Source organism: Pseudomonas sp. NPDC088890, assembly GCF_044900155.1.
In the GTDB taxonomy this organism is placed as follows: Bacteria; Pseudomonadota; Gammaproteobacteria; order Pseudomonadales; family Pseudomonadaceae; genus Aquipseudomonas; species Aquipseudomonas urmiensis.
In genome coordinates, this window is the sequence record NZ_JBJDNG010000002.1 from 318510 (window position 1) to 372302 (window position 53793).

Here is a 53793-nt window from a genome sequence, read left to right on the forward strand (position 1 = left end):
AGAAGGGACATGCTTGATAGCGCATTTGCTCACTGGCTGGAGACCAATGCCGAGGGCATCGATCAGGGCCACAGCGACCCGCAACAGGTGCTGGCGCAGATCGCCCAGGCACAGGTGTTGCGAATTGGTGTCAGCCAGGCGGCCGGTGGCCTGGGCGGGCAGGTCAGTGATGCGGTCGAGGCCATTGCCGCGATCGCCAGCCATTCGCTGGCAGCAGCGTTCGTCTGCTGGGGGCAACGAGCATTCATTGAGTACTTGTTGCAAAGCCCTAACCAGGCATTGCGTGAGCGGCTGCTGGCGCAGTTGTTGAGTGGCGAGCTGGCCGGTGCCACAGGCCTTTCCAATGCCATGAAGTACCTGTCCGGTATTGAAGCGCTGCAAGTGCGGGCTCAGCCTGAAGGCGAGGGCTGGGCCTTGAATGGGCGCCTGCATTGGGTGACCAACTTGCGCAAGAGCGGTTTTGTGGTGGCTGCTGCAATCGAGGACGATGCCGGTGGTCCACCGTTGGTCCTGGCCATTCCCTCGAGCCAAGCCGGCCTTGAACGTTCCGATGATCTCCAGCTGATGGGTTTGCAGTCGAGCAACACTGCCGCGCTGACATTCCGGCAGGTCCAATTGAGTCGCGACTGGCTGCTGCACGACAACGCCTGCGAGTTTCTGCCCAAGGTGCGTCCGGCCTTTCTGGCTTTGCAGTGCGGTATGTCGATTGGCCTGGCGCGGCGTGCCCTGGATGAGGTGGCGACGCACCTGCAAGGGCGCGGCGCGTTCCTCGAAGAGGCACGCCAGGTGCTCAAGCAACGCCTGGAAAACACCGTCGGTCAATTGCACCAAGGCCTGCTCGATGGGCGCTTTGTGAGCCAACCAGCGGCACTGTTCAAGTTGCGCATCATCCTTGCTGAAAGTGCTGCCGATGCGCTGCAATTGGAGCTGCAAGCCAGCGGTGGCAAGGCCTATCTGACCGCCTACGGGCAAGGCTTCGCCCGCCGCTGGCGTGAGTCGGCGTTCGTCCCGATCGTCACTCCAAGCCTGGTGCAGTTGCGCGCCGAACTTCAGCGCCAGGCGGCTGCGGCATGAGCCAGGCATTGCTCGAAGCACGCGACATCTGCCTGGGCTATCCGCGAGACGGCGGCTGGCAGGCAGTGCTGGAGCAGTTTGACTTGCAACTGGCAGCGGGCGAGGTGGTCAGCATTCTCGGCCCCAGCGGGGTTGGTAAGTCGAGCCTGTTGCGGGTATTGGCCGGGCTGCAGCAGGCCCAGGGCGGTAGCGTCAGCTTGCGTGGCGAACCCTTGCAAGGCCCGCATCCGCGCCTGGCGGTGGCCTTTCAAGACCCAAGCCTGTTGCCTTGGCTGAGCTTGGAAAGCAACGTTGCCTTCGGCCTGGACTTCGCTCGCCAGCCGAAACTCACCGCTGCCGAGCGCCGCTCACGCATCGAGCACGCCATCGCCGCAGTGGGCTTGAGCCATGCGCGCAACCAGCATCCGGCGCAGTTATCCGGCGGCATGGCCCAGCGCACTGCACTGGCCCGCTGCCTGGCCCGTCAGCCCGAAGTGCTGCTGCTGGACGAGCCGTTCGGCGCGTTGGATGAGGTAACCCGCGCCGACATGCAGCACCTGCTGCTGCAACTGATCGCCACCCACAACACGGCGGCCGTGCTGATCACCCATGACATCGACGAAGCGCTGCTGCTGTCCGACCGGGTCCTGCTACTGGGCAACCACCCAGCGCATATCCTCGGCCAGTGGCACATCGACCTGGCACAACCGCGCGGGCAGCGGGTCGAGGAGCTGGGCGCACTGCGTATCGAAATTCTGAAAACCCTACGGCGGGCAAGCCGCACAGTCGAACCCTCTTCTTCCCCCTTGCCCTCGGAGGCTGTCCATGTGCATGGATGACTGCTGTTCTGCCACTTCCCGTCGCGACTTCATCAAGCTCAGCGCCATGCTCAGCGCCGCTGGCGCGCTACCGCTGCTGGCCAGCTTGCAGGCGCGGGCGGCTGCTGAGCCAGACGCGCCGGTGCGTATCGGCTACTTGCCCATTACCGACGCCACGCCGCTGCTGGTGGCGCACAACAATGGCCTGTTCGAGGCCGAAGGTATCAAGGCTGAGCGACCGGTGTTGCTGCGCAGTTGGGCGCAGGTGATCGAGGCGTTCATTTCCGGCCAGGTCAACGTTATTCACCTGCTCTCGCCGATGACTGTGTGGGCACGCTACGCCAGCAAGGTGCCGGCCAAGGTGGTGGCCTGGAACCATGTCGGTGGTTCGGGCCTGACTGTGGCGCCGGAGATTACCCAGATCCAGCAACTGGCCGGCACGACCGTGGCCATTCCATTCTGGTATTCGATCCACAACGTAGTGGTGCAGCAGCTGTTGCGCAATAACGGCCTGAGCCCGGTTTCCAAACCCGCCAATGCCACGCTGGCGGCCAACGAAGTCAACCTGTTGGTGCTGCCACCCTCGGACATGCCGCCAGCGCTGGCCAGCAAGCGTATCGCCGGCTATATCGTGGCCGAGCCGTTCAACGCCCTGGCCGAAAACCTCAAGGTCGGCCGCGTGCAACGGTTTACTGGCGATATCTGGCGCAATCACGCCTGCTGCGTGGTGTTCATGCACGAGCACGACCTGAACAATCGCCCAGCATGGTCGCAGAAGGTGGTCAACGCCATCGTCAAGGCGCAGCTGTGGACCCGCGAACACCGCGCCGAAGCCGCCGCGCTGTTGTCCAAGGCGGGTCCGAACAAGTACACCCCGCATGAGCCGGCGGTGCTGAGCAAAGTCCTGGCGCCGTCTGCGGACGAACGTGCCGGCTACATCACCAGTGGCGCCATCCAGCACCAGCAGTGGGATGAGCGGCGGATCGACTTCCAGCCCTATCCGTTCCCTAGTTACACCGAGGAGCTGGTCAAGCGCCTGCAGAACACCTTGATCGAAGGCGACCACGCTTTCCTTGCAGGCTTGGACCCTGCGCACACCGCCCGCGACCTGGTCGATGATCGTTTCGTGCGCAACGCCATCGCTGCGGTGGGCGGCCCCTCGGTGTTCGGCATCGCCGACAGCTTCGAGCGTAGCGAGGAGTTCGTGGTCTGATGCGCAAACACGTCACACATGGCGCTTTGGGATTGGCTGGGTTACTGGGCTTGTTGCTGCTGTGGTGGGCGGGGGTGCGCCTGTTCGGCGCGGCCGATGGCCTGTCGGCACGCTTCTCGCCCGAGGCGACCTTAGCCAGCCTGGTGGAGCTACTGGGGCAGGGCGAGGTTTATGGGCATATCTGGGTCAGCCTCAAGCGCATAGTGATCGGCCTGCTGCTGGCGCTGTCGATCGGGGTGCCGCTGGGCTTGCTGGTGGGCAGTTACCGACAGCTGGAGGCGGCGACTACCCCGGCGTTTCAGTTCTTGCGGATGATCTCGCCGCTGTCGTGGATGCCGGTGGTGGTGATGCTGATGGGCGTGGGCGACCAGCCGATCTACTTCCTGCTGGCGTTTGCCGCGCTGTGGCCAATTCTGCTCAACACTGCAGCTGGGGTGCGCCAGCTGGATCCGCGCTGGTTGCAGCTGTCGCGCAGTTTGAGTGCCACCCGCTGGGAGACCTTGTGCAAGGTGATCCTGCCCGGGGTGATCGGCCATGTGCTGACCGGGGTGCGGTTGGCCATCGGCATCCTGTGGATCGTGCTGGTGCCGTGCGAAATGCTGGGAGTCAGTGCGGGGCTGGGCTATTTCATCCTCGATACCCGCGATCGGCTGGCCTATTCGGAGCTGATGGCCATGGTGCTGTTGATCGGGGTCTTGGGATTCTTGCTCGATGCCTTGGCGCGTGGCCTGCATCGGCGCTGGGTGCACGGTTGAGGGTTGATATCGTTTTCGCTGGTCTCTTCGCGGGCAAGCCCGCGAAGAGGGCACATCAATGCACGGTCTTGCGCTGCCTGACACACGCTTGCGCCTGCTCTGCCAACTGATCCAGCCGCTCATCGCGCGACTGCTCGGCCTCGATCATCGCGTCTTCGCCTTGCTGCTTGAGCAAGTACGCATGAATCTGGCGCACCTCCAGTGTCTGGTAGATCGGCGCAATATCCAGCCTGCCGACCAACGCTCCACTGGCCTGGCCAGTACTGCTCATCAATACCTGCGGTCCGCTGGCCGCCACTACCTGCATGCCCATCTGCTCGAACCACGGCACACAGCCTGCGAACGCATTGAGCTCGACGCACGTGTAACGTGATTGCAGGTCAGCCAGCAAACCGCGGGCAATTCCCTGGCGGCGATGGCTGGGCAGTACCGCCAGAAACGCCAGCACGCAGGCTTGCGGGTTGTCCTGGGCGGGCAGGGCGAGGGCGAAGCCGAGCAGTTGGTCTGGCGCCTCGGCATCCAGGGCGAGCAGTAGCTGCACCGCCAGGCCGCGGGTGCCGTCCATCGCTTGCAGGTACTGGTGCACTTCCAGGCCGACGCCGTATTGATACAGCGGGTACAGCGGATTGTCCTTGCTGATGGCGACACTGCTCAGCTCACCGACGTGATCGATCACCAGTTGGCGGATCTGATTCTGGAAGGATTCGGGCGGCACGCTGTCGAGGCGGCGGAGGATGAACATCGCGGGTAAGGCTCCGGCTGGCAGAAACACCCCGTGCCAGGTGTGGCACGGGGTGAACATTCTACCCGGTTTTACCGAAACGGCCTCGTTCCTCGAGCGCGGCGAGCATCAGGTCAAGGTTCTGCACCGCAGCGCCCGAGGCGCCCTTGCCGAGGTTGTCGAACACCGCAGTGAGCACGACCTGACCGTGTTCAGGGTTGGCGAACAAGGCCAGGCGCAGATCGTTGGTATCGTTCAGCGCTTCGGGGTCGAGCGCAGCGGCAGGGCCGTGTTGGTGCAGGGGCATCACCTGCACGTGACGGGCGCCCTGGTAGTGCTGCTCCAGGCAGGCTTGCAGGTGCTCGGCGCTGACCTTGCCGGGAAGCAGGCGCAGCTGCACGGCAATGCTCAGCACGATGCCCTGGCGATAGTCGCCATAACCCGGCAGGAATACCGGGCGCGCGCTGAGCCCTGCGTGCTGCTCGATCTCCGGGACGTGCTTGTGGGCCAGCTCCAGGCCGTACAGCTGCAGGGTCGGCAGCTTGCCCTCGCGGTGCTGCTCGTGACGCTCTACTGCCGCACGACCACCGCCTGAATAGCCCGAGATGGCCTGGACCGTGAACGGATAGTCGGCAGGCAGCAGCCCGGCCTGGATCAACGGCCGCAGCAGGGCGATCGCGCCGGTTGGGTAGCAACCGGGGTTGCTTACGCGCTTGGACTTGGCGATGCGTTCAGGTTGTTGCGCATCCAGTTCGGGCAGGCCGTAGACCCAGCCTGGCGTGGTGCGGTGCGCGGAGCTTGCATCGATAACCCGCACCTGCGGATTTTCTATTGCGCCAACCGCTTCGATGGCGGCGGCGTCGGGCAGGCACAGCAGGGCAATGTCGGCGCTGTTGATCGCTTGGCTGCGCCGTTGCCGGTCTTTGCGCTCGGCCTCGGGCAAGGTCAGCAGGCGCAGGTCGTTGCGCCCTTGCAGGCGGGCATGGATTTGCAGGCCGGTGGTGCCTTGGTCACCGTCGATGAAAACCAGAGGTTGGGTCATGTTCAGAATCCGTGGGAAAGGGCGATGGGCGTATCCTCGCTTGTGGCTGGACGAAAGAAAATTTGAATATCATGATGCTGATATTCATTAATCCTGAACGACAACCATGCGTGAAATCAGCCTCGACCGTCTACGCACCCTGGTGGTAATTGCCGACCTCGGCTCATTTGCCGAAGCCGCCCGCCAGCTCAACCTGGCGCCGCCGACCATCAGCCTGCATGTCGCCGAACTGGAGACGCGCGTCGGTGCGCCGTTGCTCACGCGCACCCGTGGTCAGGTGCGGCCGACGGCAGTCGGTGAGACCTTGCTGCAGCGCGCCCGGCGCCTGCTGGCCGATGCCGACCTGGCGCTGGATGAGGTACGTCGACAGGTCGAAGGCCTGACCGGGCGGGTGCGCCTGGGCGCTTCGACCGGGGCCATCGCCCATTTGCTGCCGCAGGCACTGCAGGTGTTGCGGGTCGAGCATCCTGGAATCGATGTGCAGGTACAGGTGCTGACCTCTGGGGCGTCCTTGGCGCGATTGCGCGAGGGCAGCCTGGATATCGGTCTAGTGGCCTTGCCCCAGCTCGCCGGCCGTGGCGTGCGGATCACACCCTGGCGACGCGACCCGATCATGGCCTACGTACCCAGCGACTGGCACCCGCCTGCACGGGTTACACCGGCGTGGCTGGCGCAGCGGGCGTTGATTCTCAATGACAGCGGTACCCAGCTGTCGCGGGTTACATTGGAGTGGTTTGCCGCGGCCGGCTTGTACCCAGAGGCGCGGATCGAGCTGAATTTCAACGATGCGATCAAGAGCCTGGTGGCGGCGGGGTATGGGGCGACCCTGTTGCCGCAGGAAGGGGAGGCCGCCGAGTTGGATCGGCGGGTAACGCGCAGGCCTGTGCGGCCGGGGTTGTGGCGCCAGCTTGGGATAGCCTGCCGCGAGGGTGAGGTGGAGCGCGCCACGGGGTATGTGTTGCAGGCTTTGCAGCGGCTGCGCCAGTAAGATTGTGGCGCAGCCGCGCGGCGCCAAACTCAACCTCGCTCGCGCTGGCGCAGCGCCGTTACCGTCTCCCCGGCAACCCCCCAATTATCGGTAGGTACCTCCTCAATAACCACAAAAGTGCTCGCAGGCGGCTTGTTCAAAACCTGTTGCAACAGCCGGGTCGTACCTTCGATCAGCTGGCGCTTGTGTTCGGCGGTCACGCCTTCATCGGTGACGCGGATATGCACATAAGGCATGGTGATTCTCCTCAACCTTGTGTTCAGTGCCAGGTGCCGGCAGTACTGCCGCCATCGACCGGCAGAATGACGCCGCTGACAAAGCGCGCATCGCTCAGGTACAGAACTGCATCGACCACATCCTGCGCGGTACCGGTCCGGCCGCTGGGCGACAGGCGGCCCAGCTCCTCGATAGTGTCGCCATGCATCGGCGTGGCGATGATCCCCGGTGCGACCGCATTGACCTGCACGCCGCTGCCCGCCAACTCCAGGGCCAGGCCTTTGACCGCCTGGTTCAGGCCGCCTTTGACCAACACCGGCAGCAGGGCCGCAACCCGGGTGTCGGGCTGTAGGGCAATCGAGGCGGTGATGGCGATGATCTGCCCGTGGCCTTGCTCGGCCATGACCCGGGCTGCTGCCTGCGCTGGGTAGAAGAAGCCCTTGAGGTTGGTGCCGATCAGCGCGTCGAGGTCGCTCTCGGTGTACTCGGCAACTGGCTTGGCAATGAAGATCCCGGCGTTGTTGATCAGGAGGTCGATCTGGCCGAAGGCTTGCCGTGCGCTGTCGAACAGGCGCTGGGCGGTGGCCGGCAGGGCGATGTCACCGGCGACCGTGACAAAGCGCGCTGGATGGCCAAGGCGCGCGGCGGCCTCGTCCAGTCGCGCTTGGGTGCGGGCATTGCCGACCACGTTATCGCCGCGTTCGAGGAAGGCCTGGGCGAGGGCGAAGCCCAGGCCGCTGGATGCGCCGGTGATGATGACGGTGGCTGGGGTGTTCATGTGGGCAATCTCCAAGTCAATGAGCCGGGGCTCGGTGTGGAGATGACTTTAAGCAGTCATGCCGGCTTGAAAAATGAGCCGTATGGCATTTCAATCTATACATCATGTAATTAATTGCGCCGTCATGACCCGTCATTTCGATGATTTGCAACTGGGTAGCCTGGAGTTGTTCTGTCTTGCCGCCGACAGCGGTAGCTTCACGGCCGCCGCCACTGAAGCGGGGGTGACGCCGGCAGCGGTGAGCCGCAGTGTGGCCCGCTTGGAGGAACGACTGGGCGTGCGCCTGTTCGTGCGTACCACTCGCCAGATGCGTTTGTCCGAGGCCGGGCAGGCCTATTACCTGCAGTGTCGTCAAGCGCTTGGGCAACTGCTGGAGGCCGAGCGCCAGGTGGCGGGCGGTCAACTTGAGCCCAGTGGCCGCCTGCGCGTCAGTGCGCCGACGCCTTACGCCCATCACCGCCTGCTGCCGCTGCTGCCGGGGTTTGCTCAGCGCTACCCCCAGGTGCAGGTGGACATTCACGTCAGCAACCGTAACGTCGACTTGGTCGAAGAGGGCTTTGACCTGGCCATACGCGGGCGCGAGCCTGCCGATTCCAGGCTGGTCGCGCGGCGCCTTGAGCAGGCCGAGTTGGTGGTGGTCGGCACGCCAGGCTATCTGGCCAGGGCAGGCGTGCCGCAAGTGCCGGAAGATCTGCGCGAGCACGACTGCATTCAGTTCGAGATCCCTAGCTCCGGTCGCCGGGCGAGCTGGAGCTTTCGCCGCGATGGGCAGGCGTTCGAACTGGAAACCTCTGGCCAGTGCACCTGCCTGGGGGATTTTCTCGCCACCACCACCCTGGTGCGCCACGGTGCCGGGCTGATGCAGGCGTATCGCTTCACCGTGCAGGCGGCGCTCGACAGCGGCGAGTTGCAGGAGGTGCTAGCTGAGTTCGGCGGCACCTGGCGACCGTTCATGCTGATCTACCCGCATTCCCGCCATATGCCTTCGCGGCTGCGCGTGTTCATCGATTATCTGCTTGCCCAGGACCACGGCTAGTCTTTCTTGCACAGCTGATAGCCCAGGCCATGCACGGTATGCAACAGCGGGCTGTCGAAGCCCTTGTCGATCACCCCCCTGAGAATGTGGATATTGCTGCGCAGATTCTCACGCTGGGCAGCCTCGCGTCCCCAGATGCGTGCTTCCAGTTCGGTGCGTTTCACCACCCCCGGGCTTTTCTGCATCAGCAGTTCCAGCAGCTTGCGGCTGGTCGGCTTGAGCTTCAAGACGCTGTCGCCACGGGTCACTTCCAGGGTATCGAGGTCAAAGCGCAAATCGGCCACCACCAGTACGCGGCTGTTGCGGCTCTGGCGCCGGGCCACCACCGCTTGAATGCGCGCCAGCACCTCAGACATGGCGAAGGGCTTGACGATGTAATCGTCGGCACCGACTTTGAATCCGGTGAGGCGGTCGTCCAATTCGTCGCGGGCACTGAGCATGACGATCGCCACGTCCGACCTTGAATGCTCGCGCAGGCTCTGGCAGATCTGGTTGCCGTCGATGCCAGGCAGCATGATGTCCAACAAGATGGCGTCATAGCGCCTGGAAGCGGCCAGGTGCAGCCCGGTCAGACCATCCAGTGCGCCCTCGACGCTGTGGCCCCTGAGTTGGAGAAACTCGACCAGGTTGTCATGAATGTCGCGGTGGTCCTCGATAACCAGAATTCTCATAGCGTTTTTTCTTCTTTTATCCGGGCACGCCGCTGATCGATGTACTGGGGCATCGGCTAGATATAGGCCTTGGCAAAACAATGGCGGCACTCTAGGCAGCGGCGTGTTGGAGGACGGTGAAGCAAATGTGAAAAAAGTGCTGGCAGCGGCACTGCCGTCTGGCCGAAGGCCATTGCTGGCAAGCGCTGCACGACTATGCTTTTCGCTGTGCCTGAGGGGCGCAGCGCGCCCCAGGTCGTCAGCAGTACGCCAGTAGTCCCGGTTTTTCCCCAGGAGACCTCTCCATGAAATCCATGACACTGTTTGTGATTGCATCTGTTCTGAGTGTTGCCGCGGTTGCCCAGGATGGCCCAGCGGAGAACTGCGACGCCAAGATCAAGGACCTTGAATCCATCCACTCCGCCGACGGCGCGGCGCTGCATGGCGGCAAGGTCGATGAGTTTCGCGCCCTGCTCAAACAGGCCAAGGAAGCCCAGATGGCTGGCGACATGCAGAAGTGCCAGGCCTCGGCCGACCGCGCCAAGACCATCTACAACACCGCGCGCGGCAAGTAGCGCTAATGCCGCTGCAGCGTCGCTTGCATTTCGGCGGCGCTGCAGTCTCCTGTAAGCTGGCCGTTTGCCGACTTCCACGAGACTGCGCATGATCCTGGCCAAGCCCATCCTCGACAGCCTGCTCACCGGTGTTGCCGTGCCGTTTACCCGCCCCGGCTCACGCAGCGGTATCGACAAACAGCCGCGACAGGGCCGGTTGAAAGTGACCTTGCTCGGTATCGAAGGCGATGAGCAAGGCGACTTACGGGTGCATGGCGGGGTCGAAAAAGCCATTCATCATTACCCCCGCGATCATTATCCAGACTGGCTGGCCGAACTGGGTGAGCATGCCTTGTTGAAGCAGCCGGGGGCGTTTGGCGAAAACTTCAGCAGCGTCGGTTGGCGCGAGGCGGATGTCTGTCTGGGTGATCGCATCCGCGTAGGCACGGCCTTGTTGGAAATCTCCCAAGGACGCATGCCATGCTGGAAACTCAATGATCGATTCGACGTCGCGCAGATGGCCTTGCGGGTGCAGCAGAGTGGGCGTACTGGCTGGTATTACCGGGTGTTGGAGGAGGGCGAGGTCGAGGCGGGCGATGAGCTGCACTTGGTCGAACGACCCTATGCCGACTGGTCGGTCGCGCGGCTATCGGCGGTGTTGTTCGACAAGCGCCTGGAGACCGAGCTGCTCAGCCAATGCCTGGCATTGCCGCTGGTGCCATCCTGGCGCAAGACCTTGCAGCGGCGCCTGGAACAGCGACAGGTCGAAGACTGGGGCTCGCGCCTGGAGGGCCAGCCGCGTGACTGAACAGCTGTGCACGCTCATCGCAAAAGGAATGCCCCATGGCTTATGAAATTGACGACCGCCTGGTGATTGGCGTGGCCTCGAGCGCGGTTTTCGACCTCAGTGCCTGCGATGCGGTGTTTCGCCACGAAGGCGAGGCGCAGTATCGCCTGTACCAGCAGCAGAACATGCACGTGCCGCTGGCGCGCGGCATTGCCTATCCGTTCATCAAGCGCCTGTTGGCGCTCAATGACCTGTGCGCCGACCCGCAAGACCCGCTGGTAGAGGTGGTGCTTTTGTCGCAGAACGACCCCGACACCGGGCTGCGGGTCATGAAGACCATCGAGCATTACGGCTTGAACATGACCCGCGCCATCTTCATGCAGGGGCGTTCGCCTTACGAGTACATTCCGGCGTTGAACATTGCCTTGTTCCTGTCCGCCGACAAGCAGCATGTGGACGCCGCGATCCAGGCCGGCTATCCGGCCGGGCAGGTGCTCGATTCGCAGTTCGATGACGATGAAAGCGATGACGGCCTGCGCATCGCTTTCGACTTCGATGGCGTGCTGGCTGGCGATGAATCAGAAGCGGTGATGCAGCGCGATGGCCTGCTGGGCTTTCATGCCCATGAAGTGACCAACGTCACCCAGCCGCATAATCCAGGGCCGCTCAAGGAGTTTTTCGTGCGCATTGCGCGGATCCAGGCGGCCGAGGAGCAGTACAAGCTGGAGCACCCCGGTTACGCCAATCGTCTGCGCGTGTCGATCGTCACCGCGCGCAACGCGCCGTCGCACGAGCGTGCGCTCAATACCCTCAAGAGCTGGGGCGTGATGGCCAACGATGCGTTCTTCCTCGGCGGCATCGAGAAGCGCCGGGTGTTGCAGGTGCTCAAGCCGCATATCTTTTTCGACGACCAGTCGGGTCATCTGAGCGGCACACGCACTGTAGTGCCTTCGGTCCATGTGCCGTTCGGGGTGACCAACCAGCCGCTCGCGGCCTCAGAACCAGCGGTCGTTGCGCTTGCGGCCGCGGGTCAGGGCCGGCAGGATCAGGCCCAGTAGCAGGCCGGCGCCGGCAATGCTGCCGCCGTAGACCATGTAGCGCATCATCACTTGCTTGTTCTCGTCACCCAGGCGCGCCTGGGTGTCGCGCAGGCTCGACTGGGCCTGGTCGAGCTGCTCGTTGAGGCCTTTGTTGCGCTTTTCCAGCTCATCGATCAGCGCCTTGCGCGAATCCAAGGTTTCTTGCATGCCCTGCACGCGGGCTTTCCAGCTGTCATCGATGGTCTTGAGCTGTTCGGACAGCTGCGCCACTTCGCTATCGAGCTGTGGCAAGCGCTCGGCCTGGCCAGGAACGGCTTGCAGGTCGCTGTTGAGAATCCACACCAGATCGCCGCTCTGGCCGCGCACCTGGCTGTACTCGCCCTGGCTGCCGATCAAGGTGACCTTTTGCCCAGCCTTGAGGGTGCCGACGATGCGATGGCCGTTGGTCGGGCCACTGCGCACGTAGGTGCTCAGGCTGTCGCTGACCCAGCGCGCATCACTGCTCGGTTGTTCGGCATGCACGGGGGCGGCGAGGGCGATCAGGGCAACGATCAGGCTGCTACGCAGGGCAGGGAGGGTTTGGCGGGAGTCAGGCATGTTGGTCTTCGCTGAAACTGGACAGAAGCAGGCCCGGTGAATGGACCCATGAACCGGTCGGTGAATTGACCGTCAGCGAAAGACCTTTTTTTTCACGGCAGGTTCACTGCTCAGCGTAGGAAATGTCAGCAGAGTGTTGCGGAATCGTACAAACACGGCGGGCCAGCCTCATCGCGGGACAGGTCGCAGCGATGAGGCCAGTGGAGGGGCTATAACGATCAGGTCACAACCTGATAGCACGGCACATAAGCCGCGCCACCCGGCAACTTCATCCGGTGCTGATCAACGAACGCCTGCAACAGCCGTCCGAGCGGATCGAGCACCGCACTGTCACCGCGAATCTGATAGGGCCCATGCTCCTCGATCAGGCGGATGCCGTTGTCCTTGACGTTACCGGCGACGATCCCGGAGAACGCCCGGCGCAAGTTGGCCGCCAGCTCATGCGCCGGTAGCTCACGGCGCAGGGCCAGGTTGGCCATGTTCTCGTGGGTAGGATCGAAGGGACGCTGGAAGCCTTCTTCGATCTTCAACAGCCAGTTGAAGTGGAATGCATCGTTACGCTCACGGCGGAACTGCTTGACTGCCTTGAGCCCCTCGACCATCTGCCGGGCGACTTCGGCCGGGTCATCGATGATGATCTGGTAGTGCTGCTGGGCCGCTTCGCCCAGGGTCGCGCCGACGAAGGCGTGCAACTGCTGCAGATAGGCCTCGGCACTGCGTGGGCCGGTCAGCACGACCGGGAATGGCAAGTCGTGGTTGTCCGGGTGCATGAGAATGCCCAGCAGGTAGAGGAACTCTTCTGCCGTACCGGCGCCGCCGGGGAAGATGATGATGCCGTGGCCAACCCGCACGAAGGCTTCCAGACGCTTTTCGATATCGGGCAGGATCACCAGCTCGTTGACGATCGGGTTGGGCGCTTCGGCGGCAATGATGCCCGGCTCGGTCAGGCCCAGGTAACGGCTGCCATGCATGCGCTGCTTGGCGTGGGCAATGGTGGCGCCCTTCATCGGCCCCTTCATCACGCCCGGACCGCAGCCGGTGCAGACGTCCAGCTTGCGCAGGCCCAGCTCGTGACCGACCTTCTTGGTGTACTGGTATTCCTCGGTGCTGATCGAGTGACCGCCCCAGCACACGACCATCTTCGGCTCCACGCCCGGGCGCAGGGTGCGGGCGTTGCGCAGCAGGTGGAAGACGTAGTCGGTGATGCCCTGGGAGCTCTCCAGGTCGATGCGCTGGCTGGCCAGCTCGCTTTCGGTGTAGACGATATCGCGCAGGGCGCTGAACAGCATTTCGCGGGTGCTGGCGATCATCTCGCCATCGACGAAGGCATCGGCTGGGGCGTTGAGCAGCTCCAGGCGTACTCCGCGATCTTGCTGATGAATACGGACTTCGAAGTCTTTGTAGGCTTCAAGGATGGTCTTGGCGTTGTCGACATGCGCGCCGGTGTTGAGGATTGCCAGGGCGCATTGACGGAACAGGGTGTAGAGACTGCCGGTACCGACTTCACTCAGTTGCTGGACTTCACGTTGCGACAGCGTTTCGAGGCTGCCTTTGGGGCTGACGGATGCATTGATTACATTGCGTTGGGGCATCTAAGTCTTTCCTGTGCATGTAAAACTCCTACTTAGCCAACACCATACCGACAATTTTGCGCCGCAACGAGAGGGGCAGGGAAAAACCTGCCCCCGTTGATCATCCCAACAGCCGTTGGACACCGAGGGTGATGGCCAGGCCGCCGAACACCAGCCACAGGTTGAGGATCGCCCCAGTTGCCAGCGCGCGCGGGCCGGCCTGGCGGATCTGGCTGAGGCGGGTCTCCATTCCCAGGGCGGTCATGGCCATGGTCAGGGCGAAGGTGTCGAGCTGGTTGATCGCGCTGACCGCGCCGCTTGGCAGGATCTGCAGCGAGTTGACCAGCACCAGGGCGAGGAAGCCAAAGGCAAACCATGGGACAGGGATCTTGCCATTGCCTTCGGCCTGGCCTGGGTGTTTCGCCCGGCTGATCCACACGCCCACCACCAGCAACACCGGTACCAGCAGCATTACCCGAGTCATCTTGACGATGGTCGCGACATGGGTCACTTCAGGGCTGACATTGCTGGCAGCGCCCACCACCTGTGCCACCTCATGCAGGGTGCCACCGAAAAACAGCCCCGCGCCGAGCGTATCGAGTTGCACCCAGCCGCTGTTGATCAGTAGCGGGTAAAGCAGCATCGACAGGGTGCCGAACAGCACCACGCTGCCGACCGCCATGGCGCTCTTGTGCGGCTTGGAACGCAGCGCCGATTCGAACGCGAGCACGGCCGCAGCGCCACAGATGGCACTGCCGGCGGCGGTGAGCAAGGCCGTATCGCGATCGAGCTTGAACAGCTTCATCCCCACCCCAAGGCCAATCAGCAGGGTGCTGGAGACGATCAGCAGCGACACCGTCAGCCCCGACCAGCCGACCTGGGCAATCTCCTGCAAACTCACGCGCAGGCCGAACCATGCCACGGCGATACGCAGCAGGCCGCGTGCGGAAAAATTGATGCCGGCCGCCCAACTGGGCGGCACTCCCTGACGCAGCGCGTTGCCGTACAGGGCGCCAGCGATGATGCCGACGATCAGCGGGCTGATGCCCAGGTTGGCAAAAAAGGGCAGGGCGGCCAGTTGGGTGACTGCCAGAGCGAACAAGGCGACAAACAAAATGCCATTGAGCCGCCCGCGGGTATCGTGGGTAGGCGCAAGGCTGGGGGTGGCTGGGACCGTGGCCATGGAGTGTCCTCCGATCGAGGTGTTGCTGAGATGGCCTTAGGTTAATTCGGTTATAAGCTTATAAAAAATCGTCATTGGGGATGGAAAGTATCCGCTAAGCTGATATTTTCAAAGGATGACCCCAGATCAGCTGATAACCTTCGCCACTGTTGCCGAGCATGGCAACATCAGTCATGCAGCACTCGCCCTGCATTTGTCGCAGCCTGCCGTGTCCGGCCAGCTCAAGCTGTTGCAGGAGGAGTTTGGCGAGCCGCTGTACCAGCGTGCCGGACGCGGTGTACGCCTGACCGCAGCGGGCGAGCAACTGCTCGGCCATGCCCAACGGCTGCGCGAAACCTTCCACCAGGCCCAGGCGCTGCGAGATGCACTGCGCGGCCTGGAGCGCGGTACCCTGCGCATTGGCGCCAGCACCACCCCGGCCAGCTATCTGTTGCCTTATCTGATCGCCGATTTCCGCCAGCGCTATCCAGACGTCGTGGTCACCACGGAAAACGGCAACACCGCCGAGATCGTCGCAGCGCTGGGCTCACTGGACATCGCCTTGATCGAGGGACCACCGGGGCAGGAGCTGCCATTGGGCACGCGTGTCACTGCCTGGCGCGAGGACGAGATCGTCGCCATCGTGCCCAGTGATCATCCGTTGGCCGCAGCGAGCCAAGCGCAGACCTTGCAGGCGCTTGGTAACTACCCGCTGGTGCTGCGCGAAAGCGGCTCCGGCGTACGCCAACTGGTCGAGCGGGCTTTTGCCCGCTGCGGTGTGGCGATGCGCGTGGGGCTGGAGATTGCTGGGGTGGAAGGGGTCAAGGAGGCGGTGCGCGCGGGGATGGGGGTAGGCTTTGTCTCGGCGATGTCGATCCGCCATGAAGATGGTGCGCTGCGTCAGTTGCGCATTGCTCCTGAGCCCCTGACGCGACGGTTCTCGATACTGATGCCGCATGCCGCAACGCCGTCGCGGGTGGCAGCACGCTTCTTCCAATTGTGCGCTGAGCAGTGACTGGGCTAGCCTGCGCTGATAACTCGTGCAGGACGGCTATGCTTTTCCCATGACCAGCCCCTCCCTACGCCAACCCTGCCCGCCATGCGCCTGCATCTGTGGTCGCGAACGCCTGGAGCAATGCCCTGCCAACGCGCAGCGTATTCTGCTGCTCACTCGCCAGGAAGAAAAACGCCTGCTCGAACGCTTGGAAAACCTCAAGGACCTGGACGACCTGCACCGCTTGCAACTGCGCATGTACGATCAGCTGGGCATTCGCGTGAGCATTGCCCCTGGCCACAACGAAGTGCGCACCATGCGCGGTATCGTCATCGAACTGGCCGAGCAACCCGGCCTGTGCCGCAAGACCCGCCAGGCCATCCCCGCAGCGATTCGGCGGGGGCTGGAGCGTAATCCTGAAGTCGCTTACCGGCTGCTCGACGTTCACGACCTGCTGCGTGATGCCTAGCGCATCGCCGCTAATTTGATGCCAAACCCGACCAGGCATGCCCCGGCCAACCGCTCGAGCAGGTTCGACACCTTGGGGCTGGCGCGCATGCGCTCGGCCAGGTGATGGGTCAACAGCACGGCGACCAGGCCATAGAGCAAGGTCAGCGCCGCTACCGTCACTGCCATGAAGGCGAAGGTCACGACGCCTTGGTGGCGCACCGGGTCGATGAACAGCGGGAAGAACGCCATGTAGAACATGATCGCCTTGGGATTGAGCAGGGTGATCAGCATGGTCTGGCGCAGGTAGCGACCGTTGTCCATGCGGCTTTCCCGTGGTGCACCGCCTGGTTTGCTGAAGACCATGCGCAAGCCCAGCCAGGCCAGGTAGGCGGCGCCTGCCCACTGCACCACGTGGAAGGCTGCAGGATAGGTTGCCAACAGGGTCGCGACGCCGGCCACCGCCAGCCACATCAACACCTGGTCACCGAGAATCACTCCGAAAGTCGCCGCCAGGCCACCCTTGATGCCGCCTTTGCCGGTGGCGGTGATCAAGGCGAAGTTACCCGGCCCAGGGATGGCCAGGAGGATGAGGAACGCGATCACGAATGCGCCGTAGTCGGTCACGCCAAGCATGCTGATGACTCCAGGGTGGGCTGGGTAAGGTAGGACAACGATATATGCCATCATCGACGGCGTTTGCAAAGGCACAGTGTAGGGCTGAGGTGACTAATTTTTCTGAAGCTTCCTACGTTTAGTGAAGAGCCGCCCTGCGCCGGGTGCGTAGCGGCCTTCATCATTCAAGGAGACAGGCAATGACTTCCGTATTCGACCGCGACGACATCGTGTTCCAGGTAGTGGTCAACCACGAAGAGCAGTATTCGATCTGGCCCGACTACAAGGCGATCCCAGCCGGCTGGCGCGCCGCTGGCAAGAGCGGACTGAAAAAGGACTGCCTGGCCTACATCGATGAAGTCTGGACTGACATGCGTCCGTTGAGCCTGCGCCAGAAGATGGCAGAAACCGTGGCTCAGTGAGGCGTTATCGGTGACTGCAGTGAATCTGTTGTGCCTGCCTTACTCTGGTGCCAGTGCCATGGTTTACAACCGCTGGCGGCGCAAGCTGCCGGCCTGGTTGCAGGTGCGTCCGGTTGAACTGCCTGGGCGTGGTGCGCGCATGGGCGAAGCCTTGCACACCGACATGCAGGCCCTGGCCAGGCAGCTCGCCAGCGAGCAGCGCCTGGCCGCCAGCACGCCCTACGCGTTGCTTGGCCATAGCTTGGGCGCGCTGCTGGCCTTCGAGCTTGCCCATGAGTTGCAGGCACTGGGCTGTGCGCCGCCGCTGGCGTTGTTTGCCTGCGGCACTGCGGCGCCGACCCGGCGCGAGGACTACGACGGCAAGAACTGGCGTATTGCGAAAAGCGACGACGAGTTGATCGCCGAGCTGCGCGAGCTGCAAGGAACCCCGGAAGAGGTCTTGGCCAATGCTGAACTGATGAGCCTGACCCTGCCCATTCTGCGCGCCGACTTCCTGCTGTGTGGTCACTATGCCTACCGTCAGCGGCCAGCGTTGCGCTGCCCGCTGCATGTTTTGGGCGGTGCAGATGACCGGGCCAGTGAAGAGCAACTGTTGGCCTGGGGCCAGGAAACGCTGGCTGAGTTTTCCTTGCAGACCTTCCCTGGCGGACACTTCTTCATTCATGAGCACGAGGATCGAGTCCTGGCCGTGTTGGCCCAAGCGCTCGAACCGCATCGCCTGAGCGCTTGATTGACGGCGTCTCTTGCATGGGCGAGGCTTGAGCTTTTCCCGGGCAAGAGGCTGACAATGCTGATCGATCCGCACAAGGCCACGCTGTTGGTGGTCGACATCCAGGAAAAGCTCATCGGCGCCATGAGCGATCCACAGGGCACGCGCGCCCGGGCACGCTGGCTGCTCGCGGCGAGCGCTGAGCTGGAACTGCCGACAGTAATTTCCGAGCAGTACCCCAAAGGCCTCGGGCCGACCTTGGCTGAGCTCAAGGCTGCCTCGCCTGGCGCCCAGATCGTCGAGAAAAACCACTTCTCCTGTGTGGCCGCGCAATGCTTGCCGGCCAGTCTGCTCGAGCGTGAGCAGGTGATCGTCTGTGGAATGGAAACCCATGTCTGCGTGCTGCAGACCGTGCTGGGCCTACGTGCGCTGGGCAAGCAGGTATTCGTGGTCGAGGACGCCTGCGACAGCCGCACCCCGGCCAATAAAGCCGCAGGCCTTGCGCGCATGCGCGATGCTGGCGCCCAGCTGGTCACTGGCGAAATGGTGCTGTTCGAGCTGATGGGCAGTGCCAGCCATCCGCTGTTCCGCCACATCAGCAAGACCTACCTGGTCGGTGAGCAGCCCTGAACGCGCGTATTGCAATGGCAGGGCTGATGGTGCTGGCGCTGCTCCAGGGTTGTGCCGGGCGGCGCGAGGAACAACAGGCTGCTGACCCTGCCCAGGTACTTGCCCAGTTGATGCGCCTGCTGCCTGCCCAGGTCAAGGACCGCCAGGGCTGGGCGCAGGACATCCAAACCGCCCTTCAAGCCCAGCACATCAGCGCAAGCAAGAGCAATCTCTGCGCGGTCTTGGCGGTGACCGAGCAGGAGTCGACATTCAGCGCTGACCCGCAAGTGCCCAATCTTGGCCGGATCGCACGCCAGGAGATCGATCGACGGGCAGCCCGCCTGCACATTCCCCGGCTGCTGGTCGATGGCGCGTTGAATACCCCCTCTGCCAACGGCAAGACCTACCAGCAACGCCTGCTCGCCGTGCGCAGTGAAAAGCAACTGAGTGCGCTGTTCGATGATTTCATCGCCGGACTGCCGCTTGGGCGCACCTTGCTCGATGGCCTCAACCCAGTGCACACCGGCGGGCCGATGCAGGTCAGCATCGCGTTTGCCGAACGCCATGCCAAGGACTACCCGTATAGCTATGCCGGGACGATTCGCCAGGAAGTGTTCAGTCGGCGCGGCGGCATGTATTTCGGCATCGCTCATCTGTTGGGCTATCCGGCCAACTACCAGCGCCAGCTGTATCGCTTCGCCGACTTCAATGCCGGTTGGTATGCCAGCCGCGACGCGGCGTTCCAGGCAGCCTTGAGCCAGGTGACGGGGATCACATTGGCGCTCGATGGCGACTTGATCGCGCCGGGGGCCATCATGCCCGGCAGCACCGAGCAGGCAGCGCGCAAACTGGGGCGCCAGCTTGGCCTGCGCAATACCCAGATTCGCAGCCAGTTGGAGGAGAGCGACAGCCTTGAATTTGAACAAACCGAGCTGTATCGCGGGGTGTTTGCCCTGGCCGATGCCAAGGCGGGCAAGCAAGTGCCACGGGCGGTGTTGCCGGGGATCGAGCTCAAGAGCCCGAAGATAACCCGCAAGCTGACCACGGCGTGGTTTGCAGGGCGGGTGGATGAGCGATATGAGCGCTGTATGAGGCGATAGCTCGGCGGCGCGCCATTGGCCTCTGGGCTTTTGCGGCGCCGCCGAAGAGGCTCTTGAGGGCCTCTGAACATCTATCAGCCTTGGCTCAATGCCCCGACCACCTGCTCGACACTGGCTTTGAGCCCGGCCAGGGTATCTTGCGCATCGCTATCGACCACCAGCAGCTTGGCACCAGCGGCTTTGATCACCTCGGCCACAGCCGGATCAGGTTGGCGGTGGTGCAGCACCAGCGCCACGTCCTGGCCCTTGAGGTTATCGGCCAAGGCCTTGAGCGCCGCCTCGTCCCACTTGTCCTCGGCCGGCAGCGGCTGATCGACCACATCCAGGTTCAGCCCGCTGGCCAGATAGCCCAGGCGTTCCGACAAACTGACCACGCTGAGATTGTCAGCTTCGGCCAAGCGGCTCTGGCTGCTTGAAATCAGTTCCAGCATCTGCCGCTTGAGGGTGGCGAGGTTGGCCTGGATCTTGTCCTTGTCCGCGGGCGACAGGCGCTCCAGGTCATTGGCCATGACATCGGCCATGCGCCCCAGGTTGGTCGGGTTGAGCCAAGGGTATCCAGCGAAGGCATCGTCACCCTGCACCGCGATGCCTGGCAGGGCGCCGTCGACCGGCCGCGCTGCATCGATCTCGACGATGCGGATGTTGCTGCGCCGGGCCATCGGATACAGCGGGTCATCGCGCCAGATCGAGCGCAGGCCAATCACCGCATCGGCCTGCTGCGCGGCTTTGTGCAGGCTTGCCCCGCCACGCCCGCTGAAGTACGAAGGCTGGCGGGTCGCCGGTAGGTTGGCCGGTGCGGCGCGCTTGAGCTGCACCGAGGTGCCGTCGAGCAGGCTGGCGGCCAGGCTGTGGGTCACCGGCAAGGTGGTCAGCACGCTGGTGGTGGCGCTGCTTGGCGCGCGCGCGGCAGGTTGCGCCGCCAGTGCCAGGCCAGGCAGGCCAGCCAGGGCGAGGGCCAGGGTCAGATGCTTGAGGTTCAGGGTCATGCCGGGTTTCCTTGCAGGCGGGGGACGAGTGCGCGGGCCAGCGCGGCGAGGGCGAAGCAGACACCGGCGACCAGGATGATCGCAGCGCCCGACGGCACCGGCAGGTCGAAGACGATCGGCAGCAGGATGCCGCACAAGGTGCTCAAGGTCGCGATCCCTACCGAGATGAAGAAAAAGCCCTTGAGCGACTGGCTCACCAGGCGTGCGGCAGCGGCGGGGATCACCAGCAGCGCGCCGACCAGGATGGCGCCAATGACCTTCACCGAGGCCACGGTGACCAGGGTCACCAGTACCACGAACAGGTAGTCCAGGGTCTTTACCGCAACCCCACGCACCGCCGCCAGCTGCGGGTTGAAGCTGGCCAGCATGATCCGGTTGTACAGCGGCAGGGCCAAGGCCAGCACCAGGATCGCAACGATCCCCAGCACCACCAGGTCCTGGGCGCTGACCGTCAGCACCGAGCCGAACAGCACGTTTTCCAGAATGTGCACGTTGATCTTGCCCGCCAGCATCAACAGCAGGCTTGCACCAAGCGCCAGCGACACCGACAAGAACACCCCGATCAGGGTGTCCGGCGACAGCCCGGTGCGGTTACGCAGGAAGTTGAGCAGGATGCCGAACAACAGGCAGTAGCCGAACAGGCTGCCATAGGGGCCGGTGTAGGGCTCGCCGAGCAGGATGCCGATGGCCACCCCGGTCAAGGCGGCGTGGCCGACTGCTTCGGAGAAGAAGGCAAAACGCTTGACCACCACCAGGGTGCCCAGGCCGCCCAGCACCGGGCCGATCATCAGGCCGGCGATCAGGGCATTGATCACGAAACCGTAGGCCAGCGCCTCCGGTAAGTAGCCAGCGCTGGCCCATTCCTGGACCAGTTGGCGGAAGGCTTCAAAGCTCATCAGGCGAGGCTCTCGCTGCGGGGGTGAACGGAGAACAGCCCGAGCAGGCGTTCTGGGGTCAGGGCCTGTGCCGGCGGGGCGTCGAACAGCACCTTGCGGTTCAGTCCGGTGACCCGATCGGCCAGGCGCAGCACCGCTTCTAGGTCGTGCTCGATCCATAGCACGGTGGTGCCGGCCTGGCGCCAGCTGTGCAGCAGCTGCTCGAACACCTGGATGCCGGCCTCGTCCAAGGCCGACATCGGCTCGTCCAGCACCAGCAATTGCGGCTCAGGGATCAACCCTTGGGCCAGCAGCACGCGCTGGCGCTCGCCGCCAGAGAGCGCGCCCATGCGCCGTTTGCGCTTGTCGAGCATGCCGACCCGCGCCAGGGCTGCGTCGATGGCCGGTTGCACACGCCGCGACAAGCCGAGGAAGGCCGGGCGGCGCTGGCACATGGCGGCCATGAAGTCGTCCACGGTCATCGGCAGGCCCCGATCGAACTCCAATGCCTGGGGCACGTAGCCGATCACTTCTTGTTCGCTTGGCCAATGCAAGGTCAGCTGCCCTTGATGGGGCATTTGCCCGAGCAAGGTCTTGATCAACGAGCTTTTGCCGCCACCATTGGGCCCGACGATGGCGTGCACGCTGCCTGGTGCGACGTTGAACGCGACCTGCTCAAGAATGCGCGTGCGGCCCAGGGTCAGGTCGATGCCGGCAAACTCGATGCGCGGTCCGCTGGCGACGGTGAGGTTGGCCGCCGCAGTCATGCGCGGTTCTCCTGGATGGCCTTGACCACGGTATCGAGGTTGCGCTTCATCTCCACCTCGTATTTTTCCTTGGTGTATTCGCCGTAGGAAATGTGCGTCAGCGGGTACAGGTGCACGCCGGATTCACGCTGGATGGTTTCGACGTAGGCGGAGGGGAAGTCCATCTCCGAGAAGATCACCTTGACGTCCAGTGCCTTGAGCTGGTCGATGGTCTTCTTCAGCTGCGCAGGGCTGGGTTCGATACCATGGGCCGGCTCGACCACGGCAGTGACTTCCAGGCCAAAGTCGCGCACCAGGTAGTCGTAGGCGGCGTGGATGGTGGCCACGCGAAACTCGGCATTGGGCGCCTCGGTCACCTTGGCCAGGGCGTCGGCGCGCAGCTTGCGCAGGCGCTTGGCATAGGCGCGGGCGTTCTGCGTGTAGAACTTGGCGTTGTCCGGGTCGATCTTACCCAGCTCGCGGGCGATGTTGTTGACCTGGGCGATGGTGGCGCTGATCGACAGGAAGGTGTGCGGATTGACCACCTTGCCGGCGCCGCGTGCAGCGATGCCGGTGGCGGCCAGCAGCGGCACGTTGGCGTTCGATTCGATGGTCTTGATCTGCGGTTTTTCGCTGGCGGCGATCATCCGGTCGGCAAAGTCATCGTGGCCGACGCCATTGAGCACGATCACGTCCAGGGTGCCGATGCGCTTGATGTCCTCGGCGCGCGGCTCGTAGGCGTGTGGATTGAACCCGGCCGGAATCAGCGGCACCACCTCGGCCTTGTCGCCGACGATGTTGCTCACGTAGCTGTAGTAAGGGTGCAGGGTAATGCCGATTCGCAGGGGTTGGCCGTTCTCGGCCTGGGCCAGGGCCGGCAGGGCGCAGGCCAGGAGCAGGGCGAAGACGCGGCGAACGAAGACGGAGCGCAGCATGGGGGAGTCCTTGGATTCAGTGACGGTGTTGGCGGGTGACCCCGGCGTCGTAGTGGCTGACGATTTGCTGCCAGCCGGCGGCGATCAGTGCTTCGTGGCCCAGATCGTCGGGTACCAGCGCTGCGCTGTCGCGGCGCAGCCAGACGTCGGCCTGGCCATCGGCGTTAGCCGGCAGAATCAGCAGGAAGCTGCCGGCTACCTGGGCGTCCTGGCTGCTTCCCAGGTAGGCGCCGGCGGCAAGCCACTGCCACTGATGACGGCCACGGCTGTCGCTGCTGGCATCGTTGACGAAGGGCGGCAGGCCCTCTTCGGCGAGCGCGGCGACCGCTGGCGCTGCAGCGTTTTCTTCCCGCAGCATCTGAATCTCGTCAAACGCTACCCATAGGTCGGTGAAAACACCTTGTTCGGCGGCATTCAGGTCGCGGCGGGCATCGATCTGGTGGCTGGCGATGCTGACCTCGTCCTCGCGTTCGCCGCGCAGCCCGACCACTGTGGCCGCCAGCAGCATGATCAACAGTGCGCTCAGCAGTACATACAGCGTTTCGTGCCCGGCACCGGCCGGGCGGATGACCTGGGCGCGGCTCATGGCTCGCCTATATCGGCATAGTCGACTTCAACCACATGGCCCGGGCCGGCATCGAACAGCACATAGAACTCGCCATCCGGGCGCTTGAAGGTCAGGGTCGAGTCATCGCCCAGTTTGCTGCCGACCAGCACCTGCTCGTCATAGCCGATGACATCGAGGGTCACACCCGGTGCGCCGCTACCATCGGAGAAACCGCCGGTGCATTTGATCTGGTCGCTGCCGACCGGCTCGCATTCGCACATCGGGTTGTGCGCCAGGGCAGGAGCGGCAGCGACGAGCAGCAGGGGCAGGGCCAGCCTGCGCATCAGGTGTTTCATTTCTTGCCTCCTTGTTTTTCGAGCCAGGCCACAGTGGCCGGCGATGCTTTGGCCAGCGCCACCGGCGCCTGGTGCATGCTGCCGTCCCAGCCTTCGATGGTGATCCAGATCTGCGCATCAGGTTTGGTGCGCGGGGGCACCGGCAGTGAGGTCGCCATGCGGTACGGAGCGCCAAAGAAGATGGTGCCCGCAGCGCGCAGGCTGCGCGGCTTGCCTATGCGCAGGTAAACCGCCTTGACGTCCTTGAGGCAGGCTTTGCACAGCGCTGCGTTGAACAGTTTGAAATAGCCTGCCGGACCGTCCGCCCTCGGCGCTTCATCGCGCATTTCGGCCAGATCCAGGGTGTACGGGCCGACCTGGATGGCGCTTTGCTGATTGGCCCCCAGGCCGCTGTCACCCCGGAACATCGCGGCATCGGCAAAGTACTTGGGCATAAAGCCCAGCGGAATCAGGATCAGCAGGATGTTCAGGTGAAAGCGCCACTTCAGCCAGAATTGCTTCAACGGGCTTGCGGGCAGGGCTTGGGCCTTGCTCATGGCTGGACCTCCACAGGGGTTTCAACGCGTGCTTTGCGTGAGGCAGGTGCACGTTCGCTGCGCTTGAGGGCGGCGGCGGTCGCCTGGGCGGTGCGCTTGGTCCAGATCAGCAGGCCGCTGAGGACCATCAGGGTCAGGACCAGGCCAAAGAAGAACCAGACCAGCTTGATGGCCAGGCCACCAAAGTCGCCGGTGTGCAGCGGGCGCATCGATTCGGTGACGAACTCCAGGGTCGAGCGGTCCTCTAGCAGGAACTTACTGTCGACGGTGCGCGTGTAGGGGTTGACTGCGGCGGTCTGGTACATCAGCGGATACCAGCCGCGTCCGCCCATGCTGACATGGCTATAGGACGTCGCGGGCATCATCACAAAGCTGATGTCCAGGCCTGGGATAGCGGTGGTTGCAATGCGCGCAGCCTCATCCAGGTCGATGCGTGGCGCCGGGCTGCCATCAGCGGTCTGCGGCACATCTTCGCGGGAAATCACTGGCACCACCGGCTCGGTGGAAATGGTGATGTGATTGTCAGACAGGATCGCCTGGATCAGGAACCAGATACCGGTAATAGAAATGACCGCAATGAACCAGATTGACCAGACCCCCGCCAGGCGGTGCACATCACCCCAAAAGATGCGCGAACCGTGGCCGGTGCGCAGCGGCTTGAAAAAGCCTTTCCAGAACTTCTTGTAGACCACCAGGCCCGTTACCAAGGATGCCAGCATCGGCAGCCCGAGCAGCGATACCAAGTACCAGCCCCAGCTAAAGCCGTTGGTGAAGGGCACCAGCCACCAGCCATGCAACGCGCGAGTGAACGCCTCGAAGTTGAAGTCGGGCACCTTGCCCTGGATAGCACCGGTATAAGGGTTCACATACAGCGTCGGTGTGGTGCCGTCAGGATTGGTGACGTTGGCGGTCAGGGCAAAGTGCGAGCCGTCAGGCTGCACCAGCCTGCGCACGGCCATCTCCGGCTCGGCCTTGTGCATGGCGTCGAGGATCTGCTGGAAGCTCAAGCGCTGGGCATCGTCGCTAGGCTTGCTGGCGCGCACGTCCGGGTTGGCCAGCCAGACGATCTCCTGGCTGACCACCGCGAGCATGCCGGTGAAGCAGACGATCAGGACAAAGAACCAGATCGGCAGGGCGAGCCAACTGTGCACCAGAAACCACAGCTTGGACTTGGACTTCTTAGTTTTGGTTGATTGGGCCATCGGTCATCTTCTGAAAATGAGGGTCGAGCGCATGCTCAACCTGTAAGGCTGCATTATTAAGGACGAATGAGAATCAAAATCCTGCCTTTTTAAATGCAAGCAAATGTTTCAGAAAGCGCAAGCCGGCATGCGCGTTGAGGCGACATGCCGGCTTGAGGCCCAGCGTCAGAGCGGTTCAGGCACCGGTCAGGGCGGCTAGCGGCTGGGCATTGCCGTGCCGGGCCAGATCCTTGTACAGCGCCTGGCCGATTTCTGCGGCCCGTGCCGGCAATACCGAGAGCAGGGTGTCGCTCAGGCCGTGGGTGGTCTCGCAGAAACCTTGCAGGTAGACCGACGCTTGCAGGTCTGGGCTTGCCAGCAGGCGGTAGTTGCGGTCGGCGCTGAAGTCATCCAGATAGCCTTCAAGCGGCGCCAGCAACTCGCGGTGCGAGCGACGCTCGTAGCCGGTGGCGAGGATGACTGCATCATAGCGGTGGGTCTGCTGATGGCCGGTAGCCAGGTCGCGCAAGGTCAGCTCGATGCCATCGCGCGTCGCCACGACCGCTTCGACATTGCGTCGGCATAGCACGTTATGCCGGAACTGGTGGGAAACCTTCTGCCGATAGAGGATGCCGTAGATGCGATCGATCAGATCCAGGTCGACCACCGAGTAGTTGGTGTTGTGGTATTCGCCGATCAGTTTGCTGCGTTGCTCGGCCGGTTCGTTATAGACCAGGTCGGTGTAGTCGGGGGCGAAAATCTCGTTGACGAACGGGCTGTCATCGGCGGGCTTCAATGCGGTGGCGCGCAGGATCATGTCGACCTTGACCGAGGGGTAGCTGTCATTGAGGTCGATGAAGGCTTCGGCGGCGCTCTGCCCGGAGCCGATCACTGCAATGCGCATTGCCTTGCCCTCGGTGCAAGGCAGTTTGGCCAGGCTGCTGAGGTACTTGGAGTGGTGAAAGACCCGCGGGTCGTCCTTGAACGCGGTGAACTTGTCGGGGATCTTCGGCGTGCCGCCGCTGCCGATCACCACCGCGCGGGTGCGGCGGCTATGCTCGCGGCCATTGGCATCACGCGACACCAGGCGCAGGTGTTCAACCCGCCCGCCGGTCACTTCAGGCTCGATACGCAATACCTGTTCGCCGTACACCGCTTGGGCCGCAAAGTGCTCGGCTGCCCAGCGCAGGTAGTCGTTGTACTCAAGGCGGCAGGGGTAGAAAGTGCCCAGATTGATGAAATCGGCCAGACGCTGCTTCTGGTGCAGGTAGTTGACGAAGCTGTAGGGGCTGGTGGGGTTGCGCAGCGAGACCAGGTCCTTGAGGAAGGAAATCTGCAGCTCGCTTTGGGTGGCAAGGGTGTCACCGTGCCAGCGGTAATCGTGTTGCTTGTCGATAAACAGCGCATCGAGCGCGTGGCCTTGGCTTTGGGCAAGCTCTTCCAGGGCGATGGCCAGCGCCAGGTTGGAAGGGCCGAAACCCACGCCGATCAGGTCTTTGATTGTTTCTGGGGTCTGGCTCATGGCTGCGATTCCCTAAAGTTCGAATGTGGACGCCTGCCGGGGTCCGGCTCCTGCGCCTGATACACAGTGGGAACGAGCCAGCTTTCAGGGAATTTAACCGACCCCTGTTGCCTGGCTGGGCTTGCGCCCTCAAGAACTGCACCGCCCGGCCGATAAGTGAGTCAACGCAAGGACCACCTCAAGGCAGGTTAAGAACATGGTTGGAATTACTGCAGTTACCATCAACAGTAATGCTTCGCTTGAGGCCGCGGCGAAAACCGCTCAGCTGAGCGAGGCCGAGCAGGGTGAGAAAGCGGGCGCAACCGCCCAGGCAGACCTGGGCAAAGTCGCAGGGGGCGGCCAGGCGCCGGCAGCAGGCGCCAGTGAAGAGAGCAGTGAGCCTGCGCACATCAAGCAGTTGCGCGAAATGATCAAGCAGCTGCAAAAGCAGATGGCCGAGGAACAGAAGCAACTGGCTGATCTGATGGCGCAGAAGACGGACGACACCGTCAAGTTGGCGGCAGTGACCGCCAAGCAGGCCAGTATCGCCACGCTCAATGGCCAGATCATGGCCGCTACCGCGCAGTTGCTCGAAGCACTGAGCAAGACCGGCGGCAGCAGCGCGGGCGGTATGGTCAATACTCAGGCGTGACAGCCGATTCGGGCCGCCGGGCGGCCCGTGTGCACCTGTTGCGCGACAGGCTCAGTCCGCCGCCACGCGATTGCGCCGCTCAGCCTTGTACTGCATGGCCACCGCAGGTGCCGGTTTGGCGGCGCCGGTCTCCAGCCACTGACGCATGCGGCTGGCATCGGCAAAGTGGGTGTACTTGCCGAATGCATCGAGAATCACCATCGCGACCGGCCGGTTGTCCATCTTGGTCAGCAGCACCAGGCAATGCCCGGCTTCATTGGTAAAGCCGGTCTTGGTCAGCTTGATATCCCAATTGCTCTTGTTGACCAGGTGGTCGGTGTTACGAAAGCCCAGGGTGTAGTTGGGCTTGCGGAACGCCACGGTTTTTTCGCGGGTGGTCGACAGCTCGCTCAACTGTGGGTACTTGCGCGAAGCCATCAGCAACTTGGCCAGATCCCGTGCAGTGGAGACGTTCAAGGTCGACAGGCCGGTGGGCTCGACATACCGGGTGTGGCTCATGCCCAAGCTGCGGGCCTTGGCGTTCATGGCCTTGATGAACGCGTTGTAGCCGCCTGGGTAATGGTTGGCCAGGCTGTTGGCGGCGCGGTTTTCCGACGACATCAAGGTGATCAGCAAGGTCTCGCGGCGATCGAGCTGGCTGCCCAAGCGAACGCGGGAATAGACGCCCTTCATCTCCGGGTTGTTGGCGATGGTCATGCTGAGCATTTCGTCCATGGGCTGCTTGGCATCGAGCACCACCATCGCGGTCATCAGCTTGGTGACCGAAGCGATGGGGACCACGCGATCAGCGTGGCTCGAGTACAACTCCTTATTGGTGTTCAGGTCGATCAGCAGGGCGCTGCCAGAGGCCAGGTGCAGTTTCGAAGGGTCGCGTTGAACCTGGGCCGGGGGTTGTGCAGCAGCGGTCGACGGAAGGGTCGCAGTTCCTGTGAGCAACAGCAGCAGGCTGAGGATGGACAGGGAAGTTTTCACGTTGAGGCTCACTAAAAGTTGGTATGTCGTTGGCTGTGCAAGGGTTTCCCCCAAAAAACCGTCGCATTGTGGAGTATGGTCGAAGTGCTGTCGATTGCTCGCTCAGGGCCGGCGATGAAATGAAAAAAGCTTCATGCTGGATCGGTTCTTCAGATGCCGTTCGTCGTCTGAGCTTGTGCTCGGAGGGTGTTGGTATTGGCCTCATCGCGGGGCAAGCCCGCTCCTGCAAGCTTGCGCTGAACCTATGCCTGGCTGCGCGATCAACTGAGGCGCGCCGGTGGCGCTGTCTGCTAGGCTGCGTAATCGATTCAGTGACGGTCAAGGAGTAACCCTGGCGATGACCCCTAGCAAAGACACCGTGCTGTGTATTTCCCTGGCCGGTCGCCCCGGCACCTTTGGCGTGCGCTTTCACAATCACCTCTACCAGCAGTTGGGGCTGGATTACTACTACAAGGCCATGACCACCCAAGATCTGCCTGCTGCGGTGGCGGGGATCCGCGCCCTGGGGATCCGCGGCTGTGGGGTGTCGATGCCGTACAAGGAAGCGTGCATGGCCTTGGTCGACGAGATCGATCCATCGGCGCAGGCCATCGAATCGGTCAACACCCTGGTCAACAGCGACGGCCATTTGAAGGCCTACAACACCGACTATCTGGCGGTGCGCCAGTTGCTTGAGCAGCATCAGGTGGACCCGGCGACAGCATTTGCCTTGCGTGGCAGTGGTGGAATGGCCAAGGCCGTGGCCAGCGCCTTGCGCGATGCCGGTTTTCGCGAAGGGATCATCGTCGCCCGCAATGAGCAAGCTGGGCGGCAGTTGGCGGATGTCTGCGGTTATCGCTGGCAGGCCGAGCTGGGTGACCTGGCGCCGCCCATGTTGGTCAACGTGACGCCAATCGGCATGGCGGGTGGGGCTGAGGCCGAGCAATTGGCGTTTGCTGAAACGGCCATTGCCGCAGCCGAGCGGGTATTCGATGTGGTCGCGATGCCTGCGCTCACGCCACTGGTTCGCAAGGCGCAAGCGCTAGGTAAGCCGGTGATTACCGGGCTTGAGGTGATCGCTCTGCAGGCGCTGGAGCAGTTCGTGCTGTACACCGGTGTCAGGCCGACAGCTGAGCAGGTCGAATCTGCCATCGCATACGCGCGCGCTACCTGAATACTCGAACCGCCCGTCATGGGGCCGCTTCGCGCCCCTTCGCGGCGGTTCGGCGTCCCGACGAGCCCGCTCCCACAGGTACAGCGCCGTTCTCTAGATTGGCGCTGTACCTGTCAGAGCGGGCTTGTCGGGACGCCGAACCGCCGCGAAGCGGCCCCAATTAATGGGCGATATCAGAGCGTGCGTCTATCACCATCAAGCTTCTGATCCACCAGCCACTTGCCATGGGCCAGAGACGCATGCTGGGCGTTGTTCAGATCAGACAGCAAGGCCATTTTCAGCGGAAGCGCCAAGCGCCTGCTGGTGTGACCTTCAGGGTCGGTGATCAGGCATCCAGCGGCATAGGGCAGGGGTGACCCAGGGTGGGCCATGACGCTGGCAGTGATGGTGTGGTCGCGGTATTCACAGTGAAGGGTTTGCATCGTCCTTACCTCGCTGTGGTGTGGAAGCGGTTACTTCCATATACCACAGCAAGGGGCCGGTAGTTCCCGGCCCGACGAGCGCGCCCAGGCGGGCGGCTTGCTTACAGCTCGGTTGGCTGGATCACTTCGACCCAGTAGCCATCCGGGTCCTTGATGAACGCCAGGTGGTTCATGCGGCCATCGGCCAGGCGTTTCTGGAACGGCACGTCGAGTGCTTCGAAGCGCGCGCAGGCGGCTACGACGTCTGGCACAGAGATGCAGATATGGCCGAAACCACGTGGATCGCTGTTGCCGTTGTGGTACGCGAACTCAGGATCGTTTTCGGTGCCGTGGTTGTGGGTCAACTCCAGTACGCCTGGGATCGACTTCATCCACTGGTGGCGGGCCGCGTCATCGGCAGGGATCTGCGAAGGGTCGACCAGGGCCAGGAAGTACAGGCTGAACTGCGCTTCGGGGAAGTCGCGCTTGTCTACCAAGCGAAAACCCAGCACGCGGGTGTAGAAGTCCAGCGACTTCTCGATGTCCTTGACCCGCAGCATGGTGTGGTTGAAGACGAATTGAGCGGTGGCGGTGTCCGGCTGAGCGGTAACGCCAGGCAGGGTGTTCAGATCGTTCAGGCTCATGGGGGCTCCAGAGACGGGGCCGGGCCCTAGGCTTTGTATCCTGGGACGCCAGCGGTAAAGACAGGCCGGTCATGATACGGGACTGAAGCGATTGCGCAAAATGAAAGCGCCCTGCACGAGGGCAGGGCGCTTGAATTAGAGGCCCGCGTGTGCGGGCGCAGATGGGGTCGCTAATCCTTTAGCTGGTTCGATGGTGCGGCAGGCGCTGTGAAAAAAGTGTGAAGTGTATGTGCACGTTTCATGGGCGCAGCCAACTTTCTACCGTGTTCGCGCCATATTCCTCTTTCCAGGCTTTAAGGCCCCGGTGATTGCCACCTTTGGTCTCGATCAATTCTCCGGTGTGCGGGTTCTCGTAGACTTTCACTACCCGGGGTCGACGCTGCTGTTTGGGCGCCGCACCCGGGGCCTTGGAAGCCACCTTGCTGGCGGCTTTAGGGTCGAGGATGGCAACGATATCGCGCAGGCCCTTGTCATAGCTTTTCATCAGCCCGAGTAGTTTCTGCTCGAATTCGATTTCGCGTTTGAGGCCGGCATCCTTTTTCAGCGCTTCCAGTTGGGCAATCTGTTCCTGGAGGGCTTTTTCGGCAGCACGAAACTCTGCAAGTCTGGACACTGTCATCACTCCTGTAATTCAACTGTGGCAAGGGCGTGACGAACATTGAAGACGCGTTAAACGCCGGCCACGTGGGTGGGTACAGCTGTTCGCTGTGGTCGAGTGTAGTAGTCGCTGGCTAGTGGGTAAACCGTAAACTTTCAATCCATTGATCTGGAACTAATTTAGTTTTTCGAACGGCAATTTACAAAGTCCACGGGTGCCAACCGCCAGTTGTTTAGACCATGGTCCAATTGCCCGCGCCAGAGGCTTTGGATGAACATTCAAGATGCTGGTCGATATGTCTTCGGCTGTGCTGCAGTACCGCGGCCATTGACGGCGGCGGATTGTTTTCGCCTTTCTTTTTGGATGTTCCCTCGCATGTTTGCCCCCCTCCCACTCGCCCCCGGGCGTCGTGTTGCCGGCCTGTTCTTGCTGTGTGCCGGTGTCAATGCCCAGGCCGCCGGTTTTGTTGAAGACGCCACGGCCAAGCTTGAAGCACGCAATGTCTATTTCAACCGGGATTTTCGTGACGGCCACAGCAGTTCCAGCCAAGGCGCGTCCAAGCGCGAAGAGTGGGCCCAAGGCTTTATTCTCAATGTGCAGTCTGGGTATACCCAAGGGCCGATCGGTTTTGGTGTAGATGCGCTGGGCATGCTTGGCTTCAAGCTCGATTCAAGCCCGGCCGACAGTAACAGTGGTTTGCTGCCTTCCAGCGGGCATGATCCACGCCGCTCTGCCGACCAATACGCAAAGCTCGGTGTGGCCGGCAAGGTGAAAGTTTCCAACACTGTACTCAAGTACGGTTCGATGATGCCGGACTTGCCGCTGCTCAAGTACAACGACGGCCGTTTGCTGCCGACCCTGTTCCATGGTGCGATGCTTACCTCCGAAGAAGTGCATGACCTCAAGTTCACCCTGGCGCGCTTGAACCAGTACACCGCGCGTGACTCCACCGATCGCCAGGACATTCGCGTTCATTGCAAGAACAAGCGCTATGCCTGCGATATCGAAGCCGATCACTTTGACCTGGCGGGCCTGGACTATCGCTTCAACGACCGCCTGAGCGCGCAATACCAGGTGGCCAAGCTTGAAAACATCTACCGCCAGCACTTCCTCGGGGTGGTTGCCAGCCAGCCGCTGGCGATGGGTAGCCTGTCGGCCGACTTGCGCCTGATCAAGAGTGACGACATTGGGAACGCTCGCGCCGGCGAGATCGATCATCGTGCCTTCAGCGGCATGCTCGGCTACAGCCTGGGTGGCCACAAAGTCAGTGCAGGCTGGCAGCGCATGTTTGGCGAAAGCGCCATGCCTTACCTCGATGGCAGTAACCCGTACCTGGTCAACTACGCCCAGGTCAACGACTTCGCTGCCGCTCAGGAGCGCTCCTGGCAGCTGCGCTATGACTACGACTTCAAGGCAATGGGCGTGCCGGGCCTGACCTTCTTCACCCGCTACATCAACGGCGACCATATCAAGGTCCCGGGCAGTCGCGACGAGGGCAAGGAATGGGAGCGCGACACCGAGCTCAAGTACCAAGTACAGAGCGGGACTTTCAAGGACGTAAGCGTGCGCCTGCGTAATTCCACCTACCGTAGCAACTACGAGAAGTGGGCACGCGACATGGACGAGACCCGGGTCATCGTCAGCTACAACTTCTCGATCCTGTAAGTCGCTTTGCCAAAGCCCTGTGGCCAGCGCGACAATGGCCGCAGGTTCCCAGACGGGCAGAGCGATGAAGCAGCTGTTACTGATCGGCATCGGGCCTGGCGATCCACGCCAGGTCACCTACGAGGCTGTGGATGCACTCAAGCGTGCCACGGTGTTCTTCGTGCTCGACAAGGGCACCGACAAAGACGACTTGCTGCACCTGCGCAAGGCTATCCTTGAGCGTTACCGGCCGCAGGGCGGCTACCGCCTGGTGCAGGTCGAAGACCCGCTGCGCGATGGCCAGGCGGCCGATTACGTCGGCGCCGTGCGCGACTGGCACCAGCAGCGCGCGGCACTGTATGCGCGTTTGCTCGACGAGCAGTTGCAGCCCGGTGATGTCGGCGCCTTCCTGCTTTGGGGAGAGCCTGGCTTGTATGACAGCACCCTGCGCATCCTTGACCTGGTGCGTGAGCAGGGTGTGCTGCTCGAGCTGCAGGTGATCCCAGGCATCAGCAGTGTCCAGGCCCTTGCCGCGCGCCACCAGATCCCCCTCAATCGCATTGGCGAGCCACTGACGGTGTTGCCTGGTCGGCGCCTGGTCGAACAGGGGCGAATCGACAATGTGGTGGTGATGCTCGATGGTCAGTGCGCGTTCGCCGGATTGGACGATCCACAGCTGCACATTTACTGGGGCGCGTATTTAGGGACGGCGGATGAGATGCTGATCGCCGGGCCGCTGCAGGAGGTCAAGGCGAGGATCGTGCAGGTGAGAGCGCAGGCTCGCCGGCGCAAGGGGTGGATCATGGATACCTACTTGTTGCGCCGGATAATCTAGAGGGATTTTGCCTGTTGCGGCCTGATCGCGAGTAACTGCGCGGCTACACAGTCATCACCCAGATCGGACGCTTAAGGTGCGCCGAGAATCCCTACCACCTTGTCGCGTAGCTGATCGATGCTAAAAGGCTTACCGATCATGTGCATGCCCTCAGGCACGTTGAAGCTGTCGGCATAGCCGCTGGCAAACAACACCGGCAGCAACGGGCGGATTTCCCGCGCTTTGCCCGCCAGCTCTTCGCCGCGCATGTCCGGCAAGCCAACGTCGGTCATCAGCAGGTCCAGGGGCTGGTCGGGGTTCTCGAGAATCCGCAGGGCAGCGGTGGCGGTGTCCGCTTCGATGGCCGTATAGCCCAGCTCGTCGAGCACTTCGACCATCAGCATGCGAACGATGTCGTCGTCTTCGACTACCAGAAGGTGCATTGATCGGGATCCTGTACAAAAGAAGTGTCTCTACTCTGTGCCCAGAGCAGTGGCAGAAGTTCCCCAGCATAACGTTGCTGGTAATTCGATGGAACGATTGACGCACGCTGTTCTCAAATACTGGCTAAATGCCCCTGCCAGATGCGGCAAAGCTGGTTAGACTTTGCGCTTGAACCAGTCAGCGCAGCAGCGGGCACCACGCTACCAAGGGTGTTTCCGCCACATGTATTCAACGGACTTTTTTCGCTCGGGCGTTTTCAGATGATTCAAGCAGCCTCGATGGACCAGCAAAGCTTTCGCAAGCTGTTGAGCCGCAACATCGGCTTGCCTTTGGGGGTGGGCCTGTTAGGCGCCGTGGCTTTCGTCGCGGTGATCAACTACCTGCTCTCGGCCATGCAGTGGGTCGAGCACACCGACCGGGTGATCGGCAATGCCAATGAAACGGTCAAGCTGTCGATCGATATGGAAACCGGCATGCGCGGTTTTCTGATCACCGGTGATGAACGCTTCCTCGATCCTTATGAGGTGGCTAAACCGCGGATCTTCAGCAGCCTGGAAAGCCTGCGCGACATGGTCGCGGACAACCCGACCCAGGTTGAGCGGGTCAATCGGCTGATCGCCCTGCAAAGAGCCTGGAATGATTTTGGCCATGAAATGATTGTCCTGCGTCGCACCCAGGGCGACTACCAACTGGCCCTTGGTAATGGTCGCGGCAAGCGTATCACCGACGAAATTCGTAAAGAATTCGACGCCTTGGTTGCAGCTGAACAGCAGCTGCGCCAGGCGCGTAACGAAACGGTCAACACTGTCACCGTGACCGCCATAAGCGCGTTCGTGCTGTTCATCGTTGCCTTGAGCGGCTTGTTGGCCTACCTGGGCCGTCGTGATCTGTTGGCGCTGTCTGATAGCTATACCGAGAACCTGCAAGCCCAGCAGCGCTCGGCTGAGCGCCTGGAACACCAGGCCTGGTTGCGCAACGGCCAGACGCAGCTGGCCGAACAGGTGCTGGGCCAGCTGACCCTGCCCATGCTCGGGGAAAACATCCTGCGCTTCTTCGCCACTTATCTGGGCAGTGTGGTGGGCGCTCTGTATGTGCGTAACGAGCATGGCCAACTGCTGCGGGTGGCCAGTTATGGCCTTAACGCCGAAGAGCAGGCCCGCACCCAGAACCTCGGCTCGCATGACGGCCTGCTGGGTGAAGCTGTACGCCAGGCGCGCATCGTGCGCCTGGAGCAACTGCCCGAAGACTATTTCCATCTCAGTTCAGGGCTTGGCAGCGGCTTGCCGCGCAGCGCGCTGCTGATGCCCAGCCGCGATGATGGGCAGATCAACGGCGTGCTCGAACTGGGCTTCCTGCGTCCGCTCAGCGAGCGCGACCAGGAGATGCTGGAGCGGGTCGCGGAAAACGTCGGCATGTCGATCGAGAGCGCCCGCTATCGCCAGCGCCTGCAAGAAGTGCTGGCCGAGACGCAGCAGCTCAATGAAGAGTTGCAGGTCCAGCAGGAGGAACTCAAGACCGCCAACGAAGAATTGGAAGAACAATCGCGAGTGCTCAAGGAGTCCCAGGCGCATCTGGAAACCCAGCAAGCCGAGCTTGAACAGACCAACGAGCAACTGTCCGAGCGCACCGACGCCCTGGATCGCAAGAACAGCGAGCTCAACCAGGCCCAGCAAGAGCTGCAAGCGCGCGCCGAAGACCTGCAGCGCTCGAGCAAGTACAAGTCCGAGTTCCTCGCCAACATGTCGCATGAGCTGCGCACGCCGCTCAACAGCTCGCTGATCCTGGCCAAGCTGTTGGCTGAGAATGGCGAAGGCAACCTCAGCGAGGAGCAGGTCAAGTTTGCCGATTCGATCTATTCGGCCGGCAACGACCTGCTCAACCTGATCAATGACATCCTCGACATCGCCAAGGTCGAGGCCGGCAAACTCGAAGTGCGCCCCGAGACCACTCAGGTCGAGCGTCTGGTCGAGGGCCTGCGCGGCATGTTCCAGCCGCTGGCAGCCGACAAGGGCCTGGACTTCCAGGTGCAACTCGAGCATCCGTTGCCGGCGACCCTGTTCACCGACCGCCAGCGCCTGGAGCAGATTCTCAAGAACCTGCTGTCCAACGCCATCAAGTTCACCGAGCGCGGCCAAGTCAGCATGACCATCAGCCAGCAGGCCGGACTAGGCATTGTGTTCGCCGTACGCGACAGCGGCATTGGCATTGCTGCCGATCAACAGCAAGCGATCTTCGGCGCCTTCCACCAGGTCGACGGCACCAGCAACCGCCGCTATGGCGGCACGGGCCTGGGTCTGTCGATCTCGCGCGACTTGGCGCACCTGCTCGGTGGCCAGATCAGTGTCGACAGTAGCCCCGGCCAAGGCAGCGTGTTCAGCCTGATCCTGCCCGAGCGCTATGAATCGGCCGCTGAGCAGGTCGAAGTGCAAACCCTGCGTCCGGCCGTGGATCAACTGCCGCCGGTGCCACAGGTGGCGGCGCCGGCGCCGGTGGCTCGGCATAGCTTTACCGACGATCGTGAGCTTGCGCCCTTTAGCAATCGCTGCATCCTGGTGATCGAAGACGAGCCGAATTTTGCCCGCATCCTGTTCGACCTGGCTCATGAGCTGGGCTACAGCTGCCTGGCCGCCCAGGGCGCCGACGAAGGCTTCCAGCTCGCCGCGCAGTACTTGCCGGACGCGATCCTGCTGGACATGCGCCTGCCCGATCACTCCGGGCTTACCGTGCTGCAGCGTCTCAAGGAACAAGCCAGCACCCGCCACATCCCGGTGCACATCATTTCGGTCGAAGACCGCATCGAAGCGGCCATGCACATGGGCGCAGTCGGCTATGCGGTCAAGCCCACCAGCCGCGAGCAGCTCAAGGAAGTCTTCGCCCGCCTGGAAGCCAAGCTGACCCAGAAACTCAAGCACATCCTGCTGGTCGAAGACGACGACCTGCAACGCGAGAGCATTGCCCGCCTGATCGGCGACGACGATATCGAGATCACCGCCGTGGCCATGGCCCAGGACGCCCTGGAGCTGCTGCGCGAGAACATCTATGACTGCATGATCATCGACCTGAAGCTGCCAGACATGCTTGGCAACGAGCTGCTCAAGCGCATGACCGCCGAAGATATCCGCAGCTTCCCGCCAGTGATCGTCTACACCGGGCGCAACCTCACCCGGGAAGAAGAGACCGACCTGCTCAAGTACTCGCGCTCGATCATCATCAAAGGCGCACGCTCGCCTGAGCGTCTGCTCGATGAGGTCACGCTGTTCTTGCACAAGGTCGAATCGCAGCTGTCCAACGAGCGCCAGCGCATGCTCAAGACCGCGCGTAGCCGCGACAAGGTGTTCGAGGGGCGCAAGATCCTCCTGGTCGATGACGATGTGCGTAATATCTTCGCCCTCACCAGTGCCCTGGAGCACAAGGGCGCCATCGTCGAGATTGGCCGCAACGGGCGCGAAGCGCTCGAGCAATTGGACAAACACGACGACATCGACCTGGTGCTGATGGATGTGATGATGCCGGAGATGGACGGCTACGAGGCGACCCGGCTGATCCGCCAGCAACCGCGCTGGCGCAAACTGCCGATCATCGCCGTGACCGCCAAGGCGATGAAGGACGACCAGCAGCGCTGCCTGCAAGCAGGCGCCAATGACTACCTGGCCAAACCGATCGATCTGGACCGACTGTTCTCCCTGATCCGCGTCTGGCTGCCGCAACTGGAGCGAATTTGACTAGCGAGCGCAACACCGACATCGAGATCCGGCTGCTGATCGAGGCGATCTACCTCAAGTACAGCTACGATTTTCGCAATTACTCCGGCGCTTCGATCAAGCGTCGGATCCTTCACGCCCTGCGCCAGTTCGACTGTCGCACGGTGTCGGCGCTGCAAGAACGGGTGCTGCACGACCCCGGCATGTTCATGCAGTTGCTGCAGTTCCTGACCATTCCGGTCAGCGAGATGTTTCGCGACCCCGGCCACTTCCTCGCCTTGCGCCAGGAAGTGGTGCCGCTGCTGCGCACCTGGCCCTCGATCAAGATCTGGATCGCCGGCTGCAGCACGGGCGAGGAGGTCTACTCCATGGCCATTCTGCTGCGTGAGGAAGGGCTGCTGGAGCGCACCATCCTCTACGCCACCGACATCAACCCGCACTCGCTGGAAAGGGCCAAGCAGGGCATCTACTCGATGCAGAGCATGCACGGCTACGAAGAGAACTACCGCAAGGCGGGCGGGCGGCGCGACTTCAATGAGTACTACACCGCCGCCTACGGCAACGCCATCATGGACAGCAGCCTGCGCGACAATGTCACCTTCGCTGACCACAGCCTTGCTACCGACAGCGTATTTTCCGAAACCCAGCTGGTGTCGTGCCGCAATGTGCTGATCTATTTCAACAAGGATCTGCAGGATCGCGCCTTGGGCCTGTTCCACGAATCTTTGTGCCACCGCGGCTTTTTGCTGCTCGGAAGCAAGGAGTCGGTAGACTTCTCCGCCTACAGCGACCGTTTCGAGGCGTTGGTCAAGCCCGAACGGATCTTTCGCAAATCATGAACGGCGTCGATGCGGTAGTCATCGGCGCCTCGGCCGGCGGTGTCGCTGCGCTGTTCAAAGTGCTTGGCGGGTTGCCACAGGGCTTTGCCATCCCGGTGCTGTGCGTGCTGCACCTGCCCGACGATCGCCACAGCCAGTTGGCCGAAGTGCTGCAGCGCAAGATTGGCCGTCCGGTGCGTGAGGCGCTGGACAAGGCGACGATCGAGCCGGGGCTGATCTATGTCGCAGGACCCGGTTATCACCTGTCGGTGGAGGGCGATTTGAGCCTGTCGCTGAGCCAGGAGGCGCCGGTGCATTTCTCCCGCCCGGCGATCGATTTTCTGTTCACCTCCGCGGCTGATGCCTACCGCGCGGGGCTACTTGGCGTGCTGCTGACCGGTGCCAACGAAGACGGCGCCCAGGGCCTTGCCTACATCAAACAATGCGGAGGCCGGACGGTGGTCCAGGACCCTGAAGACGCACAGGTCGCGCTGATGCCGGAGGCCGCGCTGGCCCTGCACAGCCCAGACCATATACTTTCTCTGAGCGGTATCGGGCAGTTGCTCGCTACCCTGGAAGATCGCGCATGCTAAGCCAAATCATCGCCAAACTGCTGATCGTCGACGACCTGCCGGAAAACCTCCTGGCCCTCGACGCCCTGATCCACGGCGAGGATCGTGAGGTGCATCAGGCGCAATCGGCCGAGCAGGCCTTGTCGCTGCTGCTCGAGCATGAGTTCGCCCTGGCCATTCTCGATGTGCAGATGCCGGGCATGAATGGCTTCGAGCTGGCCGAACTGATGCGTGGCACGGAAAAGACCAAGAACATCCCCATCGTCTTCGTCAGCGCCGCCGGGCGCGAAATGAATTACGCCTTCAAAGGCTACGAAAGCGGCGCGGTGGACTTTTTGCACAAGCCGCTCGATACCCTGGCGGTGAAGAGCAAGGTCTCGGTGTTCGTCGACCTGTATCGCCAGCGCAAAGTCCTCGATCGTCAATTGCAGGCGTTGGAGCGTAGCCGCCAGGAGCAAGAGCTGCTGCTCAGCCAGCTGCAGGTGGCCCGCGGCGAGCTGGAGCACGCGGTGCGTATGCGCGATGACTTCATGTCGATCGTCTCGCACGAAGTGCGCACCCCGCTCAACGGCCTGATCCTCGAAGCCCAACTGCGCAAAATGCACCTGGCGCGAGGCAATCTGGCGGCGTTCAGCGAGGACAAGCTGCAGGCCATGGTCGAGCGCGACGAGCGGCAGATCAACAGCCTGATCCGTCTGGTCGAAGACATGCTCGACGTCTCGCGCATCCGCACCGGCAAGTTGTCGCTGCGGCCCAAACCGTTCGATCTCGCCCAGCTGGTGCGCGGCCTGCTGGAGAATTTCGTCGCCCAGGCTAGCGCGCTGGACACGCGCATCGAGCTGGAACAGTGCGAGGCGTTGGCCGGCGAGTGGGATGAATTTCGGATTGAACAAGTGCTGGCCAACCTGTTGTCCAATGCCTTGCGCTACGGGCAACGACGACCGGTCAAGGTGCGGGTGTTCGCCCAGGACGGCATGGCCTGGGTGCAAGTCCAGGACCAGGGGATTGGCATCAACGCCGCCAACCAGCAGCGGATATTCCAGCAGTTCGAGCGGGTGGCGACCCAGCAGGCCAGCGGCGGCCTGGGCCTGGGGCTGTATATTTCCGAACAGATCGTCCAGGCCCATGGCGGGCGCATTCAGGTCGACAGCGAGGAGGGCAAGGGCTCGACATTCAGCGTGCTGCTGCCGCTGCCGGCGCTGTCGCAACAAACCGACCAGGCGCAGGCAACCTCTGCGTAAGCCTGGGGTCAGATGGCCAACTTATTGAATTTCAAGGCGTTGTCATGAGCGAAGATGCACAAGACGTGGTACTGGTGGTCGAGGATGAACCGGCGATTCGGATGATCCTGCGTGATTACCTGTCCGGTGAGGGTTACCACGTGCTGGTGGCCGAGGATGGCCAGCAGGCGTTTGACATTCTGGCGAGAAAACCGCACCTGGATCTGATCGTCACCGACTTTCGCTTGCCGGGCGGCATTTCTGGGGTGCAGATCGCCGAGCCTGCCGTGAAACTGCGACCGGATCTGAAGGTGATCTTCATCAGCGGTTATCCGGCGGAGATCCTCGAATCCGGCAGCCCGATCGCGCGCAAGGCACCGATTCTGGCCAAGCCGTTTGATCTGGATACCCTGCACGAGCAGATCCAGATGCTGCTGCGCTGATCTTTCAAGGCTTCATCGCACGGGCAGGCCGCTGCCGCCTTGCCCGCGATCAAGGCCCTATGGGCGAACCGTCACTGCTGGTAATCGCGCCCCTCGCGATCGAGCTGACGGATCAGTGCATCCCAATGGCGCTGAATGCCTTCTCCAAGCCCATCGGAAAAGCGTTTGGATTGCTCGTGCACCTTGGCAATCGCCGCCGCTGATGCGTGCAGCAACTGGGCATTGCCGCCCGCTTGCGCCGCCACCTGGATGTTGCAGGCACGTTCCAGCCCATGCAGTTCACGGAACGCGTGCTCGACGCTGATGCCGCCGGTCAGCAGGCCATGATTGCGCAGGATGAGAATGTTGCTCTGACCCAGATTGGCCACCAGGCGTTGCTGCTCATCCAGATCCAGCGCCACGCCTTCGTAGTCGTGATAGACCACGCGGCTGTAATAGGCCAAGCCATGCTGGGAAATCGGCAGCAAGCCGTGGCGCTGAGCCGACACCGCCGCACCATCGCGGGTATGGGTGTGCAGCACCGCTTTCAGATCCGGGCGAGCGCGGTGGATAGCACTGTGGATGACATAGCCGGCTTGGTTGATGCCCAGCCCCAGCGGATCATCGATGATGCTGCCATCGACGTCGACCTTGACCAGGTTGGAGGCGGTGATTTCGTCGAACAACAGGCCAAAGGCGTTGATCAAGAAGTGCTCGTCCGGCCCTGGCACGCGGGCCGAGAAGTGCGTGTAGATATGGTCGGTCCAGCGAAACAGCGCCGCCAGGCGATAGGCGGCGGCCAGCTTGACCCGCACCTCCCACTCCTGGTGGCTGACTCGCTGGCGCACCGAGCGGGTGGCGTCGGTGACGAAAGACAATGAACTCATGGCAATCTCCGCTAGAGGGGGGTTATGCACTGGCCGGTGCCAGCGCTGCACGACCAACCTGGCCGAGGACTACGTCGTCTTGTGGGGTGTGGATGCGGCTGCACAGCACGTCACGATAATGCCGCTCCAGCGGGTTACGCCGCGACAGCCCGGGGTTGCCAGCGGCTTCGATGGCCAGTTCGACAGCACTGATGGCGTTGCTGCTGACCAGGTGCTTGATCTGCCCGGCATGCCGCGCATCGACCTGCCCGGTCGCGGCAGCGTCGAGCAGGTTGCGGTTGGCGAACAGCAGGGTGTCGATACGCCCGAGCACCTCCTGAAAACGCCCTAGGCTTGCCAGCGGGGCGCCGAGGTTGCTGGGTGTGCGCGATAGCAGGAACTGCACCAGCCAGTCGCGTGCGGCCTGGGCCACGCCGTCGTAAAGCGCCGGCAGCAACACCGACATCCATAACTGGCCTTCGCCATCGAGCTCTGGGCGTGGCGCGCTGGCTGGGCTGACGTTGACCGCATGATCCAGTGGGATCAGTACATCGTCGAAGCGCACTTCATGGCTGCAGGTGGCGCGCATGCCCAAGTGGTCCCAGTCATCGATGATGCGGATACCGGGGCTGTCCTTGTGCACCAAAAAGCCGCCGATCAGTGGATCGCTGTCATCACTGCGCGCCCACACCAGGTACCAGGTCAGGCCGTGGCTGCCGGTGGAGTAGATCTTGCGCCCAGACAATCGCCAGCCATCAGCGGTGCGCCGCGCCACGGTCGCAGGCAGGCCACCGCGCGTCGGCGTGCCCAGATCTGGCTCGACCCGAAAGGCGTTGATCAGCGCGCCGTTGTCCACGGCATCGTGAGCCACCCGCAGGCGCAGGTGCTCAGGCCAGCGGCCTTGCTCTTGCAAGCGAACGTGTTGCAGATACTGCATCGCCAGGATCAGCGCAGTTGACGGGTCGCCCTTGCCGACGGCGGCGACCACCCGCCGCGCGGTAGCCAAGTCCGCACCGCCGCCGCCCAGGGCACTGGGTACGGTCAGCCCGAGCAGGCGGTATTGGTGCAGCAGGGCGAAATTGTCGTGAGGGAACTGACCACTGCGGTCATAGCGCTCGGCGTTGGCAGCCAGGGCTTGAGTAAGCTCGGCCAGGGCGCGATCGGAAGGTGGGTGACTCATGGGTATTCATCCCTGGAACACGGTAGATTTGTTAAGACCGTATTCGTCTGGATGAGAGCTGTAAAAGTCTTTTTGGTTCTATGCTAATTATTTGTTTTAAGAATTTAATTCATCCTACTTTATGCGTTTATTTCATTAGTTTGCTTGAGTGAAGCCTTGATCCGCAGCCAAGGGTACAGCGAGGCCTAGCTGCGCAACCGCGCTCCAGCAATTTCGCCAAACAGCTCCACCGGCTCCTGCAAATTGCCCAGGTAGCGCGGATGGAACAGCCACAGATCCACCTGCGGCTTGAAATCACTGACGTTTACCACCTCCAGCTGATCCCTGTGACGACTGGCCAACAGCAGCGGTTCAGGCACCAGCCCCAGGCCCTGGCCACTGGCGACCAGGCCCAACTGCAAGTCCGTGCCAAAGGTCTCCAGGTTGATCGACAGCGACAAACCCTGCTCGCTGAGCGCCCGTTGCAGACCTGCGCGGAACCCGCAACCATCAGGGTTGAGCACCCAGCCTCGGGTATAGCAGTCCTTGAGCTTGTAGTTGCGTTTGCTGGCACTGCCCTTGGCTGCGACCACGCGCAGGGGCATGCGCCCGATCGACTGGCTGGCGATGCCTTCGGGGAAGATCTTGCCGGGCGGGAACAGTGCGGCTGCCGCATCGAGCTCGCCGTTTTCCATGCGCGTGATCAAGCTGCTGCCCCAGCCGCTGCTGACCTGGGTGCGCAACACCGGATAGGCCTCGCGAATCTTCGCCAGGGCATCGAGCAAGACCACATCCCCCAAGGTTTGCGGTACGCCCAGGCGCAGGGTGCCGGAGGGTGCGCCATCATTGGCCACCAGCTCACGCAGGGCATCGATTTCACGCAGGATCGCCTTGCACTGCTCATACACCCGCAAGCCCATCGGCGTGGGTTTGAGGGGCTTGGTATTGCGGTCGAGCAGGGTGGCGCCCAGGTCTTGCTCGAAGTTCTGCAGGCGCCGCGTGATGGCCGGCTGGGTCAGTTGCAGGGCTTCGGCGGCAAGGTTGGTCGACTGGCAACGGATAACCGCCACGAAGGCGTCCATGTCATCGATTTTCATATTCGTCGCTCACATATTGAGGCGGGAAGACATACCTCTCAAGAATAATCTGCCTAGGCTCGGTTGTCACAGTTGGCGTACATCCGCAGGGCCCTTTCCATGGGCAAGCCCGCTTCCACAAGGGACAGCGTGGTTTGTGCGGTGAGGCGCGAGCGGGCCCCGCGATGCGCTACCAGCACCGCGATCAGCGCAAGGCACCCGCCAGAAACGGCGCCGTGCGGCTGTGCCGATGCTTGGCCACCGTCTCAGGCCTGCCGCTCACCACCACCTTGCCCCCCGCAGCCCCAGCTCCTGGGCCGATATCGATCACCCAGTCGCTCTGCGCCACCACCCGCATATCATGCTCGACCACCACCACCGTGTGCCCGGCATCGACCAGGCGGTTGAGTTGCACCAGCAGGCGATCGACATCTTGCGGATGCAGGCCATTGGTAGGTTCATCCAGCACATACAAGGTCGCGCCGCGTGCCGTGCGCTGCAACTCGGTGGCCAGCTTGATCCGTTGTGCCTCGCCGCCAGACAGCTCGGTAGCAGGCTGCCCCAGGCGCAGATAACCCAGGCCGATGTCCTGCAACACCTGCAAGCTGCGGCGGATACCGGGCTGTTCGGCGAATACCTCAAGGGCTTGGTCAACGGTCATCTGCAGCACCTGGGCGATGTTCATGTCCTGCCAGGTCACCGCCAGGGTTTCGGGGTTATAGCGTGCACCGTGGCAAGTGGGGCAGGGGGCGTAGACGCTGGGCATGAACAGCAACTCGACGCTGACAAAGCCTTCTCCCTCGCAGGTTTCGCAGCGACCTTTGGCGACATTGAACGAAAAGCGCCCGGCATCGAAACCTTGCGCCTTGGCCTGCTCGGTGGCCGCGAACAGCTTGCGCACGTGATCGAACAACCCGGTGTAGGTCGCCAGGTTGGAGCGCGGGGTGCGGCCGATCGGTTTCTGGTCAACCTTGACCAGGCGCTTGATCTGCTCCATCCCGGCCACGATCTGGCCAGTGCTGGTCGGCGGCGGTTCATCTTCCAGCCTCTGTTCTTCAGCTTCCTCAGGCTGCTGCGGCTGGCCCAGGTGGGCGCCGACCAGTTCCAGCAGTGCCTGGCTGACCAGGCTCGATTTGCCCGATCCGGAGATGCCGGTGACGGCGCTGAAACAGCCCAGTGGAAACTGTGCGCTGAGCGCATCGAGGTTGTTGCGGGTGATGCCTTCCAGGCGTAGCCAGGCGTGTGCCTGGCGAGGCTGATGTTGGCTGCTGGCCTGCTCTGCGAACAGGTAGGCGCGGGTGCGCGATGCCTGCACCTGGCGCAAGCCTTCGGGTGGCCCACTGTAGAGAATCTGCCCGCCATGCTCGCCAGCAGCCGGGCCGACATCGACCAGCCAGTCGGCCCGGCGCATGGTGTCCAGGTCATGCTCGACGACGAACACCGAGTTGCCGCTGGACTTGAGCCGCTGCAAGGCGGCATAGAGCGCTTGGCTATCGGCCGGATGCAGGCCGGCGGAAGGTTCGTCGAGCACGTAGATCACGCCGAACAGCTGCGAATTGAGCTGGGTGGCCAGGCGCAGGCGTTGCAGCTCACCGGAGGACAGCGTCGGCGTGCTGCGTTCCAGCGCTAGGTAACCCAGGCCCAAGTCGATGAGGGTGTCGATGCGCTCTAGCAACTCAGCGGCGATGCGTTGCGCGGCCAGGCGCTTTTCCAGTGACAGGTTGGGTGTGTGGCGCACATCCGGGCCGCCGCTGTGCGCAGGCTCACCCTTGGCCGCGCGTTGTTGGCGGGCGGCGCGGGTTTGTTGGTGGGTGAGCGTTTCTGAGGTTTGTTCAGGCTGCTGCAGATAGTCGGCTGCGGCAACGTGCCTGAGCACCTTGGCCAGCTCTTGCAGCGGCATCTGTGACAGCTCGGCGATATCCAGGCCGGCGAAGGTCACGGTCAGTGCCTCGCGCTTGAGGCGTTTGCCTGCGCACAGCGGGCAGGGGCTGGGGCGCATGAACTGAGAGACACGCTTGCGCATCTGCGCGCTTTGCGACTGCATGAAAGTGTGCAGCACGTAGCGCCGGGCGCCGCTGAAGGTGCCCTGGTAGCTGGGTTCTAGCTTGCGCTTGAGTGCAGCGCGGGTTTGCGCTGGGGTCAGGCCGGCATAAACCGGTACGGTCGGCGTTTCTTCCGTGAACAGAATCCAGTCGCGCTGCTCCTGGGGCAGATCGCGCCAGGGGATATCCACGTCGTAGCCCAGGGTCACCAGGATGTCGCGCAGGTTCTGCCCTTGCCAGGCCATCGGCCAGGCTGCGACTGCGCGTTCACGTATGGTCAGCGAAGGGTCCGGGACCATGCTCGCTTCGGTCACCTCGTAGACCCGGCCCAGGCCGTGACATTCGGAGCAGGCACCCTGCGGGGTGTTGGGCGAAAAGTCCTCGGCGTAGAGCATCGGTTGCTCGGCCGGATAGCTGCCGGCACGCGAGTAGAGCATGCGGATCGAGCTTGAAAGGGTGGTGACACTGCCCACCGAGGAGCGGGCGCTGGGCGTGCCGCGTTGCTGCTGCAAGGCCACCGCGGGCGGCAGGCCTTCGATGGCGTCGACATCCGGTACGCCAACCTGGTCGATCAGGCGCCTGGCGTACGGCGCGACGGACTCGAAGTAGCGGCGCTGGGCTTCGGCGTAGAGCGTCGAGAAGGCCAGCGAGGATTTGCCCGAGCCGGACACCCCGGTGAACACCACCAGCGCGTCGCGGGGGATGTCGACGTCTACGTTCTGCAGATTGTGCTCGCGGGCGCCACGCACCCTGACGAAGCCGGAATGTTGCGGCATGCGGCAGTCCTGTTGCGTAAAGATTCTACCTTAGCGTGTTTGCCGAGATCTTGGGACTACAGCCCTCAGCATGATCCTGTAGGAGCTGGCTTGTCGGGGCGCCGAACCGCTGCGATGGGCCGCAAGTCGGCCCCCTAAATCGCAAGCCAACAGATTTTCTACAGGCTGCAAGTACTATTGATCACTGCTGCTGATCCCAACCAAGGTGTAGGCTGAGCCTCACATCACCGCAGACTTCGCGTAAAAGCCAGGAGACCCTATGTCAGTAGAAAAAGTAGCTATCGTAACCGCCGGCGGCAGCGGCATGGGCGCCGCTGCCGCCAAGCGCCTGGCCGCCGATGGCTTCAAGGTGGCCATCCTGTCTTCGTCCGGCAAAGGTGAAGCGCTGGCCCAGGAGCTGGGCGGCATTGGCGTCACCGGCAGTAACCAGTCCAACGCAGACCTGCAGCGTCTGGTCGACGCGGTCATGGAAAAATGGGGCCGGATCGATGTGTTGGTCAACAGCGCCGGTCACGGCCCGCGTGCACCGATCCTGGAAATCAGCGACGAAGACTGGCACCTGGGCATGGAAACCTACCTGCTCAATGTCATTCGCCCGAGTCGCTTGGTCACGCCGATCATGCAAGCCCAGAAAGGCGGGGTAATCATCAATATTTCCACCGCCTGGGCGTTCGAGCCGAGCGAGTTGTTCCCTACTTCGGCGGTGTTCCGTTCAGGCTTGGCAGCCTTCAGCAAAATCTTCGCCGACAACTTTGCCGGCGATAACGTGCGCATCAACAATGTATTGCCCGGCTGGATCGACAGCCTGCCGGCCACTGAGCAGCGGCGCGACAGTGTTCCGCTCAAGCGCTATGGCACCAGCGAGGAAATCGCTGCCACCATCGCCTTCCTGGCCAGCGAAGGGGCGGCCTACATCACCGGGCAGAACATCCGCGTCGATGGCGGGGTGACCCGCAGCGTTTGATGACCAGGCGCGCCCCACGCCGTGCGATCGGCGGCCGGGCGCGCCCATTGGGCAGCACTGTCAAAGCGCTGGGTTACTGGACGTTGTTCAGCTTGATCACATCACCGGAAACCTTGGTGGTGTAGCCATTCAGGACCCAGGCCCAGAACCACTTTTCCTGCACTTGGGTATTGATCAGCGCATCGCCGCCCTTGGCCTTGATCGCCGCGTCCTGTGCACGGACAAAGCGGCTGTTCTGACGGATCGGGATAAGGCCGAACAGCATCAGGCCGGTGGCGCTGGCTTCACTGTGACCCAGTACGGTGTACTGGCTGCTGTCATAGTGGGCCGATTTGATCGGGGCACCGGTGCAACCTGCCAGAACCAGGCCGAATGCGCATGCGGCTACAACTTTACTGAGGTACTTCACTGAACAGCTCCATGGTCCAAAGGCCGGGATCCAATTCCCGGGGGGCGACACTCTAGCCGGCCGATCAACCACTGGTAAAGCTGGGCGTTTTGCCCGCAAGGCGTGGCCGAGCGTGTCTAGGGCGTGCCGTTGCGACCATGCAGGCGAAAACCGGGTCGCTCGCTGAGCCGCTCATAATAGGCCTCGACTGATGGCAACGGCGGGTGGGCAAAAGGTGTTGCGAACCAGCGGTGGACCGACAAGCCGATGGGAATGTCGGCCAGTGAAAAGGCGTCGCCGGCCACGTAAGCCCCTGTTGCTTCGAGCTGCTGGTCGAGTATCTGCATGTAGTTGGACCATTGCGCCAAGCCAGCGGCAAGCGCCTGGCCATCCTGATGCGCAGGCGATTGCCTGACCAATGACATGAAGGCATAGCTCCAGGAACGGTTCAGATCGGAGGCCTGCCAATCGATCCATTGATCCACGCGTGCCCTGGCCCTGGCTTCGGCCGGATAGAGCGCGCTCTGGCCATCACGTGTGGCCAGGTAGCGGATGATGCTGTTCGATTCCCACAGGGTGAAGTCGCCATCCTGGATAACCGGAACCATGGCATTGGGGTTCAGCGCCAGAAACTCAGGCAGCGCTGTCGGTTTGAAGCCCGCGCCCCAGTCCTCTCGTTCAAAGCCGATGTTCATTTCCGCGCAGGCCCATAGCACCTTGCGCACGTTGATCGAGGCCGCTCTGCCCAGTATCCGTAACATGTGGTAGTCCTTGTCTGGCGGGAAATCAATCGTCTATGACAGTAGTACAGCGGTCAACCCGTCACCGCCCCGGTTCATGAATTGGGCAACTCGAAGCCGGCGATAGCACGGCCAACGTTCACCGCCTGCGCCCGCAGCACCCGCATCAGGTGCAGCGCCGCTTGCGACGGTGGCTCGAAGCGCGAATAGACGAAGCTGATATCGAAGTAGATTTCCTCGGCCAGTGGCACCACCGTCAAGCCGCTGTCTTGCGCCACGAACTCATCGATGATGCTCAGGCCCATGCCTTGCTTGACCAACGCCACCGCCTCGACGGCGTTGGTGAACGATAGCAGCGAGTGCAGGTGCAAACCGTGGTGCTCGATCTGTTGCGCGAGCAGTTGGCCAAACGGCATGTCGGGCCTGAACAGCAGCAGTGGCTGCCCCTCAAGCTGTTGCAGCGACAGCACTGGCTGCTGCGCCAGCGGGTGGTCGCCAGCCATCACCACCACCATGCGCCCGCGCATGAATGCCTGCGAATGCAGATGGTCATGCACGACCGGCAAGGCGGCGATCGACAGGTCGACTTTCTTCGACAGGATCTGGTTGGGCATCTCGTTCATCAACGAGGTCTGCCACTCGATGTTCAGTGACGGCGACTCAAGCTTGAGCTGCGCCAGCGCCGTGGGGAGGACCACCGTCGACAATGACGCGCTGCACGACAGGCGCAGGTTGCGCTGTGAGCCAGAACCTAGTGACAGCGCGCACTCGTTGACCGCCAACGCTGCCTGATAGACCCGCTCGACCTCGCGAAACAGGATCTGTGCCTCGCCAGTGGGCACCAGCCGATTGTTGATTCGCTCGAACAAGCGGTAAGCCAGGCGGCCCTCGATGTAGCCGATCAACTTGCTCACCGCAGGCTGGGAGACATACAGCATTTTCGCCGCCGCGCTGATCGACCCGGTCAGCATTACCGCGCGAAACACCTCCATATGGCGCAGCTTGAACACCATCGTGCTGGACGCTGCAGCTTCTCTGCCGGGGAGCATGGTCATTACCTTTGGTTATGGTTTTCGCCATCTGTGTATGAGCGTTAGTACATCGCCGGCAGTATCGTTAGCCCAAGCCCGCCGCCGTGTCGGCGAACAATAACAAGATCTGCAAAACGCTGCAGTGGCCTTGCCGCTCTGAGCTACGCAGGCCCTTTAGGAGCGGGCTTGCCCGCGAATACGATTCTAGATTCACTGACGTATTCGCGGGCAAGTCCGCTCCTACAGGGGGCGCGTTAACTCAGCAATGGATGGTCGTGCCAGGGGAGAGCCGCGTGAACATCTTTGACGAGCCCAAGATCGATTGCCATAACCATTTGTTTGATCCAGCGCGATTTCCTTATCACCCCGCGGCACCCTATGCCCCCTCCGGCCAGGAGGTCGCAACGTTCGAGCAATTTAGCCTGCTGATGGATGCCTACGGTGTGCGTCACGCCCTGCTGGTCGGGCCGAACAGTGGCTATCACACCGACAACCGCTGCCTGTTGCACGCGTTGGCAGCTGGCCATGGGCGCTTGCGCGGCGTGGCGGTGGTCGAGCCTGACATCGGCATCGATCAGCTGGCGGCGCTACAGCAGCAGGGCGTGGTCGGGGTGGCGTTCAATCCTGCGCTCTACGGGGTTGAGGTCATGCAGGGTGCACAAGCCTGTTTGGGCAAGCTTGCCGAGCTGGGCATGTTCGCCCAAGTGCAGGTTTGTGAAGACCAGTTGCTGCACCTGCAAGGACTGCTTGAGCGCAACCCGGTACGTGTGCTGATCGACCATTGTGGCCGCCCGGATGTGCGCGCTGGCCTGCAACAGTCGGGCTTTCAGGCGTTGCTCAAGCTGGCGAGCTGCGGGCGGGTCAGTGTCAAGTTGTCCGGTATGCAGAAATTCGCCGCCAGCGAGGATCTGCTTGGGCAGAGCAGGGCCTACGTGCAGGCCTTGATCGCCGCCTTTGGGGCCGATGCCTGCGTCTGGGGTTCTGACTGGCCCTTCATTCGGCAACGTTCGCGGGTCGATTACGGCCCGCTGCTGAAACTGGCAGAGCAGCTGATGCCCGACCCGCAGCTGCGCCGCAAGATCATGTGGGACACCCCACGACGTTTGTTCGGTTTTAGCTGACGCGCGCAAGCGGATGCTTCCCCAGGGGGTTGCCTGGGCATTGATGACATACCAATAACAAGAGACCCGACATCATGAACTCTGAGCAAAAGATCGGTTTGGCGGTGTTCGACACCCCAGCTCAGCAACATGCCAAGACCCGTACCCGTTTCATGATTCTGGCGCTGATCTCCGGCGGCACCATGATCAATTACCTGGACCGCAGCGTGATGGGCATCGCCGCGCCCAGCATCAGCGCCGACCTGGGCCTGAATGCGGCCATGATGGGGCTGATTTTCTCGGCATTTTCCTGGACCTACGCCGCCGCGCAGATCCCCGGTGGCATCCTCATCGATCGCCTTGGCACCAAGCTCACCTACTGGCTGGCGCTGACATTGTGGTCGTTGTTCACCGGCTTGCAGGGCTTGGCCCAGGGCTTTTTGTCACTGCTTGGCTTTCGCTTTCTGGTGGGCATCACCGAAGCGCCGTGCTTTCCCACTAACAGCCGGGTGGTTGCCACCTGGTTCCCGCAGAGCGAACGGGCCCGGGCGACCAGCATCTATACCTTCGCCGAGTACATTGGCCTGGCCTTCCTCACGCCGCTGCTGTTCTGGGTATTGCATGCCTATGGCTGGCGCTTCCTGCTGATGGCGGTCGGTTTGCTGGGCATCCTCTATGGCTTGGTATGGTGGCGCAAATACCACGAACCACACCAGTCGAGCACAGCCAACCAGGCCGAGCTTGATTACATCGAGCAGGGCGGCGGGGTGGTCGATGGTGGTCAGAAGGCCCACGTGTTCCAGTGGTCGCAGATCCCGGCGCTGCTCAAGCATCGCAACATGCTCGGCATTTGCCTGGGGCAGTTCGCCTGCAATTCGACCAACGTGTTTTTCCTCACCTGGTTCCCGACCTACCTGGTCACCGAGCGGCACATGCCCTGGCTGAAAGTCGGTTGGATCGCGGTACTGCCGTTCATTGCCGCGTCGCTGGGGACGCTGGTCGGCGGCTGGCTATCGGATGCCTTGCTGCGTCGTGGCTACTCGCTCAACGTTGCCCGCAAGCTGCCGGTAATCGCTGGCCTGCTGACCGCTTCGGTGATCGTTTTGGCCAACTATGTCGAGTCGGACGCCTTGGTCATCGCCATCCTCTGCATCGCCTACTTCGCCCAAGGCATGTCGGCGCTGGCCTGGATGATCGTTTCCGACATCGCCCCCAAGGGCCTGCTGGGTTTGAGCGGCGGCCTGTTCAATTTGTTCGCCAATGCCGCCGGCATCGTCACCCCGTTGACCATCGGCATCATCGTCAGCGCCACCGGCTCGTTCGTCTGGGCCTTGGCGTTCGTTTCCACCATCACCGGGCTGGGTGCGCTGTGTTACCTGTTCATGGTCAGCGACCTGCGTCGCCTGCCCGAAATCCCGTGTGTCGAGAAAGGAGCAAAGCAATGAGCCAGTACCTGGAAGGGCAGGCTGCAATCATCACCGGCGGTATGCGTGGCATTGGCCTGGCGATCGCCCGGCGCTTGCACGCGGCGGGCGCGCGTATCGTCATCTGGGACTTGGCAGTGGAGGGCTGGGACAGTGTCGGAAACGGCTTTGAGCCGGCGCTACGCCAGGCCGTCGATGTCTCGTCGTTGTCCTCGGTGCAGGCGGCGTTCGCCGAAGTGCTCGAGCGCCTGGGGCAGGTCGATATCCTGGTCAACAACGCCGGCATCAATGGCCCGGTGGTGCCTTCGTGGGAGTACCCGGCGGATGCCTGGGACAAGGTCATCGCCATCGACTTGAACGGCGTGTTCTATTGCTGTCGCACCGCCATCGCGCACATGCGTGAGCGCGGCTATGGACGCATCGTCAACATAGCCTCGATGGCTGGCAAGGAGGGCGTTCAGTACATCTCGGCGTACTCGGCGGCCAAGGCTGGGGTGATCGCCTTCACCAAAGCCGCAGCCAAGGAGCTGGCCCAGGATGGCGTGCTGCTCAACTGCGTGGCGCCGGCCATGGTCGAGACGCCGTTGATGGCCGAGATGACCCAAGCGCACATTGATGCGAGCAAGGCCAAG

Annotated in this window: 58 protein-coding genes (1 of these 58 cut by a window edge); 28 read left to right on the plus strand and 30 right to left on the minus strand. The window is 62.5% G+C overall.

Translation table 11 applies throughout. The features are described from left to right. Positions 1 to 9: 9 nt before the first annotated feature. Genes ACI2JX_RS06290 through ACI2JX_RS06305 form a run of 4 tightly spaced genes read left to right on the plus strand, consistent with a single transcriptional unit; the run spans position 10 to position 3839 of the window. Positions 10 to 1074 (plus strand): acyl-CoA dehydrogenase family protein, encoded by a 1065-nt coding sequence (locus ACI2JX_RS06290; RefSeq protein ID WP_404689661.1) that lies wholly within the window; start codon positions 10 to 12, stop codon positions 1072 to 1074. Next, positions 1071 to 1892, plus strand: coding sequence for an ABC transporter ATP-binding protein (locus tag ACI2JX_RS06295; protein ID WP_404689662.1), 822 nt, complete (start codon positions 1071 to 1073; stop codon positions 1890 to 1892). The genes ACI2JX_RS06290 and ACI2JX_RS06295 overlap by 4 nt, the downstream gene beginning before the upstream one ends. Continuing rightward, positions 1879 to 3084, plus strand: a complete 1206-nt coding sequence (locus tag ACI2JX_RS06300; RefSeq protein ID WP_404689663.1) for an ABC transporter substrate-binding protein — start codon at positions 1879 to 1881, stop codon at positions 3082 to 3084. The genes ACI2JX_RS06295 and ACI2JX_RS06300 overlap by 14 nt, the downstream gene beginning before the upstream one ends. Continuing rightward, entirely contained in the window at positions 3084 to 3839 is a 756-nt protein-coding gene (locus ACI2JX_RS06305; RefSeq protein WP_368973717.1) for an ABC transporter permease, read from the plus strand. The genes ACI2JX_RS06300 and ACI2JX_RS06305 overlap by 1 nt, the downstream gene beginning before the upstream one ends. A gap of 55 nt (positions 3840 to 3894) precedes the next feature. On the opposite strand, the gene ACI2JX_RS06310 is transcribed toward ACI2JX_RS06305, so the two are convergent. Then, positions 3895 to 4581 carry a GNAT family N-acetyltransferase gene (locus ACI2JX_RS06310; RefSeq protein ID WP_264234367.1) on the minus strand — a complete coding sequence of 229 codons (687 nt, stop codon included), beginning with the start codon at positions 4579 to 4581 and terminating at the stop codon, positions 3895 to 3897. Between the two features lie 61 nt (positions 4582 to 4642). Continuing rightward, a complete protein-coding gene (argC, locus tag ACI2JX_RS06315) occupies positions 4643 to 5602 on the minus strand; it encodes an N-acetyl-gamma-glutamyl-phosphate reductase (protein WP_264234368.1) in 960 nt (319 codons plus the stop codon). Between the two features lie 106 nt (positions 5603 to 5708). Between argC and ACI2JX_RS06320 the strand changes: the two genes are divergently transcribed. Next, on the plus strand, positions 5709 to 6590 hold the full coding sequence (locus ACI2JX_RS06320; protein ID WP_404689664.1) for a LysR family transcriptional regulator: 882 nt from the start codon (positions 5709 to 5711) through the stop codon (positions 6588 to 6590). A gap of 29 nt (positions 6591 to 6619) precedes the next feature. Here ACI2JX_RS06320 and ACI2JX_RS06325 read toward each other — a convergent pair whose 3' ends face one another. Both ACI2JX_RS06325 and ACI2JX_RS06330 read right to left on the minus strand, forming a co-directional pair. Next, entirely contained in the window at positions 6620 to 6826 is a 207-nt protein-coding gene (locus ACI2JX_RS06325) for a 4-oxalocrotonate tautomerase family protein (protein WP_404689665.1), read from the minus strand. A 23-nt stretch (positions 6827 to 6849) separates the two neighbouring features. Then, on the minus strand, positions 6850 to 7584 hold the full coding sequence (locus ACI2JX_RS06330) for an SDR family NAD(P)-dependent oxidoreductase (RefSeq protein WP_404689666.1): 735 nt from the start codon (positions 7582 to 7584) through the stop codon (positions 6850 to 6852). Between the two features lie 124 nt (positions 7585 to 7708). Between ACI2JX_RS06330 and ACI2JX_RS06335 the strand changes: the two genes are divergently transcribed. Next, positions 7709 to 8620 carry a LysR family transcriptional regulator gene (locus tag ACI2JX_RS06335; protein ID WP_404689667.1) on the plus strand — a complete coding sequence of 304 codons (912 nt, stop codon included), beginning with the start codon at positions 7709 to 7711 and terminating at the stop codon, positions 8618 to 8620. Here ACI2JX_RS06335 and ACI2JX_RS06340 read toward each other — a convergent pair. Continuing rightward, a complete protein-coding gene (locus ACI2JX_RS06340; RefSeq protein ID WP_368973218.1) occupies positions 8617 to 9291 on the minus strand; it encodes a response regulator transcription factor in 675 nt (224 codons plus the stop codon). The two genes, ACI2JX_RS06335 and ACI2JX_RS06340, sit on opposite strands and share 4 nt — an antisense overlap. 284 nt (positions 9292 to 9575) lie before the next feature. On the opposite strand from ACI2JX_RS06340, the gene ACI2JX_RS06345 reads away from it, so the two are divergent. The 3 genes from ACI2JX_RS06345 to ACI2JX_RS06355 all read left to right on the plus strand — a co-directional run bounded on the left by ACI2JX_RS06345 (position 9576) and on the right by ACI2JX_RS06355 (position 11669). Continuing rightward, positions 9576 to 9845 carry a hypothetical protein gene (locus tag ACI2JX_RS06345; RefSeq protein ID WP_264234371.1) on the plus strand — a complete coding sequence of 90 codons (270 nt, stop codon included), beginning with the start codon at positions 9576 to 9578 and terminating at the stop codon, positions 9843 to 9845. Positions 9846 to 9933: 88 nt separating this feature from the next. Further along, on the plus strand, positions 9934 to 10632 hold the full coding sequence (locus ACI2JX_RS06350; RefSeq protein ID WP_404689668.1) for an MOSC domain-containing protein: 699 nt from the start codon (positions 9934 to 9936) through the stop codon (positions 10630 to 10632). 35 nt (positions 10633 to 10667) lie between these two features. After that, entirely contained in the window at positions 10668 to 11669 is a 1002-nt protein-coding gene (locus tag ACI2JX_RS06355) for a 5'-nucleotidase (RefSeq protein ID WP_186553534.1), read from the plus strand. On the opposite strand, the gene ACI2JX_RS06360 is transcribed toward ACI2JX_RS06355, so the two are convergent. The 3 genes from ACI2JX_RS06360 to ACI2JX_RS06370 all read right to left on the minus strand — a co-directional run bounded on the left by ACI2JX_RS06360 (position 11607) and on the right by ACI2JX_RS06370 (position 15002). Next, positions 11607 to 12248, minus strand: coding sequence for a TIGR04211 family SH3 domain-containing protein (locus ACI2JX_RS06360; protein ID WP_404689669.1), 642 nt, complete (start codon positions 12246 to 12248; stop codon positions 11607 to 11609). The two genes, ACI2JX_RS06355 and ACI2JX_RS06360, sit on opposite strands and share 63 nt — an antisense overlap. A gap of 218 nt (positions 12249 to 12466) precedes the next feature. Beyond that, positions 12467 to 13840, minus strand: coding sequence for a nucleotide 5'-monophosphate nucleosidase PpnN (gene ppnN / locus ACI2JX_RS06365; protein ID WP_186553532.1), 1374 nt, complete (start codon positions 13838 to 13840; stop codon positions 12467 to 12469). A gap of 100 nt (positions 13841 to 13940) precedes the next feature. Next, positions 13941 to 15002, minus strand: coding sequence for a YeiH family protein (locus tag ACI2JX_RS06370; RefSeq protein ID WP_404689670.1), 1062 nt, complete (start codon positions 15000 to 15002; stop codon positions 13941 to 13943). Positions 15003 to 15117: 115 nt separating this feature from the next. On the opposite strand from ACI2JX_RS06370, the gene ACI2JX_RS06375 reads away from it, so the two are divergent. Further along, entirely contained in the window at positions 15118 to 15996 is an 879-nt protein-coding gene (locus ACI2JX_RS06375) for a LysR family transcriptional regulator (RefSeq protein WP_404689671.1), read from the plus strand. A 49-nt stretch (positions 15997 to 16045) separates the two neighbouring features. After that, positions 16046 to 16444, plus strand: coding sequence for a hypothetical protein (locus ACI2JX_RS06380; RefSeq protein WP_404689672.1), 399 nt, complete (start codon positions 16046 to 16048; stop codon positions 16442 to 16444). Here the strand turns inward: ACI2JX_RS06380 and ACI2JX_RS06385 are convergent. Beyond that, positions 16441 to 17058: a LysE family transporter gene (locus tag ACI2JX_RS06385; protein WP_264234378.1), complete on the minus strand. Its 618-nt coding sequence runs from the start codon at positions 17056 to 17058 to the stop codon at positions 16441 to 16443. The genes ACI2JX_RS06380 and ACI2JX_RS06385 overlap by 4 nt on opposite strands. Positions 17059 to 17237: 179 nt before the next feature. Between ACI2JX_RS06385 and ACI2JX_RS06390 the strand changes: the two genes are divergently transcribed. The 4 genes from ACI2JX_RS06390 to ACI2JX_RS06405 are packed head-to-tail and all read left to right on the plus strand — an operon-like array spanning position 17238 to position 19877. Beyond that, entirely contained in the window at positions 17238 to 17459 is a 222-nt protein-coding gene (locus ACI2JX_RS06390) for an MbtH family protein (protein ID WP_368973213.1), read from the plus strand. A 10-nt stretch (positions 17460 to 17469) separates the two neighbouring features. Next, positions 17470 to 18189 (plus strand): thioesterase II family protein, encoded by a 720-nt coding sequence (locus ACI2JX_RS06395; RefSeq protein WP_404689673.1) that lies wholly within the window; start codon positions 17470 to 17472, stop codon positions 18187 to 18189. A gap of 57 nt (positions 18190 to 18246) precedes the next feature. Further along, positions 18247 to 18798, plus strand: a complete 552-nt coding sequence (locus ACI2JX_RS06400) for a hydrolase (RefSeq protein WP_404689674.1) — start codon at positions 18247 to 18249, stop codon at positions 18796 to 18798. A 14-nt stretch (positions 18799 to 18812) separates the two neighbouring features. Next, on the plus strand, positions 18813 to 19877 hold the full coding sequence (locus ACI2JX_RS06405; RefSeq protein ID WP_404689675.1) for a DUF1615 domain-containing protein: 1065 nt from the start codon (positions 18813 to 18815) through the stop codon (positions 19875 to 19877). A 74-nt stretch (positions 19878 to 19951) separates the two neighbouring features. On the opposite strand, the gene ACI2JX_RS06410 is transcribed toward ACI2JX_RS06405, so the two are convergent. The 9 genes from ACI2JX_RS06410 to ACI2JX_RS06450 form a co-directional block, all read right to left on the minus strand. Further along, entirely contained in the window at positions 19952 to 20857 is a 906-nt protein-coding gene (locus ACI2JX_RS06410; protein WP_368973222.1) for a metal ABC transporter substrate-binding protein, read from the minus strand. Positions 20858 to 20859: 2 nt separating this feature from the next. Next, entirely contained in the window at positions 20860 to 21759 is a 900-nt protein-coding gene (locus tag ACI2JX_RS06415; protein WP_404689676.1) for a metal ABC transporter permease, read from the minus strand. Beyond that, positions 21759 to 22505 (minus strand): metal ABC transporter ATP-binding protein, encoded by a 747-nt coding sequence (locus tag ACI2JX_RS06420; RefSeq protein ID WP_264234382.1) that lies wholly within the window; start codon positions 22503 to 22505, stop codon positions 21759 to 21761. Before ACI2JX_RS06420 ends, ACI2JX_RS06415 begins: the two co-directional genes overlap by 1 nt. Then, positions 22502 to 23419 carry a metal ABC transporter substrate-binding protein gene (locus ACI2JX_RS06425; protein WP_264234383.1) on the minus strand — a complete coding sequence of 306 codons (918 nt, stop codon included), beginning with the start codon at positions 23417 to 23419 and terminating at the stop codon, positions 22502 to 22504. Before ACI2JX_RS06425 ends, ACI2JX_RS06420 begins: the two co-directional genes overlap by 4 nt. A gap of 16 nt (positions 23420 to 23435) precedes the next feature. Next, positions 23436 to 24005, minus strand: coding sequence for a DUF6162 family protein (locus ACI2JX_RS06430; protein WP_264234384.1), 570 nt, complete (start codon positions 24003 to 24005; stop codon positions 23436 to 23438). Further along, complete coding sequence (locus ACI2JX_RS06435) at positions 24002 to 24322, minus strand: hypothetical protein (protein ID WP_186553519.1); 321 nt, start codon at positions 24320 to 24322, stop codon at positions 24002 to 24004. The genes ACI2JX_RS06430 and ACI2JX_RS06435 overlap by 4 nt, the downstream gene beginning before the upstream one ends. Beyond that, on the minus strand, positions 24319 to 24858 hold the full coding sequence (locus ACI2JX_RS06440; RefSeq protein ID WP_186553518.1) for a thiamine pyrophosphate-binding protein: 540 nt from the start codon (positions 24856 to 24858) through the stop codon (positions 24319 to 24321). Before ACI2JX_RS06440 ends, ACI2JX_RS06435 begins: the two co-directional genes overlap by 4 nt. After that, on the minus strand, positions 24855 to 26060 hold the full coding sequence (locus tag ACI2JX_RS06445; RefSeq protein WP_264234385.1) for a PepSY domain-containing protein: 1206 nt from the start codon (positions 26058 to 26060) through the stop codon (positions 24855 to 24857). The genes ACI2JX_RS06440 and ACI2JX_RS06445 overlap by 4 nt, the downstream gene beginning before the upstream one ends. A 175-nt stretch (positions 26061 to 26235) precedes the next feature. Beyond that, complete coding sequence (locus tag ACI2JX_RS06450) at positions 26236 to 27561, minus strand: lysine N(6)-hydroxylase/L-ornithine N(5)-oxygenase family protein (RefSeq protein WP_264234386.1); 1326 nt, start codon at positions 27559 to 27561, stop codon at positions 26236 to 26238. A gap of 196 nt (positions 27562 to 27757) precedes the next feature. Between ACI2JX_RS06450 and ACI2JX_RS06455 the strand changes: the two genes are divergently transcribed. Next, the gene (locus ACI2JX_RS06455) at positions 27758 to 28192 is read left to right on the plus strand and encodes a hypothetical protein (RefSeq protein ID WP_264234387.1); all 435 of its coding nucleotides are present in this window, start codon (positions 27758 to 27760) and stop codon (positions 28190 to 28192) included. 51 nt (positions 28193 to 28243) lie between these two features. On the opposite strand, the gene pbpG is transcribed toward ACI2JX_RS06455, so the two are convergent. Then, on the minus strand, positions 28244 to 29164 hold the full coding sequence (gene pbpG / locus ACI2JX_RS06460) for a D-alanyl-D-alanine endopeptidase (RefSeq protein WP_186553514.1): 921 nt from the start codon (positions 29162 to 29164) through the stop codon (positions 28244 to 28246). Positions 29165 to 29495: 331 nt separating this feature from the next. Between pbpG and ACI2JX_RS06465 the strand changes: the two genes are divergently transcribed. Further along, positions 29496 to 30317, plus strand: a complete 822-nt coding sequence (locus ACI2JX_RS06465; protein WP_368973221.1) for a shikimate 5-dehydrogenase — start codon at positions 29496 to 29498, stop codon at positions 30315 to 30317. Between the two features lie 173 nt (positions 30318 to 30490). Here ACI2JX_RS06465 and ACI2JX_RS06470 read toward each other — a convergent pair whose 3' ends face one another. The 3 genes from ACI2JX_RS06470 to ACI2JX_RS06480 all read right to left on the minus strand — a co-directional run bounded on the left by ACI2JX_RS06470 (position 30491) and on the right by ACI2JX_RS06480 (position 31975). Then, on the minus strand, positions 30491 to 30739 hold the full coding sequence (locus tag ACI2JX_RS06470) for a hypothetical protein (RefSeq protein ID WP_264234388.1): 249 nt from the start codon (positions 30737 to 30739) through the stop codon (positions 30491 to 30493). A gap of 101 nt (positions 30740 to 30840) precedes the next feature. Then, positions 30841 to 31362 (minus strand): lactoylglutathione lyase, encoded by a 522-nt coding sequence (gene gloA, locus ACI2JX_RS06475; RefSeq protein WP_368971276.1) that lies wholly within the window; start codon positions 31360 to 31362, stop codon positions 30841 to 30843. 238 nt (positions 31363 to 31600) lie between these two features. Further along, positions 31601 to 31975, minus strand: coding sequence for a histone-like nucleoid-structuring protein, MvaT/MvaU family (locus ACI2JX_RS06480; RefSeq protein WP_264234389.1), 375 nt, complete (start codon positions 31973 to 31975; stop codon positions 31601 to 31603). 360 nt (positions 31976 to 32335) lie between these two features. Between ACI2JX_RS06480 and ACI2JX_RS06485 the strand changes: the two genes are divergently transcribed. Next, complete coding sequence (locus tag ACI2JX_RS06485) at positions 32336 to 33625, plus strand: OprD family porin (protein WP_368971275.1); 1290 nt, start codon at positions 32336 to 32338, stop codon at positions 33623 to 33625. Between the two features lie 64 nt (positions 33626 to 33689). After that, positions 33690 to 34439, plus strand: coding sequence for a precorrin-6A synthase (deacetylating) (gene cobF, locus ACI2JX_RS06490; RefSeq protein WP_368971274.1), 750 nt, complete (start codon positions 33690 to 33692; stop codon positions 34437 to 34439). A 71-nt stretch (positions 34440 to 34510) separates the two neighbouring features. On the opposite strand, the gene ACI2JX_RS06495 is transcribed toward cobF, so the two are convergent. Further along, entirely contained in the window at positions 34511 to 34861 is a 351-nt protein-coding gene (locus tag ACI2JX_RS06495; RefSeq protein ID WP_186553508.1) for a response regulator, read from the minus strand. Positions 34862 to 35122: 261 nt separating this feature from the next. Between ACI2JX_RS06495 and ACI2JX_RS06500 the strand changes: the two genes are divergently transcribed. From ACI2JX_RS06500 to ACI2JX_RS06520, 5 genes are read left to right on the plus strand one after another with little or no spacing between them, the layout of a single operon-like run. Next, on the plus strand, positions 35123 to 38584 hold the full coding sequence (locus ACI2JX_RS06500; protein ID WP_368971273.1) for a response regulator: 3462 nt from the start codon (positions 35123 to 35125) through the stop codon (positions 38582 to 38584). Then, entirely contained in the window at positions 38581 to 39402 is an 822-nt protein-coding gene (locus ACI2JX_RS06505) for a protein-glutamate O-methyltransferase CheR (RefSeq protein WP_264234393.1), read from the plus strand. The genes ACI2JX_RS06500 and ACI2JX_RS06505 overlap by 4 nt, the downstream gene beginning before the upstream one ends. Next, the gene (locus tag ACI2JX_RS06510) at positions 39399 to 39974 is read left to right on the plus strand and encodes a chemotaxis protein CheB (protein WP_264234394.1); all 576 of its coding nucleotides are present in this window, start codon (positions 39399 to 39401) and stop codon (positions 39972 to 39974) included. Before ACI2JX_RS06505 ends, ACI2JX_RS06510 begins: the two co-directional genes overlap by 4 nt. Continuing rightward, on the plus strand, positions 39968 to 41194 hold the full coding sequence (locus ACI2JX_RS06515) for a hybrid sensor histidine kinase/response regulator (RefSeq protein ID WP_264234395.1): 1227 nt from the start codon (positions 39968 to 39970) through the stop codon (positions 41192 to 41194). The genes ACI2JX_RS06510 and ACI2JX_RS06515 overlap by 7 nt, the downstream gene beginning before the upstream one ends. Positions 41195 to 41238: 44 nt before the next feature. Next, a complete protein-coding gene (locus ACI2JX_RS06520) occupies positions 41239 to 41616 on the plus strand; it encodes a response regulator (protein ID WP_186553503.1) in 378 nt (125 codons plus the stop codon). 71 nt (positions 41617 to 41687) lie between these two features. On the opposite strand, the gene ACI2JX_RS06525 is transcribed toward ACI2JX_RS06520, so the two are convergent. From ACI2JX_RS06525 to uvrA, 4 genes are all read right to left on the minus strand, one after another. Beyond that, entirely contained in the window at positions 41688 to 42482 is a 795-nt protein-coding gene (locus ACI2JX_RS06525) for a class II aldolase/adducin family protein (protein WP_368971272.1), read from the minus strand. A gap of 22 nt (positions 42483 to 42504) precedes the next feature. Continuing rightward, positions 42505 to 43641: an acyl-CoA dehydrogenase family protein gene (locus ACI2JX_RS06530; RefSeq protein ID WP_404689677.1), complete on the minus strand. Its 1137-nt coding sequence runs from the start codon at positions 43639 to 43641 to the stop codon at positions 42505 to 42507. A 185-nt stretch (positions 43642 to 43826) separates the two neighbouring features. Next, the gene (locus ACI2JX_RS06535) at positions 43827 to 44717 is read right to left on the minus strand and encodes a LysR family transcriptional regulator (protein ID WP_404689678.1); all 891 of its coding nucleotides are present in this window, start codon (positions 44715 to 44717) and stop codon (positions 43827 to 43829) included. Positions 44718 to 44901: 184 nt separating this feature from the next. Beyond that, positions 44902 to 47514, minus strand: a complete 2613-nt coding sequence (uvrA, locus tag ACI2JX_RS06540; protein WP_404689679.1) for an excinuclease ABC subunit UvrA — start codon at positions 47512 to 47514, stop codon at positions 44902 to 44904. Between the two features lie 259 nt (positions 47515 to 47773). Here uvrA and ACI2JX_RS06545 point away from each other — a divergent pair, with 259 nt between their 5' ends. Then, positions 47774 to 48478: an SDR family oxidoreductase gene (locus ACI2JX_RS06545; protein ID WP_186553498.1), complete on the plus strand. Its 705-nt coding sequence runs from the start codon at positions 47774 to 47776 to the stop codon at positions 48476 to 48478. A 73-nt stretch (positions 48479 to 48551) separates the two neighbouring features. Here ACI2JX_RS06545 and ACI2JX_RS06550 read toward each other — a convergent pair whose 3' ends face one another. The 3 genes from ACI2JX_RS06550 to ACI2JX_RS06560 all read right to left on the minus strand — a co-directional run bounded on the left by ACI2JX_RS06550 (position 48552) and on the right by ACI2JX_RS06560 (position 50655). After that, a complete protein-coding gene (locus tag ACI2JX_RS06550; protein WP_186553497.1) occupies positions 48552 to 48887 on the minus strand; it encodes a hypothetical protein in 336 nt (111 codons plus the stop codon). A gap of 116 nt (positions 48888 to 49003) precedes the next feature. Continuing rightward, positions 49004 to 49627, minus strand: a complete 624-nt coding sequence (locus ACI2JX_RS06555) for a glutathione S-transferase (RefSeq protein WP_312152336.1) — start codon at positions 49625 to 49627, stop codon at positions 49004 to 49006. 74 nt (positions 49628 to 49701) lie between these two features. After that, a complete protein-coding gene (locus ACI2JX_RS06560; RefSeq protein ID WP_264234402.1) occupies positions 49702 to 50655 on the minus strand; it encodes a LysR family transcriptional regulator in 954 nt (317 codons plus the stop codon). 275 nt (positions 50656 to 50930) lie between these two features. Between ACI2JX_RS06560 and ACI2JX_RS06565 the strand changes: the two genes are divergently transcribed. The 3 genes from ACI2JX_RS06565 to ACI2JX_RS06575 all read left to right on the plus strand — a co-directional run. Further along, complete coding sequence (locus ACI2JX_RS06565) at positions 50931 to 51758, plus strand: amidohydrolase family protein (protein ID WP_404689680.1); 828 nt, start codon at positions 50931 to 50933, stop codon at positions 51756 to 51758. A gap of 74 nt (positions 51759 to 51832) precedes the next feature. Next, positions 51833 to 53182, plus strand: coding sequence for an MFS transporter (locus ACI2JX_RS06570; RefSeq protein WP_404689681.1), 1350 nt, complete (start codon positions 51833 to 51835; stop codon positions 53180 to 53182). Continuing rightward, positions 53179 to 53793, plus strand: partial view of an SDR family NAD(P)-dependent oxidoreductase gene (locus ACI2JX_RS06575; RefSeq protein WP_404689682.1) — the 5' portion only. It continues 126 nt past the right edge of the window; the window shows 615 of its 741 coding nt (coding positions 1-615); it begins with the start codon at positions 53179 to 53181; its stop codon lies beyond the right edge, outside the window. The genes ACI2JX_RS06570 and ACI2JX_RS06575 overlap by 4 nt, the downstream gene beginning before the upstream one ends.

What these genes read in the sequence shown, in the direction of transcription:
- ACI2JX_RS06370 (WP_404689670.1), bottom strand. Translation starts at nt 15,002, where the DNA reads ATGGCCACGGTCCCAGCCACCCCCAGCCTTGCGCCTACCCACGATACC.
- gloA (WP_368971276.1), bottom strand. Translation starts at nt 31,362, where the DNA reads ATGAGCCTGAACGATCTGAACACCCTGCCTGGCGTTACCGCTCAGCCG.
- ACI2JX_RS06545 (WP_186553498.1), top strand. Translation starts at nt 47,774, where the DNA reads ATGTCAGTAGAAAAAGTAGCTATCGTAACCGCCGGCGGCAGCGGCATG.
- ACI2JX_RS06325 (WP_404689665.1), bottom strand. Translation starts at nt 6,826, where the DNA reads ATGCCTTATGTGCATATCCGCGTCACCGATGAAGGCGTGACCGCCGAA.
- ACI2JX_RS06470 (WP_264234388.1), bottom strand. Translation starts at nt 30,739, where the DNA reads ATGCAAACCCTTCACTGTGAATACCGCGACCACACCATCACTGCCAGC.
- ACI2JX_RS06295 (WP_404689662.1), top strand. Translation starts at nt 1,071, where the DNA reads ATGAGCCAGGCATTGCTCGAAGCACGCGACATCTGCCTGGGCTATCCG.
- ACI2JX_RS06335 (WP_404689667.1), top strand. Translation starts at nt 7,709, where the DNA reads ATGACCCGTCATTTCGATGATTTGCAACTGGGTAGCCTGGAGTTGTTC.
- ACI2JX_RS06355 (WP_186553534.1), top strand. Translation starts at nt 10,668, where the DNA reads ATGGCTTATGAAATTGACGACCGCCTGGTGATTGGCGTGGCCTCGAGC.
- ACI2JX_RS06435 (WP_186553519.1), bottom strand. Translation starts at nt 24,322, where the DNA reads ATGAAACACCTGATGCGCAGGCTGGCCCTGCCCCTGCTGCTCGTCGCT.
- ACI2JX_RS06330 (WP_404689666.1), bottom strand. Translation starts at nt 7,584, where the DNA reads ATGAACACCCCAGCCACCGTCATCATCACCGGCGCATCCAGCGGCCTG.
- ACI2JX_RS06455 (WP_264234387.1), top strand. Translation starts at nt 27,758, where the DNA reads ATGGTTGGAATTACTGCAGTTACCATCAACAGTAATGCTTCGCTTGAG.
- ACI2JX_RS06555 (WP_312152336.1), bottom strand. Translation starts at nt 49,627, where the DNA reads ATGTTACGGATACTGGGCAGAGCGGCCTCGATCAACGTGCGCAAGGTG.
- argC (WP_264234368.1), bottom strand. Translation starts at nt 5,602, where the DNA reads ATGACCCAACCTCTGGTTTTCATCGACGGTGACCAAGGCACCACCGGC.
- ACI2JX_RS06320 (WP_404689664.1), top strand. Translation starts at nt 5,709, where the DNA reads ATGCGTGAAATCAGCCTCGACCGTCTACGCACCCTGGTGGTAATTGCC.
- ACI2JX_RS06535 (WP_404689678.1), bottom strand. Translation starts at nt 44,717, where the DNA reads ATGAAAATCGATGACATGGACGCCTTCGTGGCGGTTATCCGTTGCCAG.
- ACI2JX_RS06390 (WP_368973213.1), top strand. Translation starts at nt 17,238, where the DNA reads ATGACTTCCGTATTCGACCGCGACGACATCGTGTTCCAGGTAGTGGTC.
- ACI2JX_RS06380 (WP_404689672.1), top strand. Translation starts at nt 16,046, where the DNA reads ATGACCAGCCCCTCCCTACGCCAACCCTGCCCGCCATGCGCCTGCATC.
- ACI2JX_RS06300 (WP_404689663.1), top strand. Translation starts at nt 1,879, where the DNA reads ATGTGCATGGATGACTGCTGTTCTGCCACTTCCCGTCGCGACTTCATC.
- ACI2JX_RS06485 (WP_368971275.1), top strand. Translation starts at nt 32,336, where the DNA reads ATGTTTGCCCCCCTCCCACTCGCCCCCGGGCGTCGTGTTGCCGGCCTG.
- ACI2JX_RS06340 (WP_368973218.1), bottom strand. Translation starts at nt 9,291, where the DNA reads ATGAGAATTCTGGTTATCGAGGACCACCGCGACATTCATGACAACCTG.
- ACI2JX_RS06290 (WP_404689661.1), top strand. Translation starts at nt 10, where the DNA reads ATGCTTGATAGCGCATTTGCTCACTGGCTGGAGACCAATGCCGAGGGC.
- cobF (WP_368971274.1), top strand. Translation starts at nt 33,690, where the DNA reads ATGAAGCAGCTGTTACTGATCGGCATCGGGCCTGGCGATCCACGCCAG.
- ACI2JX_RS06500 (WP_368971273.1), top strand. Translation starts at nt 35,123, where the DNA reads ATGATTCAAGCAGCCTCGATGGACCAGCAAAGCTTTCGCAAGCTGTTG.
- ACI2JX_RS06305 (WP_368973717.1), top strand. Translation starts at nt 3,084, where the DNA reads ATGCGCAAACACGTCACACATGGCGCTTTGGGATTGGCTGGGTTACTG.
- ACI2JX_RS06350 (WP_404689668.1), top strand. Translation starts at nt 9,934, where the DNA reads ATGATCCTGGCCAAGCCCATCCTCGACAGCCTGCTCACCGGTGTTGCC.
- ACI2JX_RS06525 (WP_368971272.1), bottom strand. Translation starts at nt 42,482, where the DNA reads ATGAGTTCATTGTCTTTCGTCACCGACGCCACCCGCTCGGTGCGCCAG.
- ACI2JX_RS06520 (WP_186553503.1), top strand. Translation starts at nt 41,239, where the DNA reads ATGAGCGAAGATGCACAAGACGTGGTACTGGTGGTCGAGGATGAACCG.
- ACI2JX_RS06310 (WP_264234367.1), bottom strand. Translation starts at nt 4,581, where the DNA reads ATGTTCATCCTCCGCCGCCTCGACAGCGTGCCGCCCGAATCCTTCCAG.
- ACI2JX_RS06425 (WP_264234383.1), bottom strand. Translation starts at nt 23,419, where the DNA reads ATGCTGCGCTCCGTCTTCGTTCGCCGCGTCTTCGCCCTGCTCCTGGCC.
- ACI2JX_RS06440 (WP_186553518.1), bottom strand. Translation starts at nt 24,858, where the DNA reads ATGAGCAAGGCCCAAGCCCTGCCCGCAAGCCCGTTGAAGCAATTCTGG.
- ACI2JX_RS06560 (WP_264234402.1), bottom strand. Translation starts at nt 50,655, where the DNA reads ATGCTCCCCGGCAGAGAAGCTGCAGCGTCCAGCACGATGGTGTTCAAG.
- ACI2JX_RS06510 (WP_264234394.1), top strand. Translation starts at nt 39,399, where the DNA reads ATGAACGGCGTCGATGCGGTAGTCATCGGCGCCTCGGCCGGCGGTGTC.
- uvrA (WP_404689679.1), bottom strand. Translation starts at nt 47,514, where the DNA reads ATGCCGCAACATTCCGGCTTCGTCAGGGTGCGTGGCGCCCGCGAGCAC.
- ACI2JX_RS06375 (WP_404689671.1), top strand. Translation starts at nt 15,118, where the DNA reads ATGACCCCAGATCAGCTGATAACCTTCGCCACTGTTGCCGAGCATGGC.
- ACI2JX_RS06450 (WP_264234386.1), bottom strand. Translation starts at nt 27,561, where the DNA reads ATGAGCCAGACCCCAGAAACAATCAAAGACCTGATCGGCGTGGGTTTC.
- ACI2JX_RS06345 (WP_264234371.1), top strand. Translation starts at nt 9,576, where the DNA reads ATGAAATCCATGACACTGTTTGTGATTGCATCTGTTCTGAGTGTTGCC.
- ACI2JX_RS06385 (WP_264234378.1), bottom strand. Translation starts at nt 17,058, where the DNA reads ATGCTTGGCGTGACCGACTACGGCGCATTCGTGATCGCGTTCCTCATC.
- ACI2JX_RS06360 (WP_404689669.1), bottom strand. Translation starts at nt 12,248, where the DNA reads ATGCCTGACTCCCGCCAAACCCTCCCTGCCCTGCGTAGCAGCCTGATC.
- ACI2JX_RS06420 (WP_264234382.1), bottom strand. Translation starts at nt 22,505, where the DNA reads ATGACTGCGGCGGCCAACCTCACCGTCGCCAGCGGACCGCGCATCGAG.
- ACI2JX_RS06400 (WP_404689674.1), top strand. Translation starts at nt 18,247, where the DNA reads ATGCTGATCGATCCGCACAAGGCCACGCTGTTGGTGGTCGACATCCAG.
- ACI2JX_RS06495 (WP_186553508.1), bottom strand. Translation starts at nt 34,861, where the DNA reads ATGCACCTTCTGGTAGTCGAAGACGACGACATCGTTCGCATGCTGATG.
- ACI2JX_RS06430 (WP_264234384.1), bottom strand. Translation starts at nt 24,005, where the DNA reads ATGAGCCGCGCCCAGGTCATCCGCCCGGCCGGTGCCGGGCACGAAACG.
- ACI2JX_RS06445 (WP_264234385.1), bottom strand. Translation starts at nt 26,060, where the DNA reads ATGGCCCAATCAACCAAAACTAAGAAGTCCAAGTCCAAGCTGTGGTTT.
- ACI2JX_RS06530 (WP_404689677.1), bottom strand. Translation starts at nt 43,641, where the DNA reads ATGAGTCACCCACCTTCCGATCGCGCCCTGGCCGAGCTTACTCAAGCC.
- ppnN (WP_186553532.1), bottom strand. Translation starts at nt 13,840, where the DNA reads ATGCCCCAACGCAATGTAATCAATGCATCCGTCAGCCCCAAAGGCAGC.
- ACI2JX_RS06415 (WP_404689676.1), bottom strand. Translation starts at nt 21,759, where the DNA reads ATGAGCTTTGAAGCCTTCCGCCAACTGGTCCAGGAATGGGCCAGCGCT.
- ACI2JX_RS06570 (WP_404689681.1), top strand. Translation starts at nt 51,833, where the DNA reads ATGAACTCTGAGCAAAAGATCGGTTTGGCGGTGTTCGACACCCCAGCT.
- ACI2JX_RS06515 (WP_264234395.1), top strand. Translation starts at nt 39,968, where the DNA reads ATGCTAAGCCAAATCATCGCCAAACTGCTGATCGTCGACGACCTGCCG.
- ACI2JX_RS06405 (WP_404689675.1), top strand. Translation starts at nt 18,813, where the DNA reads ATGGCAGGGCTGATGGTGCTGGCGCTGCTCCAGGGTTGTGCCGGGCGG.